The sequence below is a fragment of the uncultured Pontibacter sp. genome (assembly GCF_947495565.1).
In the GTDB taxonomy this organism is placed as follows: domain Bacteria; phylum Bacteroidota; class Bacteroidia; order Cytophagales; family Hymenobacteraceae; genus Pontibacter.
This window is the reverse complement of record NZ_CANLZM010000005.1, coordinates 230,140-276,843: the sequence shown is the minus strand read 5'-3', so window position 1 is coordinate 276,843 and position 46,704 is coordinate 230,140. Positions and strand designations below refer to the sequence as shown.

Annotated in this window: 34 protein-coding genes and 1 riboswitch; of the genes, 10 read left to right on the top strand and 24 right to left on the bottom strand. The window is 50.5% G+C overall.

Translation table 11 applies throughout. From position 1 onward, the window contains the following. Positions 1–80: 80 nt before the first annotated feature. The 4 genes from Q1B04_RS20015 to Q1B04_RS20005 all read right to left on the bottom strand — a co-directional run bounded on the left by Q1B04_RS20015 (position 81) and on the right by Q1B04_RS20005 (position 4,740). Positions 81–1,610 (bottom strand): TSUP family transporter, encoded by a 1,530-nt coding sequence (locus Q1B04_RS20015; RefSeq protein WP_366524660.1) that lies wholly within the window; start codon positions 1,608–1,610, stop codon positions 81–83. A 15-nt stretch (positions 1,611–1,625) separates the two neighbouring features. Next, a complete protein-coding gene (cobA, locus tag Q1B04_RS09100; protein ID WP_299758347.1) occupies positions 1,626–2,462 on the bottom strand; it encodes a uroporphyrinogen-III C-methyltransferase in 837 nt (278 codons plus the stop codon). A gap of 103 nt (positions 2,463–2,565) precedes the next feature. Further along, positions 2,566–3,300 (bottom strand): hypothetical protein, encoded by a 735-nt coding sequence (locus Q1B04_RS20010; RefSeq protein WP_366524659.1) that lies wholly within the window; start codon positions 3,298–3,300, stop codon positions 2,566–2,568. 12 nt (positions 3,301–3,312) lie between these two features. Continuing rightward, positions 3,313–4,740, bottom strand: a complete 1,428-nt coding sequence (locus Q1B04_RS20005) for a nitrite/sulfite reductase (RefSeq protein ID WP_366524658.1) — start codon at positions 4,738–4,740, stop codon at positions 3,313–3,315. 440 nt (positions 4,741–5,180) lie between these two features. Beyond that, a riboswitch (SAM riboswitch) is annotated at positions 5,181–5,283 on the bottom strand. A 554-nt stretch (positions 5,284–5,837) separates the two neighbouring features. On the opposite strand from Q1B04_RS20005, the gene Q1B04_RS09090 reads away from it, so the two are divergent. Together Q1B04_RS09090 and Q1B04_RS09085 are read left to right on the top strand one after the other, a co-directional pair. Further along, complete coding sequence (locus Q1B04_RS09090; protein ID WP_299758344.1) at positions 5,838–8,333, top strand: TonB-dependent receptor; 2,496 nt, start codon at positions 5,838–5,840, stop codon at positions 8,331–8,333. Positions 8,334–8,474: 141 nt separating this feature from the next. Beyond that, positions 8,475–9,137: a hypothetical protein gene (locus Q1B04_RS09085; protein WP_299758341.1), complete on the top strand. Its 663-nt coding sequence runs from the start codon at positions 8,475–8,477 to the stop codon at positions 9,135–9,137. 43 nt (positions 9,138–9,180) lie between these two features. On the opposite strand, the gene Q1B04_RS09080 is transcribed toward Q1B04_RS09085, so the two are convergent. Continuing rightward, positions 9,181–9,450 (bottom strand): hypothetical protein, encoded by a 270-nt coding sequence (locus tag Q1B04_RS09080; protein ID WP_299758339.1) that lies wholly within the window; start codon positions 9,448–9,450, stop codon positions 9,181–9,183. A 531-nt stretch (positions 9,451–9,981) separates the two neighbouring features. On the opposite strand from Q1B04_RS09080, the gene Q1B04_RS09075 reads away from it, so the two are divergent. From Q1B04_RS09075 to Q1B04_RS09050, 6 genes are all read left to right on the top strand, one after another. Further along, positions 9,982–10,878, top strand: coding sequence for an EboA domain-containing protein (locus tag Q1B04_RS09075; RefSeq protein WP_299758336.1), 897 nt, complete (start codon positions 9,982–9,984; stop codon positions 10,876–10,878). A gap of 111 nt (positions 10,879–10,989) precedes the next feature. Beyond that, positions 10,990–11,931, top strand: coding sequence for a TatD family hydrolase (locus tag Q1B04_RS09070; RefSeq protein ID WP_299758333.1), 942 nt, complete (start codon positions 10,990–10,992; stop codon positions 11,929–11,931). 3 nt (positions 11,932–11,934) lie between these two features. Further along, on the top strand, positions 11,935–12,837 hold the full coding sequence (gene eboC, locus Q1B04_RS09065; RefSeq protein ID WP_299758330.1) for a UbiA-like protein EboC: 903 nt from the start codon (positions 11,935–11,937) through the stop codon (positions 12,835–12,837). Between the two features lie 70 nt (positions 12,838–12,907). Continuing rightward, the gene (locus Q1B04_RS09060) at positions 12,908–14,086 is read left to right on the top strand and encodes a 3-dehydroquinate synthase (protein ID WP_299758328.1); all 1,179 of its coding nucleotides are present in this window, start codon (positions 12,908–12,910) and stop codon (positions 14,084–14,086) included. 58 nt (positions 14,087–14,144) lie between these two features. Beyond that, entirely contained in the window at positions 14,145–15,428 is a 1,284-nt protein-coding gene (eboE, locus tag Q1B04_RS09055; RefSeq protein WP_299758326.1) for a metabolite traffic protein EboE, read from the top strand. Beyond that, entirely contained in the window at positions 15,373–16,770 is a 1,398-nt protein-coding gene (locus Q1B04_RS09050; RefSeq protein ID WP_299758324.1) for a nucleotide pyrophosphatase/phosphodiesterase family protein, read from the top strand. Before eboE ends, Q1B04_RS09050 begins: the two co-directional genes overlap by 56 nt. 60 nt (positions 16,771–16,830) lie before the next feature. Here Q1B04_RS09050 and Q1B04_RS09045 read toward each other — a convergent pair whose 3' ends face one another. The 16 genes from Q1B04_RS09045 to Q1B04_RS08970 form a co-directional block, all read right to left on the bottom strand. After that, complete coding sequence (locus Q1B04_RS09045; RefSeq protein ID WP_299758322.1) at positions 16,831–18,015, bottom strand: DUF3570 domain-containing protein; 1,185 nt, start codon at positions 18,013–18,015, stop codon at positions 16,831–16,833. 20 nt (positions 18,016–18,035) lie between these two features. Further along, positions 18,036–18,254 (bottom strand): DUF4266 domain-containing protein, encoded by a 219-nt coding sequence (locus Q1B04_RS09040; RefSeq protein ID WP_299758320.1) that lies wholly within the window; start codon positions 18,252–18,254, stop codon positions 18,036–18,038. A gap of 17 nt (positions 18,255–18,271) precedes the next feature. Next, on the bottom strand, positions 18,272–19,327 hold the full coding sequence (locus tag Q1B04_RS09035; protein WP_299758317.1) for an FAD:protein FMN transferase: 1,056 nt from the start codon (positions 19,325–19,327) through the stop codon (positions 18,272–18,274). Between the two features lie 59 nt (positions 19,328–19,386). Further along, positions 19,387–19,848 (bottom strand): thioredoxin family protein, encoded by a 462-nt coding sequence (locus Q1B04_RS09030; RefSeq protein WP_299758314.1) that lies wholly within the window; start codon positions 19,846–19,848, stop codon positions 19,387–19,389. A gap of 275 nt (positions 19,849–20,123) precedes the next feature. Then, complete coding sequence (locus tag Q1B04_RS09025; RefSeq protein ID WP_299758313.1) at positions 20,124–20,918, bottom strand: prolyl oligopeptidase family serine peptidase; 795 nt, start codon at positions 20,916–20,918, stop codon at positions 20,124–20,126. Positions 20,919–21,037: 119 nt separating this feature from the next. Then, complete coding sequence (locus Q1B04_RS09020) at positions 21,038–22,807, bottom strand: family 43 glycosylhydrolase (RefSeq protein WP_299758311.1); 1,770 nt, start codon at positions 22,805–22,807, stop codon at positions 21,038–21,040. 4 nt (positions 22,808–22,811) lie between these two features. Continuing rightward, complete coding sequence (locus Q1B04_RS09015; RefSeq protein ID WP_299758309.1) at positions 22,812–23,939, bottom strand: formylglycine-generating enzyme family protein; 1,128 nt, start codon at positions 23,937–23,939, stop codon at positions 22,812–22,814. 23 nt (positions 23,940–23,962) lie between these two features. Next, positions 23,963–25,495: a sulfatase gene (locus Q1B04_RS09010; RefSeq protein ID WP_299758306.1), complete on the bottom strand. Its 1,533-nt coding sequence runs from the start codon at positions 25,493–25,495 to the stop codon at positions 23,963–23,965. 89 nt (positions 25,496–25,584) lie between these two features. Further along, positions 25,585–27,948, bottom strand: a complete 2,364-nt coding sequence (gene bglX, locus Q1B04_RS09005; protein ID WP_299758304.1) for a beta-glucosidase BglX — start codon at positions 27,946–27,948, stop codon at positions 25,585–25,587. 17 nt (positions 27,949–27,965) lie between these two features. Next, positions 27,966–28,622: an SGNH/GDSL hydrolase family protein gene (locus Q1B04_RS09000; RefSeq protein ID WP_299758302.1), complete on the bottom strand. Its 657-nt coding sequence runs from the start codon at positions 28,620–28,622 to the stop codon at positions 27,966–27,968. A gap of 236 nt (positions 28,623–28,858) precedes the next feature. Beyond that, positions 28,859–30,595 carry a family 43 glycosylhydrolase gene (locus Q1B04_RS08995; RefSeq protein ID WP_299758299.1) on the bottom strand — a complete coding sequence of 579 codons (1,737 nt, stop codon included), beginning with the start codon at positions 30,593–30,595 and terminating at the stop codon, positions 28,859–28,861. 206 nt (positions 30,596–30,801) lie between these two features. Continuing rightward, complete coding sequence (locus Q1B04_RS08990; RefSeq protein ID WP_299758297.1) at positions 30,802–32,187, bottom strand: glucoamylase family protein; 1,386 nt, start codon at positions 32,185–32,187, stop codon at positions 30,802–30,804. Between the two features lie 83 nt (positions 32,188–32,270). Next, the gene (locus tag Q1B04_RS08985) at positions 32,271–33,899 is read right to left on the bottom strand and encodes a glucoamylase family protein (protein ID WP_299758294.1); all 1,629 of its coding nucleotides are present in this window, start codon (positions 33,897–33,899) and stop codon (positions 32,271–32,273) included. Between the two features lie 86 nt (positions 33,900–33,985). Continuing rightward, positions 33,986–35,440 carry a RagB/SusD family nutrient uptake outer membrane protein gene (locus tag Q1B04_RS08980; RefSeq protein WP_299758292.1) on the bottom strand — a complete coding sequence of 485 codons (1,455 nt, stop codon included), beginning with the start codon at positions 35,438–35,440 and terminating at the stop codon, positions 33,986–33,988. A gap of 27 nt (positions 35,441–35,467) precedes the next feature. Then, entirely contained in the window at positions 35,468–38,452 is a 2,985-nt protein-coding gene (locus Q1B04_RS08975) for a TonB-dependent receptor (RefSeq protein WP_299758289.1), read from the bottom strand. A gap of 271 nt (positions 38,453–38,723) precedes the next feature. Beyond that, the gene (locus Q1B04_RS08970) at positions 38,724–41,636 is read right to left on the bottom strand and encodes a triple tyrosine motif-containing protein (RefSeq protein ID WP_299758287.1); all 2,913 of its coding nucleotides are present in this window, start codon (positions 41,634–41,636) and stop codon (positions 38,724–38,726) included. A gap of 276 nt (positions 41,637–41,912) precedes the next feature. On the opposite strand from Q1B04_RS08970, the gene Q1B04_RS08965 reads away from it, so the two are divergent. Then, the gene (locus Q1B04_RS08965) at positions 41,913–42,710 is read left to right on the top strand and encodes an SDR family oxidoreductase (RefSeq protein WP_299758284.1); all 798 of its coding nucleotides are present in this window, start codon (positions 41,913–41,915) and stop codon (positions 42,708–42,710) included. A 118-nt stretch (positions 42,711–42,828) separates the two neighbouring features. After that, on the top strand, positions 42,829–43,284 hold the full coding sequence (locus tag Q1B04_RS08960; protein WP_299758281.1) for a DMT family transporter: 456 nt from the start codon (positions 42,829–42,831) through the stop codon (positions 43,282–43,284). Positions 43,285–43,334: 50 nt separating this feature from the next. Here the strand turns inward: Q1B04_RS08960 and Q1B04_RS08955 are convergent, their stop codons facing one another. The 3 genes from Q1B04_RS08955 to Q1B04_RS08945 all read right to left on the bottom strand — a co-directional run bounded on the left by Q1B04_RS08955 (position 43,335) and on the right by Q1B04_RS08945 (position 46,601). Continuing rightward, complete coding sequence (locus tag Q1B04_RS08955; protein WP_299758278.1) at positions 43,335–43,556, bottom strand: hypothetical protein; 222 nt, start codon at positions 43,554–43,556, stop codon at positions 43,335–43,337. A 170-nt stretch (positions 43,557–43,726) separates the two neighbouring features. After that, positions 43,727–45,037: a trehalase family glycosidase gene (locus Q1B04_RS08950; RefSeq protein ID WP_299758276.1), complete on the bottom strand. Its 1,311-nt coding sequence runs from the start codon at positions 45,035–45,037 to the stop codon at positions 43,727–43,729. Further along, entirely contained in the window at positions 45,021–46,601 is a 1,581-nt protein-coding gene (locus Q1B04_RS08945) for a vitamin K epoxide reductase family protein (RefSeq protein ID WP_299758274.1), read from the bottom strand. The genes Q1B04_RS08950 and Q1B04_RS08945 overlap by 17 nt, the downstream gene beginning before the upstream one ends. Positions 46,602–46,704: the final 103 nt, after the last annotated feature.

Below are 46,704 nucleotides of genomic sequence, written 5' to 3'. Positions count from 1 at the left end.
AGTCATAAGTCTGCAAACTTTTCTTACCTGAACAACCGGCACCTGCTTTTTTATTCAATCAAATCAAAACAGCCTCTTAATTAAAAAGGCAGTGCCATTACAATTAACCGCAGGCTGACGATGATGACAACGATGCCTACAATGATCATCATGGTTTTGACAGGCAGTTTACGTGCCAGCCGGGCCCCTATGGGTGCCGAGATGGAGCCGCCAAGTATAAGCCCAAGTATAACCTGCCAGTGCGAAATACCGGCAAACGTAATGAAGGTGGCTGAGCTGGCAATAGACACGAAGAACTCCGCCAGGTTAACCGAGCCAATAGTATACATAGGGTTGCGCCCCTTGGCAATCAGCGTGGAGGATACGATTGGCCCCCAGCCGCCACCGCCGATGGCATCGAGAAAACCGCCTGCCGTTGCCAGAAAGCCGAGCCGCTTCACGGGCTTTTTCTTCACTTTCTTGCGCAGCACTTTCCGAAGTATAAGTATGCCCAACACCAAGGTATACCCCGCCACGAGTGGTTTGATAACATATAGGTACTCCTCGAAACTAAAAAGCAGGTAAGCCCCAAGTATGGAACCCAGTACGCCTGGCAGCACAATGTTCTTGAAGAGCTTGTTGTTCACGTTCCCAAACTTCAGGTGCATCCAACCTGACACGCCGGAGGTAAAAATCTCGGAGGCGTGCACACTCGCGCTGGCGGCCACAGGGCTCACGCCCACACTTAGCAAAAAGGTTGTCGCGCTTACGCCGTAGGCCATCCCGAGAGCCCCATCAATTAGCTGTGCCACAAAACCGGCAAGTATAAACATCAGAATGTCGGAATCAACCTGACCGGCCACATCCATGGCAGCATTCCCGATAGTCTGAAACGGAATATAGGTAAAAAGCAGGTGGCCCGTTACCATCAGGGCAATGGCCGAGAAAACGGCAACAAGCACGGACGTAAGGTTAACGCGGGGTTTCTTTTTAGGCGCTTCGCCTACCAGGCCTTCGGTCAACTCATTCAGTTGCTTTACCTTGGCAGCAAAATCGCCGTGCAGCTGCTCCCGTATCTTCCCCATTTTGCTAAGCACCTGGTCTATCTCCTCCGGAAAGGCCTCGTTTAGCACTTCCTTTACGCGCTTGGCCACCGTGGGAGATTTACCGTTTGTAGAGATGCCTAGTTTCAGGCTGCCTTTCTGCACCACAGAACCCAGATAAAAATCGCATTGCTGCGGCGTATCGGCTACATTGGTAAGTATTTTCCGGGATTTGGCCAGGTCACGGATAGCCTTGTTGATTAGCTTATCATCCGTTGCAACCAGCACAAGGTCCTTTGCCTCTAGGTCTTCCTCCTGAAACTCGCGCACCACTAACTCCACCTGCGGGTGCTTTGCCGCCAGCGCCCAGATATCCACATGAATTTCGGGGGCAACCAGGCGCACGCCAGCCTTTGGGCTATTGGCAAGTATAGCCCAAAGCTTTTCCAAGCCTACGGTTCCGCCGCCCACCACAAGGGTTTGCAACTCCTCCAGCTTCAGGAATACAGGGAACAGCGGGTTTGAGTCGGCGGCAGGTTTTGCGGCTGGTATCGGGGACAACGTATCGCCTCCTTTTAGATCACTCATTTATACTTCTCTACTTTATACTTGCTCAGAAACCAGCTCTTGCTGCTGTTGCAGCGCCAGGGTATAGCGCAGGGCCGGGTGGTAATTTACCACTTCCCCAATCACGATAATGGCCGGTGCGCCAACGCCTTTGCTTGCCACCCGCGCCACAATGTTGTTCACGTTGCCTAGCGCTATCTTTTCGTTGGGCAGCGAACCGTTTTGGATAACAGCAACAGGGGTATCGGCTTTGCCGGCCGCGGTGAAGATCTCCGAAATTTCCGCAAGCTTACTCACTCCCATTAAAATAATCACCGTCGCGTTTGTTTGGGTTGCCTGCGCCACGTCTGCCGAGATTACGCCTGAGCTGGTTGTCCCGGTTATCACCCAGAAGCTTTCGTTTACGCCGCGCACCGTAAGAGGCACCTGCTGCAGCTCCGGCACCGCAATAGCGCTGGAAATGCCCGGCACTACCTGCGTCTGGATGTTAAACGTATCGGCATGGACCAGTTCTTCGTAGCCGCGCCCGAACACAAAGGAATCGCCGCCTTTCAGGCGCACCACGTGCCCATAGGTAAAGGCAAAATCTACAATCAGGTTATTAATCTCCTCCTGCGTAAGATGGTGCGCCCCGGCACGTTTGCCCACAAAAATCTTTGGCACATCAGCGGGGGCATACTTTAGCAGCTCCGGATTTACCAGCGCATCGTAAAGTATGGCATCGGCCTGCTGCAGCGCCTTTACTCCCTTCAGCGTAATCAGGTCCTCAGAGCCGGGGCCCGTTCCTACCAGTGTCAGTTTTGGTACACTATATTTTGCTGCGCTCAACGCCTTTCCGGCCGCACTTCCTATTTCTTTTCTTCTTGATGCCATGATCATTTTAGTATTGAATGCGTGAATGAGTGATTGCGTGAATAATTGATGATAGATGGAGGCTAAATAAATCTGTGCAAGACCTATTCACACATGCACCCAATTACTCATTCACATACTTTGTCTCTCGCCTGTAGCGGGTGGCGTGTTGCAGGAACAGCAGCGCCTGGCTCAGGTACTCCTGTGCGAAAGCCTCAGAGGGTTCCTGCTTGTTTATTGCCAGCACTTTGCTCTTAAAATCAGACTCGAAGGTGAAGGTGCCGGTTTCTACAAAATGCGTATCAAACTCCTGTAAAATGCTGTGCTGCGTGGTGGTGCTCACGTTTTTATCCAGCAGCAGCGCCTTAGCAGTACTCACAAAGGCAGCGTAGCCATAGTATAGCGCGTCAGCAAAACGCTGCTTCTTAAAGGCTTCTCCGGCCCACTCCAGCTTTTCGTCAGCCTCATACAGCAGCGTGGCTACCAGGTCTATCATCACCCCGGCGCACTCGCCTACTCCAATCGCCGGCTGGAAACCAGCCTCGTGGCCCCAGTCAATAAAGTCATCCGGTGTTAGCGTGCTTAGGTCTGTGAGCGGCTTGAGCAGCTGGTAAAAATAATCCTTGCCATTGCGGTCATAGTATGCGTTAAATCGCTCGGCTTCCTGCTTGTTTGTCAGATAATCGTTCAGCACATAACGCAGCACCTCGGAACCTCGTTTGCTTGGCACCTTCAGCAGTTTCTGCGCAATGCGCCCTTCGCCGTTGTTCACAGTTCCACCGCCCAGCAGCACCTGAAGCGCTGGCACCACGCTTTTCCCGCTTTTCAACGACGACCCATGGAAACCCAGGTTGGCCATGCCGTGCTGTCCTCAGGAATTCATACAGCCGCTTATCTTTATTTTGATATTGGTGTTAAAGAGCAACTGCGGATATTCAGAAACGATAACCTGCTCCAGCACTTTGGTGATATTGGTACTGTTTGAGATGCCCAGGTTACAGGTATCGTTGCCCGGGCATGTTGTGATGTCGGAGAGGCTGTTGAAACCGGGCTCGGCAAGGCCAAGTGCATCCAGTGTTGCAAAGAAGTATGGCAAAGCCTCCTCACGCACAAATTTCAGGAGCAGGTTCTGCCCTTGTGTTACGCGCAGCTCATCGGCCGCAAAGCCTTGCACCATTGGCGCCAACGCACGGGCCGTATCGCTGCTGATATCGCCTATCTGCACTTTTATGTAAATACCGAAATATCCCTCCTGCTTTTGCCGGAACACGTTTGTTTTCAACCACTTTTCATACTTGTCGGTGTCCTCGATCACGAAGTCCGGTGTTTCGGTGGCAAGCGGCGGTGCAGGCGTAAAATCTATACTTTGATCCACCGGAAAACTATGCGATTTGAGCGCTTTATACTCTTCGTTAACCAGGCGCAGCACTTCCTCCAGCCCCAGCTTCGCGATCAGATATTTAAAGCGCGCCTTATTCCGGTTGTTGCGCTCGCCGTAGCGGTCGAAAATGCGCAGCACGCCTTCAATGAAAGGAATTACCTGATCATAAGCAAGAAACTCAAAAGCGGTATGCGCCAGTGCTGGCTGTTCTCCCAATCCGCCGCCAATCATCACTTTAAAGCCACGCACACCGTCTTTTATCTTAGGTATAAAACCCAGGTCATGCATGTAAGAAAGGGCCGTATCTGAGTTGCTGGACGAGAACGACATTTTAAACTTGCGGCCCATGTCCTGGCAAATCGGGTTGCGCAGGAAGTAGCGGAAGGTAGCATCCGCGTACGGCGACACCTCGAAAGGCTCGTTCGGGTCGATGCCAGCTTCGGGCGAGGCCGTCACGTTGCGCACGGTGTTGCCGCAGGCTTCGCGCAGGGTAATATCGTCCTGCTCCAGCTTGGCCCAAAGCTCGGGGGTGCGGTCCAGGCTCACGTAATGGATCTGGATATCCTGGCGCGTGGTCAGGTGGAGATTGCCTGTTGCGTACTCGTCGGAGATGGCGGCAATACGCAGCAACTGCTGGGTAGTCAGTTTGCCGAACGGCAGTTTGATACGCACCATCTGCGCCCCCAGCTGCCGCTGGCCGTAAACCCCGCGCGCCAGGCGCAGGCTCTTGAATTTATCTTCCTGAAGCTTGCCTTCGCGGTAGAGCCGGATTTTCTTTTCCAGCTCGATAATATCCTTTTCTACAAGCGGGTTTTCTAGTTCAGTTCTGAAACTTTGCATGGTATTGGTATGGCTTGGATAACCGCCGGAGCGGCTCCTGTTCTGAAAATATATTCCCCCAACCACGCGCTTTAGCATGCGTGATGAGGTATAGGTATAGAAGTATGGGAGAAACCTTAGCGGGCACACATGACCTCGGCAGGCTGGCTACAACAACAGCAGGCTGGCATGTAAGAAGAAGCTACCGCAGCACGAGCCGCAGCTGAAAAATTGATTGGACGAACGTATGAATGTGGTGCTGTGCGCATACCAAGTTGCTGTGCGCCAGCGCCTAAAAAAGAAAGTATAACTTCACCTTTCCAGGCAACCGGCATCTAATAAAAAAGAGAGATAAGGCCAAAAACTGCGGCAGGCACAGCTCAGGAACTAATGGCCAAAAAAGGAATGGGGTTTCTCTTAGCAGAAACAACAGCAACAACACATCGCTTTAGAAGCGGCGGCAGGAAAGAAAGCTACAGCGTTTAAAGATATGCTGCTTCCGGGTGCAAATATAAAGTGTGGTGTGCTCATGGATTTTCTATTTATATTTTCCCTTGGTTGGGCAGGATGTGGCACCTTTCCGAAGCGGATGGTTGCCAGAGGGTCAGGGAGCCTGTTCTCTCGCCTCTTCGTCTATAAATCTCTTGCGTTAGCAATCGTATTCAAGGCAAATGTAGTAAGAGATCTGGAAAGAAGGATAAACAGCAGCTACTTTTTTTAGATTTTATACTTTCCTCCCATGCTGCTCGCAACTAATTTTACACTTGAAAGACGGCTTATTCGGGCGTTAAAACTTATTCAAAGGCTTGTCTAAACTAATCTATACTTTCAGGCAAATTAACTTAGAGCAGTAGCTAAGGCTTATAAATTTCTGAAACAGCTGATTAATTACAATCACAAATCTCTTGTAAGGCAACTGAATAATGAAAATCGGCTGCAAAGAAGCATGAAGGCTATGAACAGATATTTGCGCCGCAAATCCCCCCTTTTCTGCCTTCTCCCGACCAAATCGCTATATCTTGCTTCCAACTACTTATCGTCTGCTAGTGCCTCTTCATATAGAAATGCAGAGCATTGGTATATTCTGTTTTAGCAGTACAAATATCCAATGTTACTTTGTAATGTGAGGAACTAGAGAAAGCGATTATGAAGATTTTTACAGACCAAAGCCAACCTACTACCAAAATACAAAAACTATGAAGAAGAATATACTATTGATCCTGCTGGGGCTGAGCACCACGGCAGCATTAGCACAGGCACCGCAACAGGCAAGGCCGCAACAGCAGCAAGCAGCCATGGCTAGCCCGAAAGGCAACGCTAAAATAAGTGGCGTGGTACTGGATGCCGAAACAAAGCAGCCGGTAGAGTTTGCCACTGTGGCACTCATCAACCTAAGCACAGGCAAGCCCATAGATGGCACCATGGCCGATGACAAAGGGCGCTTTTCAATCCAGAAAGTAGGGGTTGGCAAGTATAAACTCAATGTTTCTTTTCTGGGATATCAGCAGCAGGCAGTGGAGAACGTAACTGTTTCCTCTGATTACGCGGAGGTGAATGTGGGTACTGTTTCACTGGCATCGGATGCCCAAAAACTGAGCGAAGTGGTTATTACCGGCGAAAAGCCTCTGGTGGAAGAAAAGATTGACCGCACCGTATACAACGCCGAGAAAGACATTACCAACGCAGGTGGCAACGCCGCCGATGTGCTGCAGAAAGTACCTTCGCTGAGCGTGGACACAGACGGCAACGTGCAGTTGCGCGGCAGTGGTAACGTTCGCGTGCTCATCAACAACAAACCTTCGTCTATCATGGCGGGCAGCGTGGCCGATGCCCTCAAGCAGATTCCGGCTGATATGATTAAAACCGTGGAGGTGATTACCAGCCCTTCGGCCAAGTATGATGCTGAGGGCACGGCCGGTATCATCAACATCATCACCAAAAAAGACAGCGGCCTGGAAGGCATAAGCGGTTCTGTTAGCGCAACAGCCGGTACCCGCGCCAGCAACGGCAACGGCAGCCTGAATGTGCGCCGTGGCAAACTGGGCATTAACGCCAGCGCCAGCGGAGTGCATTTCTACAACCACGGCGACATGAGCAACATCACTGCTTTTAACGACCCGGAAGAGACAAGAAGAATTCGGGAGCAGTACGGTGATACCGAAATCCGTGGAGCGTTTATGAATGCGCAGCTCGGCTTTGATTATGATATTAACGCCAAGAACAGCCTTTCCGGTGGCGTGCGCCGCAATGGTGGTGAGTTTAAGATGCAGAACGACCAGACGCAGTTTCTTACAGAGGGAGGCGTGGAAGACCCTGCTTATACGTACAACACGGATATCGAAAACAGAAACAAACGATTGGGCACTGATGTGAACCTGGATTTCATCCATACCTTCGGCAAGCAAGGGCACGAGTTGGCTATTCTGTCGCAGTACACCATGACCGACACCGACACCCGCAACTACCAAGACCGCTATACTGACGGCCAGCTACCGTTCTACCTGCAGCGCAACACCAACGATGGCGGTAACAACGAGCTTACCTTCCAGGCGGATTACATGCACCCGTTCGAGAACAAGACCAACCTGGAGCTTGGTGCCAAAACCATTTTCAGAGATGTTGAAAGTGATGGCTTTTACCGCAGCATCACCTTTGTGGATGAAAACAGCAGCAACCTGAATTTTGACTATGCCCAAGATGTGTATGCCTCTTATTTCACCTATGGCTTTGCCGTTAAAAAAGTGAATGTAAAAGTAGGCGCCCGCTTTGAGCAAACCGAGATTGAAGGCGACTACGTTCAGGTACTAGCAGATGGTGGCTTTAGAAGAACTACTTATTCCGACAGTTATAACAACCTGATCCCGAGTGTGGCTTTGTCTTATACTTTAAAGGAGAAGCATACGCTAAAAGCTAACTTTACACAGCGAATCCAGCGTCCGTCGCTATTTTACCTGAACCCTTTTGACCAGGAGCAAGCACCGGGCACAGTGGTACGCGGCAACCCATACCTGGATGCAGAGCTGACCAACCTGTTTGAAATGGGTTACAGCACCTACTTTAAAACATCTTCTATCAGTGCCAACTTATACATGCGCGAAACCAACAACGCCATAGAAACGGTGCCGCAGTTAGAGGGCGATAACACTATCCTGACTTTTGCGAACGTAGCAGAGAACAAGACCTATGGCATAAGCTTGTATGGATCTGTTAAACCGGTAAAAGCATGGTCTGTTAGCGGCAGCTCCAACATCTACTTTGTAGACCTGAAGAGCTCGCAGTATGAGAACAGCGGCTGGATGTACAATATCAACGGTAACACCTCTTACGACTTTGGCAAAGGCTTCAGCGCCCAGTTTAACGGTGGCTTCAACTCCCGCAGAGTACAGCTGCAAGGCCGCTTTGCTTCCTTCTCTTACCATACTTTGGCATTCAAGAAAGAGCTGTTTGAGGGCAAAGGCGGTTTAAGCGTAGGCCTAGACAACCCGTTCCGTAAGAGCCTGAAGATGAACAATGACGTAGAGGCTATCGACTTTACGCAGCGTATGCGCATCAACAACTATAACCGTGGCGCCCGTGTCACCTTCGATTACCGCTTCGGCAAAATGGAGAAATCGAAACCACGCCGCAAGCGCAGCATCCGCAACGACGATACCAAGCAAGGCGACGGCAACGGCGGAGCCGGCGGCATGTAAGCTTCAAAAATATTACTACTACCTAGCTACTTTATCTACCGGAAATCCCTGCCACCAATGGCGGGGATTTTTTTATCAGCAGCACCCGGTTTTTTGTTGAAGTGAGGCAACAGTATCGGCAGATTTGCTTAAGCTTGCAGTATGGCATTGTCTACAAAATCTGATACCCTGCGCAACTGGGTAATACATTATACTTTCTTTTTCCTGGGCTTGATGCTGTTTGGCTTGGGCATTGCTATTGCCGTAAAGATTCAGCACCTGGGCTTGCACCCATGGGATGTGCTCAATGTGGCCCTGTCAGATAAATTCGGCTGGAGCATCGGCACCTGGAGCGTCATTGTGGGAATGGCAGTTATACTTGTCTCGCTGTCCATCAGCCGGAAATACATTAACATCGGCACATTTCTCAATGCTTTGCTGATAGGCCCCTTCATGGATTTTTTCCTGTGGCTAGACATACTTCCGGAGGCAAGCCATACCTGGTTCGATTATGCGTGGCTGTTGTTAGCCATACTTATTATCGGTTTGGCGGGTGGCTTATATGTGGCGGGCGGTATTGGTGCAGGCCCGCGCGATGGCTTTATGCTCACGATTTCAGATCGTACTAAACTATCAGTTAGCCAGGCGCGAATTGCCGTTGAAAGTATTATCTTAATAATCGGGTTCCTGCTGGGCGGGCCTGTGCACATCGTTACATTTCTCTATACTCTTATTTTGAGTCCGGTCTTCCAGATTTCGCTTTCTGTTTTTGTCAAGCTGCGGGATGCCCTCACTGAGAAGCGGCCAGAGCAGTTAAAAGTATAAAAAGAGTGTAAAATCGAAAAAGCAGCCGGCCGGCTGCTTTTTGTCACTTGAGGGTTTCATAAAGCTTTTTCGTTTTCACGTGGAGTGAAAACCAGTCGTAGTTGTTGCGCAGCATGTTAAAATTGGTTCCTTCCACTATGCCGTTCATGCCTTTCTTGGTCAACGCATCAGCAATCACACCATCTTCAATCACAAACGAATCAACAACAAGGCCCCCATTTACAAAAGAACAGGCTAGTCCTTTGTCATCAGTCTTGTACAGCAGCGTGTTGCTTTTCTTAAGTCCTTTTTCGATTCTTTCTAATTCTTTCATAGTATTTAAGCTTCTACAGCAACTACATGGGGCAATCCTTTATAGTTCAAATATTATAAAGAATAACACAATAATTTAACAGATTTGGGTGAAAGCAGCTAAAAATAGTGCGAACGCAACCACTTTAGATTCCATTATTTTAAAATTACTGATGCTAGGAATTCTTGATGCTAGGTAAAGCCACTTCTGCGCAAAGCAACTTTACATCATTCCTTTACCTCCTAATTGTGCCTTATACTTTAAAGCTCAGTTTAGAAAGCACTCAAGTTTTAATTTATGTTACTCCTACAAATAAAAGCTTGGATAATATTCGGAAGGTTTGATTCTGGGCTAACCTTCTACAACTACTACCGTAAATACAGTAACAAAAATAGCAGCATAACTATATAGCGTTTTATGCTTTTAACAAGTTTCATTTCGGCCTTACTTTTTTTGCACTGTGAGCCGGAAGAAACCAGGCAGAATAAATAGAGTTGCCGGAGTTAAGGCAGTTTATGCTTTTTAGTTTTACTACTTAAACCCCAATAACACGTGTACCAGGCAGATATCTACGCAACTACTACGTTTTTAAAAGAAGTTTTGGAGCGCAGCACCACTACACAAGGGCTGGCATGGCTTACACAAAAAACAGAGCTGATAGCCTCCGGTGCCGCACAGCCGAAAGACCTTTACCTGGCTTTCAGCGCGGCGCCTCGCTTTGTGGGCAAGGCGCCATTGCACCTCACGCAGCATGACCATGCTACGGCACAGCAGATTCGCCCTGGCTTTGACCCTGGCCGCTGGAATGCTGCCCAGGCTGCCCGTACAATGCTTATACTTTCGTTGCCCCACCAAGATGGCCAAGCTTTCAAAGAACAGATTGAAACACTGTTTAACACAGCAGATATGGGCGAACTGGTAGCACTGTATGCTGCCCTTCCGCTTTTGCCGCACCCAGAGCTGTTCCGTGGACGCGCCGCCGAAGGCTTCCGAACAAACATGGGCGATGTGTTTGAGGCCGTTGCACTGGATAACCCTTACCCTGCCGACTATATGGAGGAGGACGCCTGGAACAACATGGTACTGAAAACGCTTTTTGTAGGCAAGCCGATCTTCCGCATCTACGGCATCGAAAAACGCAGAAATGTCAAGCTAGCCCGCATCCTCTCCGACTATGCGCATGAGCGTTGGGCTGCCGGACGACCGGTTTCGCCGGAGCTTTGGCGCCCGGTTGGGCCGTTTATCAACGAGGCTATACTGGCTGATATCCAAAAACTGTTCTCGCAACCAAATGAGTTGGAACAGTTGGCTGCCGCACTTGCCTGTTCAGAAAGCAGCAGCAGCAGCGCCAGAGAACTGCTCGACGCGCACCCGCAGCTAAAAGCTCGTGTCGAGGACGGCGAAATAACCTGGAACCTTATCGGCACCCGAAACTTACAACTCAACTAACACAAGTTCAGACTTTTGCTTTAACTGCAGCTCGTACTTTAGCTTCGCAGTCAGGCACTTATTTCTGTTATACTACGTTTAACCCAAATTCCAATCCTTATACTTTACTATATGAACACGCAGAACCTCATGCTCATCGATCCGCACATCCACATGACCTCCCGCACCACCGACGATTACGAGCGCATGCGGCAGGCAGGCATTGTGGCCATCATTGAGCCGGCTTTCTGGCTGGGCCAGCCACGTACGGAGCCCGGTTCTTTTAAAGACTACTTTAGCAGCCTGGTGGGTTGGGAGCGATTCCGGGCGAGCCAGTTCGGTATTAAGCATTACTGCACCATCGGCCTGAACTCCAAAGAGGCCAACAACGAGGCGCTTGCCGAGCAGGTAATGGAGCTGCTGCCGCTGTTTGTTTGCAAGGAAGGCGTAGTAGGCATTGGGGAGATCGGGTATGATGACCAGACACCTATCGAAGACAAGTACTTTAGGGCGCAACTGGAGCTGGCCAAAGAGGTAAACATGCCGGTACAGGTACACACGCCTCACCGCGACAAAAAAGCTGGTACCATTAAAAGTATGGAAGTATGCCTAGAGCACGGCATCGCACCGGATATGGTGGTGATAGACCATAACAACGAAGAAACCGTGAAAGACGTGCTGGACAGAGGTTTCTGGGCTGCTTTCACCATTTATCCAAACTCCAAAATGGGTAACGAGCGCATGGTGGAAATCGTGAAGCAGTACGGTTCAGAACGTATTATCGTCAACAGCTCTGCTGACTGGGGTGTAAGCGACCCGCTTTCTGTGCCTAAAACCGCTTCCCTGATGCTGGAGCGCGGCATCAGTATAGAGGATGTGCGCAAAACCTGTTACCAGAACGCACTCGATTCTTTTGGTAAAAGCGGCCAAATGCATGAGTCGGATTGGCTACAGGGCACTAATGTAGACCAGCGCGAGAAATTTTCGGACAACTCTGTGCTGCGAGGCGGACAGACACCCGTGGTTGGCGAAGTAAGCGCCACTGGCCAGATGGATTCAAACATAGTACGCTAAGACATGAGTAAATTAGGAGCTTACCTGCGCCTGATGCGTCCGGCCAACATTGTAACTGCTATCGCGGATATTATGCTTGGTTACGCTGCTTCGGGTGCGCTGCTACAGCTGTGGGAGAACGGATTTGAAGTTGGAAATTTACACTTACTGGGCTGGCTGGTACTGGCCACTATTGGTCTGTATGGCGGTGGCGTGGTGTTTAACGATGTGTTCGATGCCGACCTGGACCGGGTGGAACGCCCGGAGCGACCTATTCCCAGCGGGAAAGCAACGGTTGCCGGTGCAGCCATACTTGGCGCCGTACTTTTGCTTGGCGGAATTATAGCGGCTTGGCAGGTTTCTGCAGTGAGTGCAGCTATCGCGCTAGCCATAGCCCTTCTCGCCCTCCTTTACGATTGGAAAGGCAAGCACCAATCACTGCTTGGACCTATAAATATGGGGGCCTGCCGGGGCGGTAACCTGCTGCTTGGCGTTAGTGCCATACCTGCCGCTGTGGCAGAGCTATGGTTCATCTCGCTTATCCCTATCGTATACATTGCGGCCATCACTATGGTAAGCCGTGGTGAGGTACATGGCGGCAACACGGCAGCGTTGAAAGGCGCTGCGCTAATGTATGCTTTAGTTTTTGCCGGCATCATGAGCCTGGAGTTGCTGCCGCAGTTTAACCTGCTGTATAGCCTGCCTTTCCTGCTGCTGTTCGCGTTTCTCATCTTCCCTCCGCTTATCAAAGCCATGCCGGCTAAGGAGCCGAAGCTGATCATAAAGGCGGTGAAGGCTGGAATTCTGGCCTTGATTGTGATGAACGCAAGTATAGCGGCTGGCTTTGCGGGCTGGCAGTATGGTTTAGTTGTGCTGCTGCTGCTGCCCGTCTCCATTTACATTGCCAAAAGCTTTGCGGTTACCTGATCACCTTATGTTACGAAGCCCGTATACTGTCAACCTAATCAAACACTACTTATTTTAATTGCCCCCGGATATGAAGACGATAGAACAGAATTTTGCAGTACCGTTCAGGTATGGGGTATACTTTACAGAAGGCTTGTTTCAGCCGGAGAACACGTTACTGCCTGAGTTGCTGGCGCAGGATAAAGCCACAACTCCGCGTAAAGTATTGTTCGTGATAGACAGCGGAGTAGCCGAGGCGCACCCGCACCTGCTAGAGCAGCTACAAGGTTATACTTTGGCATACGCCGATACGCTGCAGCTAGTAGCCAACCCGGTGGTGCTGCCAGGCGGAGAGGAAGCGAAAAATGACCCGAAGCACCTGCAAACCTTACTAGCCGCTATCAATGAGTTTGGTGTTTGCCGACACTCCTATTTAATTGCCATCGGCGGTGGAGCCATACTTGACCTGGCCGGTTTTGCAGCCGCCATTGCCCACCGCGGCATCCGCCACATCCGCATCCCAACCACGGTGCTTTCTCAGAACGACTCCGGTGTTGGCGTTAAAAACAGCATGAACGCATTTGGCAAGAAAAACTTCCTGGGCACTTTCGCACCTCCTTTTGCCGTGATCAATGACAGTGACTTTCTGATGACGCTGGAAGACCGCGACTGGCGCTCCGGCATCTCAGAGGCCGTAAAAGTTGCGCTGATCAAAGACATCAGCTTTTACCAAAGTATAAAGCACGATGCCCAAAAACTGGCTAACCGTAACATGGATGCTATGCAACAACTTATTCACCGCTGTGCCGAGCTGCACGTAGAGCATATCGGCGGCCTGGACCCTTTTGAAATGGGCTCCTCGCGGCCGCTGGACTTTGGGCATTGGGCGGCACACAAGCTGGAGCAACTTAGCAAGTATAAAGTGAGGCACGGTGAGGCCGTAGCCATTGGCATTGCCCTGGATGTGGTTTACTCGCAGCTGCAAGGTATGATAAGCGCCGCAGAACGCGATAATGTGCTGGAGCTGCTGCAGGAGTTGGGCTTTGAATTGTTTGTGCCGGAGCTGGCGCAACAGGAGGCAAACGGGCAGCTGGCCGTGGTGCAGGGTCTGCGCGAGTTCCGAGAGCATCTGGGCGGTGAATTAACTATTATGCTGCTTCGGAAACTGGGCGAGGGGCAGGAGGTGCACGAGATAGATACAGAACTGGTGCAGCAGGCGGTAGATTATCTACAGAAAAAGTACCAACCTCAAGCGCTCCCGCAAGTATAAACATAGATACGGCAGCCTAAAGTTTATGCTGCGGATGTCTTACTAAACAGACCTGAACATGTTTCTGGATAAAGGGTATCATCTTACTTATTGCACCAACATCCACCCCGGCGAAGGCTGGAGTGAGGTTTTCCAAAATCTGAAAACATACTTTCCTCCTCTAAAACAGCAAATATCCCCTAACGAACCACTAGGAATAGGTTTGCGCCTCTCTAACAAGGCCAGCATGGAATTGCTGGAAAAAGAGGGCCAGCTGCAGGAGTTAAAAAACTGGCTTCAGGAGCAGGAGCTGTATGTTTTCACTATGAACGGCTTTCCGTACGGCGGTTTTCACCATCAGGCGGTGAAAGATAAAGTGCACAGCCCCGACTGGACAACCGCTGAGCGGCTGAACTATACTGTTAACTTAGCCCGTATCCTGGCTGAGCTACTGCCAGACGGCATAGAAGGCGGAATTTCTACCTCTCCCCTCTCCTACAAGCCCTGGCTGATGGAAGAAGATGACCAGAAGGTGAAATCTGTATACAACCAAGCCACACTTAACCTGGCAAAACTGGTAGGCGAGCTGCTGAAACTGAAGCAGGAAACAAGTAAAACCATCCATATTGATATTGAGCCGGAGCCGGACGGGCTGCTGGAAAATTCCAAAGATGTTATAAACTACTTCCAGGAATGGCTGGTGCCTGTTGGTGAGCGATACCTGCAGGAGCAACTTAACCTGACCAAAGAAGAGGCGAGTTCGGCCATTTACAAGCACCTGCAGCTGTGCTACGATGTTTGCCATTTTGCCCTAGCCTACGAAAAACCGGCCGAAGCTTTTGCCAAGTTAAGGCATGCCGGTATCAAGATCGGGAAGATACAACTCAGCGCCGCCCTTAAAACCGCCCTGCCCGAAGATGTGGAAACACGCGGCGCAATTGCCGAAACCATGGCCTCGTTTGCTGAAGACACTTACCTGCACCAGGTAGTGGAAAAGGATGTAGACGGAAAACTTACGCAGTACCCTGACCTTACCTTTGCCCTGCAGCACATACGCAAACCTAACGCTATTGAGTGGCGCACGCACTTTCATGTGCCGTTGTTTACGCAAGAGTACAACGGGCTGCAGTCTACGCAGGAGGATATTGTAGAAGTGCTAAAGCTGTTGCAGCAAAAAGAAGTTACAGCCCACCTGGAGGTAGAAACTTATACCTGGGATGTACTGCCAAACGACCTGAAAAAAGACATACATGAATCCATTCGGCGTGAGCTGGAGTGGGTACTGGAGCATATCAACAAAACAAACGATGCAGAAAACAGTAGTTCTGGACATAGTAGGACTCACCCCATCGCTGATAGGTAAGCACACGCCGCAACTGGCCAAGTGGGCTGCCAAAGCACAGCAAACAAGTATAAAACCAGTATTGCCCGCCGTTACCTGCACGGCCCAGTCCACGTACCTCACCGGCAAGTGGCCCGAAGAGCATGGTATTGTAGCCAACGGATGGTATTTCAGGGATGAGGACGAGGTGAAACTATGGCGACAGTCGAACAAGCTGGTGCAGGCACCCAAAGTATGGGAAGTAGTCAAAACTGCCGACCCAAACTTTACGGTAGCCAACATGGGCTGGTGGTACAACATGAACACCTCCGCCGACTATACCTTAACGCCGCGCCCGCAATACCTGGCCGATGGCCGCAAGCTTCCTGATTGCTATACACAGCCTGCCGAGCTGCGCGACATACTGCAGGAGAAACTGGGCATTTTTCCGTTGTTTAACTACTGGGGGCCGAAAACCTCCATCAAGTCGAGTAAGTGGATTGCCGATGCCAGCAAGATTACAGACGAGCTGTACAACCCTACGCTCACGCTTATTTACCTGCCCCACCTCGACTACAACCTGCAGCGCCTCGGCCCATCGGACCCGCGCATTGCCAAAGACCTGCAGGAGATTGACGCTGTAGCCGGCGACCTGATCAGCTACTATGAGGCTAAAGGTGCGCAGGTGATGGTGTTGTCAGAGTATGGGATTTCGGATGTGAACCAGCCTGTGCACCTGAACCGTGTGTTGCGCAAGCAAGGCTACTTAAACGTGCGCGTGGAGCGCGGCACAGAACTGCTCGACATGGCCATGAGCGATGCCTTCGCCGTAGCCGACCACCAGGTAGCGCATGTTTACGTGAAAGACCCCGCCAACATACCTGCGGTGAAAGAGCTGCTGCAACAGGTTAATGGTGTGGAAGAAGTGCTATCTGGCAAAGACCGTTACAAGTATAGGCTGGCCCATGAGCGTTGCGGCGAATTGGTGGTGGTGGCCAAAGCCAATGCCTGGTTTACCTATTATTTCTGGCTCGATGATAAAAAAGCCCCGGATTATGCCCGCATGGTAGACATCCATAAAAAGCCCGGCTACGACCCGGTAGAGATGTTCATCGACCCGAAAATAAAATTCCCGTTGCCGCTGGTGGCCAGCAAGCTGCTGCGCAAAAAGCTGGGTTTCAGAACCGTGCTGGATATTATTCCGCTGGATGCCACCCTGATCAAAGGATCGCATGGCCGCATCCCCGAAGACAAAAGCGAGTGGCCCATCCTCTTGACAAAGTATAAACCGGAAATCCCGAAGGAAGTAGAGGCTGTGGGTGTGTTTGATATCATACTGGAGCACCTGCAAATACCCAAACCCGAGCCAGTGTTTATTGCCTGAGTATAAACCCCCTCTTGCTAAAAACGCTCTGTGATGCAGCATCGCAGGGCGTTTTTATTTTTATTCTGAAGGGATCGTGAAGCCAAGATCCGTACTGATCAGAAAGGCTTTGAGGCCGTCGCTGCGCCAGTACTGTGAGGCGCGGAGTTCTATACTTTTAAGCTTGGTATTGTGGCTGCTGAACGGCAGGCCAAAGGTAGCCACACCAAATAAAGGCGAGTAGCGCACTCCCAAGCCAACTTTATGGCTGCTCAGGTCCGAGAGGTCGTAATCCGAAGTATAAAATTCCTGACTAAGCGAGTGCTGCTTGTATACATCAAAATAATCGGCGGCGGTTTGCGTATGGAAGCGGTAGAACGGATAGATCGAGAAGAAAGGTCCCATCTTAAACGGCGTCTCCACCTCCACGGTATTGCCCAAAATGCCCCAGTCATCCACGTAAAAGCGGTAGAACATGCGGGCCGTAAGCAGATCGCTCAGGTAATAGTTGGCGCGCACGCCGATCGGGAATTTCAGGCGGCTATCCGGCAACTGCTCTACCAGAGCCTCTTCCTGCTCCTGCACATACACCCTATGGAAAGGGGTAGAAAGCAGGCCCGTCTGGTACACCACATCCGCAGACAAAGAAGCCTGCAAACGCCTGTTGATGACCTGCGCCACCGTAGCCGAGAAGTTATAAGACTGCCGCTTATCCGTATCCACCAGCTCGCCCCTGTCACGCAATTCAATCGGGTAAATCAGCGACCAGGTATCGAAGAAAACCTGCGCGGCAAAGCTCACCTCGCGGTTACCATCACGGGACTCCTGCGCCCAACTGCCTGCCAGCGAAAACGACTGGTAATCATACTCCGTGGAGCCGCCGATCGTTATACTTTTAGTGGTGCGGTTCAGGCTGTTGCGCCGGCTCAGGCCTACGTTTATGTGCGTGCGCGTATCGGAGCTGGAGGCCGAAGAAACGTTATAATCGATATTATCGGTAGAGGCTGAGGAGTAAAAATCCATCCCGAAATTGACGAGCAGGTTCGTTACCGTATCCAACGGCACGTTCACAATGATGGTCGGCGTCACATCCGTCAGTTCTTCTGTACCAATGCCGCCTGTAACCGGTGAGTGCGTACCGTCCTGGCTGTAATAACTGGCCAGAATGTTAACATCAGCCGGAGGCAACTCCTGCACGCGTCTACCGGATCGTGGGGCGGTGTTCTGTGCGAAACCGCTTACAGAGGCCATGGCAAAGGCTGCCATAAACCCTAAGAATTTATACCCTAATTGCATCCGCAACCTCCTCCCACTTTACCACCATTTGCCCCGGAAGTGCCCTCCCGGTACGACTCAAAGTTCACCTCAAACGCCTCCAGTTTGCGTGCGCTTAATTTCATTTCCTCCTCGTTGAGGTAGGCTTTCTGATAGGGCTTTACCACCTCGCAACTGCTTAGCAGCACCATCAGCGTGCAGGAGGCAAGTATGATTCTGTATTTTTCCATAGATACTCCAAATACGGTTAATGCACTGCACTAGTGGCAGGCGCAGCATGCTTTTTCTTATTCTGATAGTAGTGCAGGTTCATCCGCTCGGAAGTAATCACCTCATCGGCATCGGTAATTAGCAAACACGCCACTCCTTTCAGCTGGTTTATCAAGTATAAACCCTCGTCTTTGCCCAGCACCGATACGGCTGTTGCCAAGGCATCGGCCAGTTCGCCGTTTGGGCAAACAATTGTTACGCTTTTAAGCCCGGAGGCCGGGTAACCTGTACGCGGATCGATGATGTGGGAATAACGCTTCCCGTTGATCTCTGCATACTTCTCGTAGTTGCCCGATGTCACGACGGCTGTATTATCGGCGGTGAGCCACGAGAAAACCTTGTCTTTTTCGGCTGGGTCGGCAATGCCAACGTACCACGATTGGCCATCGGCCTGCTTGCCCCAGGTTACCAGGTCGCCGGCAGCATTTACCACACCGCCCTGTATGCCCATTTCGCGCATCACATCGCGGGCACGGTTGGCAGCATAGCCCTTCCCTATCGCCCCGAAGCCTATTTTCATGCCTGGTTCTTTCAGATAAACGCTGCGGTCCTGTGAATTCAGGATGATGTTTTTATAGTTTATTTTGGAAACTGAGGCGGCCACCTGCTCCGGGCTTGGCTCCTTTTTCATACTCCCGTCATACTTCCATACGTTGTCTATCGAGGCAAAGGAAATATCAAAAGCGCCTCCCGTCATCTCGGAGATGCGGTTGCTGCGGCTGATGAGGTCGTATAGTTCCTGATCGATCACCACGGGTTTAATGCCGGCATTCCGGTTTATCTCGCTGGTTTGGGACGTATTTTGCCACTCTGAGATCAGGGCTTCGATGCGCTGTATTTCCTTGATGCCGGCATCAATGGCTTCCCAGGCTTTCTGCTCGTCGCGGCTAACGGCGGCCAACTCAAAACGGGTGCCCATCAGCAGCAATACTTTTTTCTGCGCCTTTGGCTCCTTGGTAGGCAAGCGCTGCGCCGCCGCGGTGTTTAGCGCGGCCCAGCAGATCATTAAAAGTATAAAAACGCGTTGCGCCATATCACCTTAAAACTAAGTATAACGTAAAAGCCCACTCGGCTGTGGAGTGGGCTTGTGGTTTATTTTCTCTGGATATATTTCAGGTGTTCAATATATTTTTCGGGTCCGCCGGCTTTATAGCCTGTCTTGGCGATTACGTTGCCATTCTCATCCGTCAGGACAACTAACGGAAACTCGCCTGACTGATTATACTTGGCAGCCAGTGCCTCGTTTTGCTTGGTTTGCTCTGCCGGTAACTGGTTTTTCTTCAGCCTAGGGAAGTCGAGCTCCAGCAGCACTAGGTTATTGTTGGCATATTTCTTAAACGGCTCTGATTCCCATACTTCCTTACGCAGCATAATGCAGGGCTTACACCAGTCCGAGCCGGCAAACACCATCAAAATAGGTTTATGCTCTGCCTTTGCCTTTGCAGCTGCGGCCTCAAAGTTTACCGTCCAGGCATCGGAGCCAGCAGTTTGTGCGTTTGCGCCAAAGGTTAAGGCCAAGCCAAAGAATATGGTTAGAATTAGTTGCTTCATCATAAGGTTTTTGTTTTTTGGGTTTAGCAGCGGGTGCTACACCCATACTATGGCAAAAACGATGCTATAAATTAACTGAGTAACAAAAGTAACGCCCGGAATAACGCTTTTAGTAGCACAAACCATGCGTTTTATAAGCCAAATACAGCATCCTCCAATTGTAAAGAAATATATAACGTGCCTCCTACTCTTTTGGGCATAAAAAAAGGTAGAAGAAACTTCTACCCCTTTCCTGGAGATAAATTCCTATGCTGCCAGGCAGCGTACTAAAATGATTCTTATTTAACTTGTGAGAACAGCCACTTCAGCAGCTCTGGCTCTTTAAAAGCGTAATCCCAGCTGTTGTGGTTTACGCCCGGGTAGACGGTCAGCTTCACGTCTGCGCCTGCTTTCTCTAAGGCGCCCGCCATTACGCGTGAGTGTTCCACCGGCACTACGCCATCAACCTCACCATGAAAAATCCAGACGCTTTCTACTTTTTTGGCATACTTCTTAGCGCTCTCGGGTGCACCGCCGCCACATATCGGGAAAGAAGCCGCAAAGGTTCTGGGCTTGCGGCGCAGCAACTCGAAGGTGCCCATGCCTCCCATAGAAAGGCCTCCCAAGTACACGCGGTCTTTAGCTACATTGCCGCTTTTGCGCAACTGCTTTAGCAGGCCCATCAAGCTATGCATTGCCTCGGTAGGTTTGCCGCCCTCCTGAAAGTTGAATGTACGCTTCCCGCTTTCGTCTTGCACAATGTCTACGTTAGACCAGTAGCTGTCTTTGGGGCACTGCGGGAATACCACAATGGCCGGAAACTGCTCCTGCTCCTCTAAAAAGCGCTTTGCCCCATACACCAGCTGCGACTCGTTGTCATCGCCGCGCTCGCCGGCTCCGTGCAGAACCAGCACCAGCGGGTATTCTTTGGATGGGTTAAAGCCCTTTGGGTACAGGATGCGGTAAGGCAGCGTATCATTTCCTTTGGTGTATACTTTTCGCTCGTAGGCATCCAGCTCGCCCTGCGCCTGCGTGCTTATGCTTGCCAGCAGTAACAGCAGCAGTGCCAATATTTGAAAGGTATGGTTCTTCATATAGTATTGCTTTTAATTCGTTGTAGTTAAGCCGCTCTTAAATTGCTTCTGTTTATTTGAGCATGCCTTTACAGGAGTACCAGAAATAGAAAGTATGTGCGCACGCTTCTCGTTTAATATTATTCAGCTTTTATGATGGGAGATTTCTTACTTATCCCGTTCTCGTTGAATGCCTCTACACAGAAGTAATAAGCAGGATTTGCATTGAGCGCATTCAGATCATACTTCGTCTCCTGGTAAATCATAATGGAGTTGTACAGCTTATCTGGCGCAATGCCATAGTACAGATGATAGCCCTGCGCCCCTTTTACCGGTTGCCACGCCAGCTTTGCCTGCAGCCTGTCTACTGACCTGACTACGCTGAATTTAGCAGGAGCTGCAGGTTTTCTCCCTGCTCCCTTCCCAAAAACGCGTAACCCGGAAATAGCCAAGTTTGGCGTTGGCACATGGTAATTGGTAAACCGGATATAGCGCGCTTTCTGCGGCTGGGGCAGCTCTACATAATAGTTAGGCACATCCTGCTTGTTCTGCCGTTTATCCACCAATGTTTTCCACTCCTTTCCATTCAACGAATATTCCAGCAGGTACTGGTGGTAGAGCGTATCGGGCTTCCCGAAGATGTTTGATTTATAGTCGTGGTAGTTTAGCTGCACGGCGTATACTTCGCTTGCTTGCTCCAGGTCAATTTGCAGCCACTCCTCAGGCTTGTTTGTCTGGGCTACCCAGAAGCTTTTTATACTTTCATCCACCACATTTTCCGGTGCATAGTTTTCGTGTATCGAAGAGGCTTTCACAGGTTTTTTGTAAGACAGCAGCATCCAGCCGGTAAATAAACTTTCGCGCTTCTTATTCTCCGCCGATGGCAGGTAATGCGGGTAGTCGCCGTAAGCAGTGTTGGCGTAAAGCTGACCGTCTTTGTCGAAGTCAGCCGGAAACTGCCCGATACGGCGCTCAAAATTAAAATTGATGCCTACCACCATCGTACCGAAATGCCACCAGCCTTGCCATGGGTCCTGCACTGTGCTACCGTGGCCTGCTCCCCTGATAAAACCTCCTGGTTTGTAAGAAAAAGGACTGTACTCCTGATAGGTAAAAGGGCCAAGCGGCGCATCAGAAGTATAAACACCATCGGCATACACATTCCATTGCGTACCGGGCGCAGCGTATTGCAGGTAATATTTGCCGTTATACTTTGTCATCCAGGCGCCTTCCAGGTAACCGGCTGTAGTATTCGTATGGTTTTCACCGAAGCGCTCCCAGCCGTGCTTTTCGGGGTCTAAGGTGATGAGTTTTTTATTTTTGCCCTTCGGTAAAAAGTAGTGTTTCGGGTCTAGCTCCACCCCCTGCAGCGGATGCGTGTTAGAGGACTCATGATAAAGGTAAACACGCTTGTCATCATCCATAAAAAGCGCCGGGTCGTGCAGCGTGAGCGGCAAAACAGACGGTGCTCCCCGCCAAGTGCCCACCTTCGGGTTATCAGTATATATTACTGATTGTGCGGAAGCCGGATTCCCGAGCGCGAGTAGAACCGAATCGCCCATAGGCCAGGCACCCGGCGCGTTAGACGACTCAAAATACCAATTCTGCGGCCTGACGAATTCCCAGCGGCGTAAATCTTTTGAGTGCCAGTAGCCTTGCGAGCGGGTAACAAACATGTAGTACTCTCCCAGGAAAGGCACCACGGCTGGGTCGGCGCCCGAACGGAAAGACCAGCCGCGGCTGGCGTGCACTATGCTGTAAGTATAATCTATGTTGATGGGGTTGCAGTACGTTTGCTGCTCCTGCGCCACTGCCGCAAAGCTCAGCAGCCAAAGTATAAGCCCGGCCGTTATAGCCTGTCGCCCTACTTTAAACTTTATACTTCTGATGTTGCTGTAGCTATACTTCATACATTTATTTTGAGGACACACATCTGAAACCGGTATTCTCCAGCCCCGTGTCTGGCGATGATTTCATGCGGGACGTGACACGGTAGCCTTTGCAGTAGCTGCTGTGGCACATAAAAGACCCTCCGCGCACTACGCGCTTCAGCACCGATGGCTCCTGCGGATCAAAACTCCTGGCAGGGCCGCTTGGGTTTTCTGTTGCCTGCGCCGCTAAGTTTTTATAATAGTTTGCATCATACCAATCAGCGCACCATTCCCATACATTGCCTGCCATATCATACATGCCATACTTGTTAGGGGCAAATCTTTTCACCGGGGCCAGTCCGTTATACTTGTCCCAGCCGGTATTTATACTTGGAAAAGTGCCTTGCCAGGTATTTGCTTTAGGTTTGCCTGCCTCCACAGTCTCGTTGCCCCAGGGGTACAGCTGATTTTTGGACCCGCCACGAGCCGCATACTCCCACTCCGCTTCGGTTGGTAAGCGCTTGCCGGCCCATTTTGCGTAAGCCACCGCATCATCCCAGGAAACCTGCACTACCGGGTGGTTTTCTTTGCCTTTGATGCTGCTGCCCGGGCCCTGTGGTTGTCGCCAGTTGGCTCCTTTTTGCCAATTCCACCACTGCCCCGGGTTTTGCAGCGGCACCTGCTGCACTGGCGGCGTAAACACTAAAGAAGCGGCTACCAATAGACTATCGTGTGGTTTGGGCGTACCGGCAGGCAGTTGCTTCTTTAACTCCTCCCAATCAGGGGCGCGTTCGGCGGTAGTAACATAGCCCGTGGCTTCCACAAAATCGGCAAACTGGCCATTGGTTACCTCGGTAGCATCCATCCAGAATCCATCCACCTTCACCTGGTGCTGCGGATACTCGTCAGGCCTCCCCTCCTCGTCTGTTGCTCCCATTCCGAAAGTGCCGCCCTCTATCCATACCATTCCTTCATGCGACAGTTCTTTTACCTGCGCTACCACCGGCGCCTCCGCACTGGCAAAGCGCGAAGGCATACCATCGTGGCAGGAGGCAACACTAGCAGTATCGGCAGCAGCGTACTTCGTGGCTTCTGCATCCGGGCTGCCTGTGTGGCAAGACGGCAGGTAAAGTATAGCTGCCAATAGAAAATAGGCGTGGGTGCACTTCAAAATACGCAGTTAGTTTTATATGTTTAGTAAGTCTGTTTGTAAGGCAGGTCGATGCGCTTGTATGGCACATTTTTGAGTGGGATCTGCAGGCCATTTGTAGCCTCCAGCCAGTTCCACATGTCTGCCTTCAGCTCGCCGGCAATTTTCTCATACTCCGGGTTACGGATCAGGTTGTTCATCTCCTCCGGATCAGCCTGGATATCATAGAGTTCGTTAATATCCCAAACGCCGTGGTTGTAGATGTACTTATACTTGTCTGTGCGAATTCCGAAAATGGTAGGCGTTTGTGGGAAAGCCCACTCCCAGTAATACTCGTAATAGATTTTATCTCGCCATGGCACCTGCTGGCCCTGTAGCAGCGGCACAAAGGAGTTGCCCTGCATCTGTGCCGGCTTTTCCATACCGGCTAGCTCCATGATGGTCGGGGCGATGTCCACGTTCAGCACCATCTGCTCCACCTTGGTACCAGGCTTTATCAGGCCGGGCGCACGGGCAAGCAGCGGCACCCGGATAGATGCCTCGTAGGCGTCGCGCTTATCAATCAGGCCTAACTCCCCAAACTGGAAGCCGTTATCGCCCATGTACACCACCATGGTGTTTTTATCCAACCCTTCCTTCTTCAGCCAGTCCAACACACGGCCAATGCTCTCGTCCACGCTCAGCAGCGTTTCCAGGTACTGGCGGTAAAAATCATCAAACTTAATGTCGCCGTCATACATGCCGTCCACGCCATGCCAGCTGTTGCGCTGCGCCTTCACCCACTTCGGTATATCGCGCACATTTACCGGCCCCTGAGGCTCCTGCACTTTGCCGTAGCGCTTGCTTGAGTCGGTGGCGGTGAGGTACATAGAGGGCGGGCTCACAATTTCGATATCTTTATACTTGCCCTCGTGGCGTTTAGCTGGCATAAATTCTGAGTGAACGCCCTTGTGCGAGAGGTAAGCGAAAAATGGTTTGCTCTTATCGCGTTTCTTCAGCCATTCCAAAGTATAATCTGTCAGCAGGTCGGTGGTGTAGCTGCCTTTCGGCTGCTTTACTTCCTTGCCGTTGATGTTAAAGGTAGGGTTGTAATAGACGCCTTGCCCCTTAAAGCTGATCCATTGGTTGAAGCCGGGCTGCGGCTGGTCGTCGGTGTTGCCCATGTGCCACTTACCGAAAAAGCCCGTCTGGTAGCCCTGCTCCTGCAGGTACTGCGGAAAGAAAATCAGCCCTTCCGGCAGCGGTGCACTGTTGTCTACAATCTCGTGGTTGTGAGCGTACTGGCCGGTAAGTATGGAGGCGCGGCTGGGCGAGCAAAGCGAAGTGGTCACAAAAGCGTTCTGAAGATGCGCTCCTTCTTTGGCCATGCGGTCCATGTTGGGTGTTTCCAGTTCCGGCACCTTTCCCATAAATCCCATGAAATCATACCTATGGTCATCACTAAGTATAAAAATCACGTTCATGGGCTTGGCCTGCGCCTGCTTCTTTTTCTGTGCGTTTACCTGCGCCAGGGGCAGCCACAGCAGCAGCACCAGCAGGCAAAGCATTTCTTTTCTCAGCGTATACAGATTCTCCATAAGGTGTAGTTTTAATGTGAGATAGAGGCTAGGTGAGGCATTGGCACCGCCGGCTTTTCAGGTCCGGCAATGCCAACTCACCTAACCAATTACTGCGTTACCGTAAAGCTTGCCTCCTGCACATCGCGGGAGTTGGTGCCTACGTAAACCTTAAACTCGCCGGGCTCCAGCACACGCTCCAGCTCGTTGTTGTAGAATTTGAGATCATCTGGCGTGATGGTGAAAGTCACTTTTCTGCTCTCGCCTTTTTTCAGGTTGATCTTCTCGAAGCCTTTCAGCTCTTTTACAGGGCGCGTGATGGAGCCCACCACATCCTGCACATACAGCTGCACCACTTCCTCGCCGTCGTAGTTGCCGGTGTTCTGCACGTTTACCGTTACCTCCAAATTCTCGTTTGCTGTAATGCTGTTTTTGCTAACAGCAGGCTTTGAGTAGGTGAAGGTAGTATAGCTCAGGCCATAACCGAACGGGTATAAAGGATCGTTGGTCACGTCCATGTAGCGTGTTCTGTACTTGTTCAGCAGTTCGCCATCAAACGGGCGGCCTGTGTTTTTATGGTTGTAGTAAAGCGGAATCTGCCCAACAACCTGCGGGAATGTAGCTGTTAGCTTACCGGATGGGTTGTAGTTGCCAAAGAGCACATCGGCAATGGCGTTGCCTGCCTCGGTGCCTGCAAACCAGGTCTCCAATATGGCATCAGCGTTTTCATCTTCCCAATTCAGGGCCAGCGGACGTCCGTTCATCAGCACCACTACCATTGGTTTTCCGGTTTTCTTCAGTGCTTTCAGCAGTTCGCGCTGATGGCCTGGCAGTGTAATATCAGCACGGCTGGCAGCCTCGCCGCTCATACCTTGCGCCTCGCCAACTACGGCCACAATCACGTCAGATCCCTGGGCTACTTTGACGGCCTCGGTAATCATCTGCTCTGCAGAACGCTTGTCCAGCTGCAGTTCGCCGCCGTGCGCGTTCAGTCGCTTAATCATCTGCTCGTCGTCGGTGATGTTGGCTCCTTTGGCATAGTTTATTTTGATGCCGTTGCCTGCCACATTCTTTATACCTTGCTCCACTGATACGGCCTGCTTCCAATCGCCGGCACCGCTCCAGTTACCTATCAGGTCGCGCTGGTTGTTTGCCAGAGGCCCTATGAGCGCAATAGAACCGGTTTTCTTCAGCGGCAGTGTCTGCTTGCTGTTTTTGAGGAGTACCATACTTTTGCGGGCAATGTCGCGGGCAGCCTCACGGTACTCAGGCTTCATGATGGTATTTTTGGCGCGCGCCTCGTCAGCATAGCGGTAAGGATCTTCAAAAAGGCCCAGTTTATACTTTGCCTCCAGGATTCTGCGCGTTGCCGTATTAATTTCCTCTTCGGTTACGTTTCCGTTCTGCACCGACTGCTTCAGGTTGTTCAGGAAAACCTCGCCTACCATGTCCATGTCCACGCCGGCTTTCAGGGCCAGTTCTCCAACTTTTGCCTCGTCGCCCACACCGTGCGCGATCATCTCATTAATGGCTGTATAGTCAGTCACTACAAAACCGTCAAAGCCCCACTGGTCGCGCAGCAGCTCTGTCATCAGCCATTTGTTGCCTGTGGCCGGTACACCGTTTATCTCGTTAAACGACGTCATGACACTGCCTGCGCCAGCATCAATAGCGGCTTGGTAAGGGGCCATGTACTCGTTAAACATCCGGTTTAGGCTCATGTCCACGGTATTATAATCGCGGCCAGCCTCAGAAGCGCCGTACAGGGCAAAGTGCTTAACGCAAGCCATTACCGTGTTCTGCTGCGTCAGGTCATCGCCCTGGTAGCCGCGCACCATGGCGCGCGCCACTTTAGATCCTAAGTATGGGTCTTCGCCGGCACCTTCTGCTATCCTGCCCCAGCGTGCGTCGCGGGCAATATCCACCATCGGCGAGAATACCCAGTTCAACCCATCGGCAGAGGCTTCTTCAGCGGCAATGCGGGCGCTGCGTTCTACAGCGTCCATATCCCAGCTGGTAGAGAGGCCAAGCGGAATCGGGAAAATGGTGCGGTGCCCGTGGATCACATCGTATCCGAAAAGAAGCGGAATTTTAAGGCGAGTGTTGTTTACAGCGAACTCCTGCAGCTTGCGGGCGGCTATAGGAGTATAGGTATTAAATACGCCTCCCACATTGCCTGCGCGAATGTTCTCGTCCACGTTCTGGCTTACCACAGGGCCGGTTACGTCAAAGCCAACCGATACCAGGTTCAGCTGCCCGATTTTTTCCTCCAGCGTCATCTGGCTTAGCAGGTCGTCCACAAACTTTCTCATCTGTGGGTCTTCTGCTGTGGTTGCCATACCCGCAGGTTTTGCCTGTTGCTGCTGCTGGGTTGTATCGCTTTGCTGGGCTGTGGTACTCTGCTGCGCTGTGTTGCATTGCGTGCCCATCAACCCGATCGACATGACCAGTGCTGTGCGTATGATTCGTTTCATGTTTACTTTATGTTAGGTTATTTGATTAAGTACGGTTTTATCTTCTTTCTCCAGATTTGGTAACCCTGCTGGTTCATGTGCAGGCTGTCTTGCGTAAATATCTCCGGTTTTGCTTTTCCGTTGGGCTGCAGCATGGGCGTAAACACATCGACATACTTTGTGTTCGGCTGCGATTTGAGGTACTCGTGTATTTGCTTGTTTGCCTCTACTATAATCGGTTTATACTTTGCCCGCGATGGGCTGGGCTTGATAGAGACAAACACAACCGGCACCTGCGGCATCTCCTGGCGGATTTCCTGAAACACCGTTTTAAAGCGCTCCAGCACTTCCGTTGCCTGCACTGTGTCAGAAGCAATGTCGTTTTCTCCGGAGTAAATCACAATCTGTTTTGGCTGGTACGGGAACACGATATCGTTTAAATAGCGCTGTAGATCGAGCAGGTTAGAGCCGCCGAAGCCGCGGTTAACAACAGTATGTTTCGGGAACATCTCCTGCATGTTTTTCCACATCCTGATAGAGGAGCTACCCACAAAAAGTATAGCGTTTTTGGGAGGCATCTGCACACCATCTTGCTTTTTAAACTCCTGAATTTCATTCCAGAAAGGAGGGTTGGTTTGCGCCTGCGCTTGTAATTGCCATAGCAGCGCCACGATCAGAAAAAAATATTTATGCATAATCTTCGACTTATACTTTATCTATATTTTTATACTTGAGCTATACTTTATTCCTCTTGCTGGCGCGAGTTTGCAGCTCGTGCCTAGTATAATGTTAGGTTCGCAACCCGATTGGCTCGCAGCGTTATACTTTGTACTTATAGCCACAGCTTCCTGCAACTCAGTATAGGCTGACTAGTTACAGTTGACCCTAGGCTTTTTATGCTGAGATCAAGAATATCGTGTTAAATAACAGTCTAATCCACCTTCACCACCTTCGTCCGCTCCGATACGCCATTCTCGTTGAAGGCCTCAACCGCGAAATAGTATGCTTGGTCTACGCCCAGGCTTTTAAGGTCCAGTTTGTTATCGTCGTATACCATCCAGGAGCTGTAAAGCTTGTCAGGTGCGATGCCCCACAACACGTTATAGCCTTGCGCGTTGGCCTGCTTATCCCAAGTGATCATAACGTCGCGGCGGTCTTGCTTTCTGTTTACATCAAATTTTTTGACGCGGGACGGCGCTTTGCCTTGGCCAATACCAAACACTCGCAAGCCTGAAATAGCCAGGTTAGTAGTTGGCGCATGTATATTCTTGAAACGGATATAGCGCGCTGTCTGCGGCGTTGTCAACTCCACGTAATCGTTCGGCACATCTTTGTAGTTATCGCTCCTATTTACCAGCACCTGCCAGTTTTTACCGTCTGTAGAGCCTTCAATAACATAACGGTGATACAGCCCCGGTACTTTCCCGTAGAGGTCGGATTTATAATCGTGGTAGTTTACCTGCACGGCATATACTTTGCTTGGCTTCTCCAGGTCTATCTGCACCCACTGCTGGTCGTTGTTCTGCTCGGCTACCCAAAAGCTCTTCACGCTTTCGTCCAGCATGTTCTCCGGTTTAAAGTTTTCTAAGGAGGAAGAGGCTTTCACCGGCTTTTTGTAGGACAGCAGCATCCAGCCGGCAAACTGGCCCATTTTACCAGGTATGGCCGGGCCGTAGTGCGGGTAATCGCCAAAGTAGGTGTTCACGTGCATCAGCCCGTCTTTATCAAACGTGGTATGGAACATGTTAATGCGGCGCTCCCAGTTCATGTTAACCGACACTGTGGCCGAGCCGAAATGCCAGTACTCGCCTGCCGGGCCAACTACCGTGCTGCCATGCCCTGCGCCGTTCATAAAGCCTCCGGGCTTGTATGAAACCGGGTTATTTGGAGCATAAGTAAACGGCCCCAGCGGATTGTCGCCTATGTAAACGCCGTCGCCATACACGTTAAACTCCGTGCCGGGCGCTGCATACTGCAGGTAGTATTTGCCGTTGTGCTTCGTCATCCAAGGGCCTTCCATGTAGCCTGCCAACACGGTGTCTGCATGGTTTTCGCCGAAACGCTCCCAGCCGTGCTTCTCTCCGTCCAGCGTAAAAAGCTCCACTGTTTCCTCCGCAGGTTTAAAGCGGCGCTTCCTGTCCAGCTCCTTCACCCGAATCGGGAATTTATTGGAAGAACCCCAGTACATGTAGGCTTTTCTGTCATCATCTATAAACAGTGCCGGGTCCTGCAAGTTGTTCAATATACCCGCTGTCGCTTTCCAGTCGCCTTTTTTAGGATCATCGGTATACAGCACGCTCATTGAGCCCGAAGGATCACCGGCCACATACAGCACGGAATCTTTGTAGTTATGGGCAGCCGGGGCGTTAGAACCCTGAAAATACCACTTCTCAGGTTTAATAAAGTTCCAGCTTTGCAGATCGGTGGAGTGCCAGTAGCCCATGGAGCGGGTAACGAACATGTAATACTCATCACGGAACTCTACCACGGCAGGGTCAGCGCCAGACCGGTAAGAAATATCTTTATGGGCATCGTAAACCGCGTAAGTATAATCTATGTTGATGGGGTTGCAGTAGGTGCTCATTTGCGTGCTCTGGCCCATTACAGCAAACGAGCTGCAACAAGCAAGCGTGAGAAGTATAACCGCAGTGTAAAATGCTCTGTTCATTAACCCTTTTTTTTGATTTAAACTGATATCAGGAGCGTGAGCCCCTCTTTACCATAACCCACCCCAACCCACTCTTAAGGAATCTTATGCCGTGCCTTAAACTCAACCTATGTGCCGCCCCTCTCCCCTTAAAAGAGAAGCGCCATACACGAATAATTTTCCTTTGCTGAGGGGTTGGCAGTGGGTTTATACTTTATAATTATCGTTTACTTCAGTTTCGGACTCTGAAAGCCCAGTTTCTTTAAGCCACCCTGTACTTCCGGAGCGCTCATAAACAAATCCCACAGCAGGCCGGTGCGACCGTTTTCGATCATCACCACAATCGGGCCCTGGTCTATGCCCAGGTAGCGCGGCGTGTACCAATTGTGTTCTTCCGAGTAAGCGTCGTAGAAACCATACTCGCCCCATACTTTATCGCCCAGGTCCTCATACAAATGGCGCATCACTTTCAGAGATTCCTCTTTGGCGTAAGGGTAAGACGAAAGGGCAGCCGTTGGTGAGATTACCCCCAGGTCGCGCTCAGGGCTGTGGCCTGCGTAACCGTTTACAGAGTAGCTGGAGGTAAGGCCCCAGGCATCTTCTCCATAGCCTTCATAATCTTTCGGGTTGTCCACGCAGTAGTCGTGCTGGATCATGGTGTGGTTCTGGTTCAGTTTCCAGTAATCGGCATACTTGTCTTGCAGGCCGCGCGGGTCTAATCCCAGGTAAGAGTAATGCGCCCAGAACATAGGGCCAACACTGCCTTTGTGCCCGTTGTGGTTCAGCACTATCTCGCGGCCGTAGGCAGACGCATCAGATTTAATGGCACCGTTCTGCGCCCATCCCTCGTGGTATACTTCGGCAGGTACGCCATGCGTAGGCGACGAGGCAGCCAGCACATACATGACCAAGCACTCGTTGTAGCCGCTCACCGGGAAGTTCATCTCCCAGTTATACTCTGGACTCCAGTGCCAGTACAGCACATTCTGCCCATCTTTGCGGTACCAGTTCCAGTCTACTTCTTTCCAGAGCTTATCAATTTGAGCGGCCAGGGCTTTCTCCTGCGTGTTGCCGTCCTGCAGGTACTGTCGCACCGTCAGCATGCCCTGCACCAGGAAAGCTGTTTCTACTAAGTCGCCACCGTTATCTTTTTTGCCGAATGGCTTTACTTTACCGGTTTCCCCATCAATCCAGTGGCTCCAGGCTCCATGAAAACGGTCTGCCTTCTCCAGGAAGTTTACCATTTTCTGCAGGTGCTGTACGCCTTCTTCTCTTGTGATAAAGCCACGTTCCATACCTACTACAATGGCCATTAGCCCAAAACCAGTGGCTCCGGTAGTTACCACGTTTTGGTCGTTTTGCGGATACACGCCGTCCATGTGGATGCGCTCGCGGGCCAGGCCGGAATTAGGCTCGGCACCATCCCAGAAATACTGAAAGGTTTGCTCCTGCACCAGTGTCAGCAGCTGTTCGTCGGACAGTTGTGCTCCTACTGCGGCTGTGGTGTCTGTAGCTGAAACCTCAGCAGTGGCTGTTGTTGTGTTTGAGGAGCTTTGGCACCCGTAGAATAGCTGAGCCGCTAAAAGAGGTATGGCCAGTAAGTTTTTTTTCATTTGTGATAGTTGATTTTACTGTACTTGCAATATTTGTTGATGCTTCACTTTATACTTTGCACAGGATCTCTCCTGTATGAATATTAATGCAGATAAACATTGACCTCTTTGGTTAGTGCAGCTGAGCTGAGCACCAGTTTATACTTGCCGGCTTCCAGCTCCTGGCCTAGCGCCACTTGCTCCAGATCTACTCCTTTGCTCTCGCTGTTCCAGAGAGTTGTTACTTCTGTTCCATTGTCCTGCAGTAGCTTTAAAGTATAAGCTCCTGCCTCTTTGGTGGCTACATCAATCAGGTAATTATCTTGGTCAGGGTGGCGCAGCAAGTCTACTTGCCCTGTTCTGATATCGGGTGTTACCAGCGGGAATCCAGTTTCGTAAACCGGCTTCCGGAAGCCCAGCTTTGCCAGCCCCACCTGCACCTCAGGCAAATCAGTGAAAAGGCCCCATAGCAAACCGCTGCGGTAGTTTTCGATCATCACCACAATTGGGCCTTGGTCTATGGCCAAATGGTCTGATGCTGTCCAGTTTCGAGGTTTATTAAGGGCATCTTTTAAACCGTAGTTGCCCACCATTCTGCTGCGGAGGCCTTTGTACATGTTGCGCAGCACCTGCATGCTATAGTATGGCGTGTAAGGAAAAGAACCTAATGCTGCCGTAGGTGCCACGGTGCCGTTGTCGTTGGTAGGCGAGTGGGCATCGTAGCCGTCTGGATCATCGGAAGCGGTGAGGCCCCAAAAGCTCTCGGTGTAGCCATAGTTTTGCGGCGCAATGCTGAGGCTGTAAGAGCGGTTTGCCATCGTATGGTTCAGGTTGTGCTGCCAGTAATTGGTATAGTTATCCTCCAGTTGCCGTGGGTCGAGGCTCAGGAAGGAGTAATGCGCAAAAAACAGCGGTCCGCCGTAAGCAGGACCCATTTTTAAAGTATAGCCAACATAGTTCTGAGCAGCCCCGAAATTAGCGCTAACCCAGGTGTTCTGGTAAACATCGGCATCGATAGGGTGCGTGGGAGAAGAAGCGGCTAACACATACGTAATCAGGGCTTCGTTCCAACCTTGTATGGGCATGTTCATTTCCCAGCCATAGTTTGGGCTCCAGTGCCAGTAAAGTTTGCCGTCGCCGCGTGAGGCGTACCAGTCCCACTCCACTGTTTCCCAAAGCTGGGTGATTTTTTGCCTTAGTTCGGCCTCTGCTCCGGCGCCATTAAAGTAGGCGCGTGCCGTCAGTAGGCCGTTCATCAGGAAAGAGGTTTCTACCAGGTCTCCTCCGTTGTCTTTGGTGCTGAAAGGAATGGTCGCGCCCGTGTTGCCATGCAGCCAATGCGGCCAAACGCCATGAAAACGATCGGCACGGGCCAGAAAATCGGTGAGTTTGTTTAGTCGTTCTACAGCTTCTGCTCTGGTTACCCAGCCACGGTGCACGCCTACTATAACGGCCTGCACACCAAATCCTGTTCCGCCTGAGGTAACCACATCGCCGGAACTGCTGCGCTCCCGCGCCATGCCGCTGGCAGGGTGGGCAAAATCCCAGAAGTACCGGAAGGTGCTCTCCTGCACTTCGTCGAGCAGGGCTTTGTCCTGGGCAGCGGTAATAACAGGCGGTGCGACAGGGTCAGTTGGGTCTGGCGCAGGCTGTTCTTCTTCTGTATCGCTATTGCAGGACAGCAGCGAACATAGCAGTAGCAGGCAACAGTACCAAAGCTGTTTTTTTATCATCCTTTAGGGTAAGGGTGGTGTTAGTTTCGAGAAATGAAAGTATGGAGCCATACCATGCGGCGGCTCCATACTTTATAAATTAAGAATTAATAGCCGGGGTTCTGTGTCAGAACGCCACCGCTAAGGTCAATCTGAGTCTGTGGTATAGGGTATACCTCGTTCACTCCTTCTGTAAACTGCTTGCCCAGTGCCTGAAGTACCTGAGCAGCTCTTCCCTGGCGCACCAGGTCAAAGAAGCGGTCTCCTTCCAGTGCCAGCTCAACACGGCGCTCCTGCCAAATTAGGTTACGAAGCTCATCCTGCGATGCCGTCTCTATCGGGTCCAGACCAGCTCTTTCGCGCACCTGGTTCAGAGCGTCCAGCGCATCCTGAGTCATGCCCAGTTCGTTAGCAGCCTCTGCATGCATCAGCAATACTTCGGCGTAACGTAGAATACGCATGTTCTGGTCTTTTGCATAGCCACAGTCGCGGGTAACGAAGCTCGGCACATAAGCCTTCTGGTTGTAGCGTGGGTTCGGAGCATTTGGGTTGATGACGTCACCTTCAGGAGTTGTCTCGCCTCTAAACAGAATAGTCGCATCCAGGCGCTCATCGCCTTCTTCATAAGCATTTACCAGGTCTTCTGACGGAGTTGCAAATCCCCAGCCGAATTGCCCTCTTACACCCTGCACCTCAGCCCACTGCAGGTTAGATGCGCCGCAGTTTCCTGGCACGGTAAGCGCCTGTACCTCAAAAACAGACTCCATGTTGTTCTCACCGGAGAGGCGGAAAACATCATAATAGTTCGGGGTAAGCGCATACCCTAAGCCCATTACCTGGTTGGTAAGGTTTAGCACTTCCTGCCAGTTGCGCTGGTACAGCTGCACTTTTGCCAGCATAGACAAGGCAGCGCCACGGGTTGCACGGCCAACGTTTAGCGCATCATAACTTACAGGCAGCACTGCCGCCGCATCTGTCAGGTCAGTTATAATCTGCTGGTACACCTGCTCTTTCGGTGTACGCACAGGGTTTAGTTCCTCCGGCTCAACAGGTGGGCGCGTCAGTAGCGGCACATCGCCAAAAGCACGCACCAGGTTAAAGTAGTGGTAGGCTCTCAAAAATTTAGCTTCAGCAATCAGGCGTTCCTGCAACTGCTGCCCCATAGTTATGTTAGGGATGTTAGTGATTGCCTGGTTTGTCAGGTTAATTCCCTGGTACTGCCCCGCCCAATAGTCCGCAAGTATAAATTGCGTTGGAGTAAAGGTAAAGTTGTCAAAATCGTTCATAAAACTGGCATCGCCCGGATCGCTGCCTTTGTCGGCGTTGTCTGATGCAATGTTTGTAAGCGCCAGGTTGGCGAACGTAGCAACTTTCCATTCCCTGAGATTACCGTAAATAGCGTTTACAGACTGTATGGCGTGCTCCGGTGTCACAAAGAAGTCCTCTGCTCTTGGCTGGCCCTGCGGGTCTACCTCCAGAAACTCCTCTTTACAAGCGGCTAATCCGCTTAAAGCCAGCGTACATCCAAGTATAATCGCTCTGCTTCTAAATTTTCTTATCATTGATTCCATTTTCTCTTTCCTACTGATTTAGAAATTCACGTTAACACCAAAGTTATATGTAGCTGATAACGGATACACGTTCAGGTCTATACCAGCGCTTGTTGGCGCACCACCCACTTCCGGCGTAAAACCAGTGTAACTGAACCAGGTAACAGGATTTTGCGCGTTTGCATAAAAGCGTACACTCTGCATTTTAAGCCCAGTGATAAACTCATTCTGAAGCGTGTAGCCTACCTGCACATTTCGGATTCTGATGTAGCTGCCGTCTTCCACATACCAGCTGTTAGGGTTCAGGTTAGAGCCGCTTATATCTGCAGAAGGGTAGCTGTTAGAGGTGCCTGGGCCAAACCAACGGTTATCAAAGAAGTCCTTCGTAAAGTTCTCGTTTCCGACTCTGATGCCTTTGTTCGCATTGTAAACATCTACATCGCCTACACCTTGTATATCAAGCAGGAAATCGAAGTTCTTATAGTTTAAAGTCGTGTTGATGCCGTAGTATACGCCAGGGTTCGGGTTACCCAGCAGCACTTTATCCTTTGTATCTATAACACCGTCGTTGTTAATATCGCGGTAACGGAAATCGCCAGGAGCGATGCCGCCTACGTTAGCCTGTGCCGAGTTGGCTATCTCCTGCTCATTCTGGAAAATACCTTCCACCTCAAAGCCATAATATGAGCCAATAGGGTCTCCTACACGGGTGATAGTGGCTAAATTACCGCCGATCGGCAAGGCCCCACCAAGCTGCTCTGAGCTCTGCACGGCCAAATCAGTTACTTCGTTTTTGTTAAAAGACACGTTGGCACCAAAGCTATAACTGAAATCCGGACTGATATCATCTCTCCAGTTTGCAACCAGCTCCAGGCCTGTATTTTTGAAATCAGCAAAGTTTCCTGTGATAGTTGGACTAGCATAGCCAGGAGCAGAACCTACAGTAACTATAAAAATGGCATCTTTGGTTTTCTTTGAGTACCAGTCAGCCTCAAACCTTAAGCGATTCTGCAAAAACTCGATCTCTGCACCAACATTCAGCTCATCCACAATTTCCCAAAGCAGGGTGTTTGGCACTGCTGTTACAATGCTACCGCCAACGTAAGGCAGCGGCGGGTTGCCGAAAATTGCGGTATAACGAGGGTCTATAGTAGCAGTAAGATCTGCAATGCCAGTAGGCACACCGGCATTACCTAACCTGCCGTAGCTGGCACGCAGTTTCAGGAAGTCCACCACGCTCTGATCTGCCAGAAACGCTTCGTCAGAAACCACCCAGCCTAAGCCGATGGAAGGGAAGTTGTCCCAGCGGCTGTCTTTAGGAAATTTAGAAGAACCGTCGCGGCGCAATGTAGCAGTAAGCAGGTAACGGTCTCTGAAGCTGTAGTTTATTCTACCAAAGTATGAGTTATACTTCTCTATGTTAGCGGAATTTGTAATTCCGAAAGTTTCCGGATCACCGAGGTTCAGGTAGAGCGTAGCATCAGAGTCGAAAGGCACATCGTTAGCAGAGCCCTGCAAGGTTTCTCTTCGTTCTTCCTGAGCTGAGGTACCAAGCAAAGCGGTAACCTCATGCTCCCCAAAAGTTTTGGAGTAGGTAAATGTGTTCTCCCAAAGCCACTGGTTTACTTTGTTTCTGGATTTTGTAAGGAGGCTTCTGTCAGCAAACTGCACCGTGGTTAGTGAATCCTGAGCTTGGTAGTTTCTGAACTCATTTATACCATATTCCAAGCCTAAGCTAGTACGGAAAGTCAGCCCTTCCATCAGTTCAAGCTCCCCAAATGCATTACCAACTAATCTCTGGCCATTAGACACCTGGTTAAATCGATCTAAAGTGGCACGGGGGTTAGCAAAGTTACCTAAACCAATATCAGCAGGGTCGCCGTAGTTGCCGTTAGCCTTAAACACCGGAAGTATAGGAGGGGCAATGAAGGACTGATAAACTACGCTGCCTGGTATGTCATTTGACTCATAATCGTAGAATATAGCATTGTAGCCTACTTTAATGCGTTCGCTAAGCTGCGCATCAGTCTGCAGCCTGGCGGTAATACGCTCATAGTCGTTTCCATCAACAATACCTTCCTCGTTTAGGTAGCCGCCACTAAAGCTATAGGTTACTTTCTCAGACCCACCTGATAGGCTTACCTGGTGGTTGTGAATAGTCGCAGTCCGGAGAATTTCGTCATACCAGTCCGTTGTTGGCTGGTTAGGGTCCACTCTTTCAGTGCCCAGTTTCTCATTTATCAGCGTAGCGTATTCGCTAGCATTAGCCAGTTCCAGCTCGTTAGTGGCTCTTTTAACGCCTACAAATCCATTGTAGTTAATGCGTGGCACGCCGGCCTTACCACGCTTGGTGGTAACCAAAACCACACCGTTCGCCGCACGAACACCATATATAGAGGCACTGGAGGCGTCTTTCAGCACTTCCATCGACTCAATATCGTTCGGGTTGAGGAAAGTAAGGTCATTTACAATGGTACCGTCCACCACATACAGCGGCTCTACTTTGCCGAGCACTGAGCCGGCACCGCGAATACGCACTGAAGGGGAAGAACCTGGCTGACCAGAGTTCGTAATCTGAACACCTGCTACTTTACCCTGCAGGGAACTTACTGGGTTCTGGGAAGCCTGCTTGTTAAGCTCCTCCCCTTTTACTGAACTGATCGAACCGGTTACATCGCGCTTCTCCTGCACACCATAACCTGTTACCACCACTTCCTGCAGTGTTTCAGTATCTGTTTGTAGCTGCGCATTTATACTTGTGCGGTTGTTAACAGGTACTTGAGTGCTTTGGTAACCGAGGTAGTTAAAGGTAAGCGTACCGTCTGCCGGGGCATTGATAGTATAATTACCAGCGGCATCGGTTTGTGTGCCGGTGCTTGTACCCTGCACCACAACGCCCGCTCCAATCAGGGGCTGTCCGGTGGAGGCATCGGTTACTTTACCCTGCACAGAAATTGTATTCTGGGCAAACGACAAGTGAACCGTCAGCAGGCACATGACGAGTAGTAAAATTTTTCTCTTCATACGTTGTATCGTAAGGTTAAATTTTGATTAGGTTGATGATATAAAATTCTGGAAAATCTCTTCGGCACCCAAAAAATCTACCCCTACAACACCTCATCATAGCAAAAATAGTGAGTGCTTACCTTGTTGTTTGTAGATAGAAAAGGTTGTGGTGAGTGCATACTCCTGTATACGTTGAGCAGTTGTTATAGATGAAGAAGAGAAACAAAAAAAGCCGCCTGAAGCACATTTCAGGCGGCATGAGAGGCAATGATGTAGTAATGATGAGGTGTTAAATCTCCATCACGAACTCCACTAAGTTTTTGTCCGGGTCCATATTCAGCTTTTTGCGGAGGCGGTAGCGGCGCAACTCCACCCCACGCACCGTAATATTCAGCAGCGAGGCAATTTCTTTGCTCGACATGTTCATGCGCAGGTAAGCACAGAGCTTCATATCGTTCGGGGTTAGCTCTGGAAAGCCTTCCTTCAGCTTCTTAAAGTAGTTGGCATTGGTCTCATCAAAGCTCTTTTCAAACAATTCCCAATCGGTCTGCGAGCTCATGCCATCCAGTATGATTTTTTGTATTTTCTTAAGCTGCCTCTCCGGCAATTTATTACCGTCTGCATCCTGAAGCTTGTTTACCTCATGGCTGATATTCTGCAGCATTTCATTCTTGTTTACGATGTTCAGGGCAGTGCTTGCCAGCTCCCGGCTCTTGTTAGAGAGTTCGGTTTTGAGCTGCTCATTGCGGAGTTTCACCAGCTTCTGCTCATGCAGCATAGCCTCTTTCCGCAGTTGCTCCTCCTTCTCCTGCTCCAGTTGCCGCTGAATGCGCTGCTGGTCGCGTTGCAGCTTTTTAAAGTATAGTTTACGGCCCACCCAAAGTATAAGGGCGGCTAACAGCGCATAACCTGCATAAGCCCACCAGGTGGCGTACCACGGCGGTAACACCACAAATTGATATACTGTAGCCTCTGTTACAGCCTCTCCGTTAATGCGGGCGCGCACTTTAAAGCTATACTCGCCCTGCCCCAGATTGGTAAACTCTTTCTGATCTGCACTGCTCCACGAAGACCATTTATCAGCGAATCCCTCCAACAGGTACTGATACTCTACCTGCGCCTGCTTAAAGTATGGCAAAGCGTAGGATAGCCTCAGGCTGTTTTGGCGGTAAGGCAGTTCCAGCAGTTGCGCAGGCTGGCCAGTTTCGCTTAGCAGCCGCTGCTTCTCTGTCGTGTTCTCGACTTTACGGATTAGCACCGCTGGCACCTCTGTATGTTGCTGGGGCAGGGCGTTTGTGTTGTAAATCACAAAGCCATCATCTATACTTATCAGGAAAATGGAATTGCTTATTTTGCTGATGCTTTCGTAATTCTGCACCATACGCCCATCTAGAATACTAAACTGGCTGGTATTGATGTGCGGCTGCTGCGGGTTTGCCAGGTCTACCAGAGCCACTTTACCGTTTTTTATGAACCAATACTTGTCGTTGGAGGCGGGCAGAATTCTATTGGCTTTGGATAGCGCCCCAACCCTCTTGTTTAGCTCCTGGTAAGGGTCAAATTTATCGGTGAGTTCGTTGTACAGGTAAAACCCGTCGCCGGTAGAAAAAAGAAGCCGGTTGAAGAGCCTGGAGATGCTTACTTTATAGTTGCCGGCTAAGCCGTTGCTCTTGTCAAGGCTACTGGTTTCAGTTACCTGCCGCAGGTCGGGGCTCAGCGATAGCCTAAAAAGCCCTTTATAAGCATGGCTTACCCAAATGTTTCCAGTGTTATCCTGCTCTACGTTTTTGCTGGGTTCTCCAAAGCCACTTACCTTGTGCGAGAATGCCCAATGTCCGCTCTTATCCTTTCGGTAAATGGCTAAGCCAGTATAAGTGCCTTGGATAAGGGTAGTTGGGTCTGAAGACAGTTTCTTTATTGTCCAGCCTCCTTTTATATCTGATATCTTTACAAGCTCATCTCCTTCTACCCGAAACGTGCCTTCGTTATGGCCGCACAGCAGCTCTCCGTCTAATTTGGCTAACTCCCACACTTGCCCCTGTGAGTTTTCAATCATGCGGAAATTTAGGTTTTGAGCCGCGTTTGGGTTGCCGGGAGCCCAGTTGCTATAGTATAAACCCTGGTTGGTGCCAAGGTAAATCTTGCTCCCGTGGATGGTACTGCTGTAAACCGTCCCGAAATTCCCGACCTTATCAAAGTAAAAGTATAGGGGCGAGTTCACCTCTATTCTGTCTACGCCGTTATCCAGCCCTACCCACAGGTTCTTCGCCTTGTCGGCATACAGGTTAAGCACCGTGTTGTTCTGCAGGCCGTTGCTTTTGTTCAGGCTATGCACCAGATTGCCGCTTTCATCCAGCACTACCACGCCATTTAGAATGGTGCCATAAGCATAGTAACGGCCGTTTATGCGGGTGCCGTTGTTTAGCTGGTAGGTCTTGAGGAAGTCATTCGCATCGTTTTTCCAGGGTATAAAATCTTTGCCGTCGTACAGAAAAAGCCCGTTTTTGGCTGTACCCACAAGAAAGTGGCCTTCTGAAAACGGCAGAACGCTTAACACCCCGGAATTACCCAGCTTTTCGCTGTTAGGTAAAAAGTGCAGACTATCCTCTTTCAGCTCATAAAGCCCCTCAGAAATAACCTCTGCAAAATACTGGTTATTAGCTTTCAGCAGAAAAAGGTAAGGCTGCTTGGCTTTTATAACAGTTATTTTACCGTTTTGGTAGCTAAAAATGCTGGAGAAAGATTGAAAGTATACTTTGTCCCCGTCTACATAGATTTTCCAGATTTCGTCTTTCGGCTGATGCTCCTGCGGCACCAGGTCTACCAGCGAGGTATAGCGAAATCGCCCTTTCTGGTCATGGCTCCAGTAGCCCATTTCGCCAAAGCCGCCGGCGTATACCCGTCCTTTGTCGTCTGCCGCCACCGCACGCACAATCAGTTTGTTGGGCATCTGGTAGAGCTGCCAATTATTTCCGTCAAAGGCCAGCAGCCCGGTAGAGTTACCGTAGTACATTACGCCGTCTGCGCCACGTGTTACAGACCAGTTTTGGTTACCAGCTTTGTATATTTGTTTTGTATAATTCTGAATGTATGGAAAACCCAGGTTACTGGCAGCATTGGCTTTGGCCCCAAAAACCAGCAGCAACAAAACCAGCGTAGAAATGAACCAATATTGTCCCTCTTTCTTACTAAAAGATAACATACGAGCTTCTTTTGGGGTTATTTTGCTCCAATATGCTAAAATTTAGACACATATCCATAATATAATTCTGCGAAGGAGCAGTACATCAGCACCTGAAACTATAACAATAAAATCCAACTTATATGTATTATTATATTCTAAACAATCCGCTTGAGCTTATAATACTAACAGCAGAATTTGCACTGATGGCTAGAGCTAAGTTCCGCAAAAACCGCTGCTCTTTGTCAGGTATCGCCACAACCTGCGTATAAACCTGATTGATATACCTTGAAAACTATGAAAGACAACAGACTAGCAGGCAAAGTGGCCGTGGTAACAGGCGCAAGTTCTGGGATTGGGCAAGGCATTGCCGTTGCGATGGGGCGTGCAGGCGCAAGTGTGGTGATCAACTACCACTCTGATGAAGATGGCGCCCGTACCACGCAGCAGCAAATAGAGCAGGGAGGCAGCCAGGCTATTATTATGCAGGCAGATGTAGGAAAACAGGAAGAAGCACAGCAGCTAATAGACGCAGCCATAAAACACTTCGGCAGGCTGGATATACTGGTAAACAACGCTGGTGTGCAGCAAGACAAAGATTTTCTGGAGATGACACTGGAAGATTGGGAGAAAGTGATGAGTACCAACCTAACCGGCCATTTTCTGTGCGCACAGGCAGCTGCCCGTGAGTTTGTGAAACGCCAGGTGCAGCCACAGGAAAGAACTTCCGCCGGAAACATCATCTTTATAAGCTCTGTGCACGACATTATACCTTGGGCAGGCCGGGCCAACTATACCGCTGCCAAAGGCGGTTTGCAGATGCTGATGAAAACGCTGGCGCAGGAGCTGGCAAAGTATAAAATCCGGGTAAACGCCATCTCGCCGGGCGCCATCAAAACAGACATAAACCGCCAGGAGTGGGAAACGGAGGAAGGCAAACAGAAAATGCTCTCCCAGATACCCTATGGCCGTATCGGTGAGCCAGAAGACATTGCCAAAGTGGCCGTTTGGCTGGCAACCGACGAAGCAGACTATATTACCGGCACCACCTTATACGTAGACGGCGGCATGACACTTTACCCTTCTTTTGGGTAGCGTGGCGTAGTTTAGCGGAAACAAAGTATAAAATACGCGAGTGACTTTGTAATTTGGCAATCTCCTTTGTGAGCGAATTATAAAGTCACTTACTCCGCTACTTTTATACTTGCTACATATGCAGCAGCTTTCCCCTAACTGGGTCATACTATTGCCGATTATTGGAGGTGTCGCCGTTTCTACTCAGGCAGCCATAAACGGGCAACTGCGCGAGCAGGTAAACAGCCCGCTGGTGGCGGCATTTGTGTCGTTTTTTGTAGGCACTGTTTTGCTGGGTATGCTGATTCTGCTTACGCGGCAGCAAGTTCCTTCGTTAAATCAGTTTGTGGGTATTGCGCCGCATAAATACCTGGGTGGTTTTCTGGGTGCATTCTTTGTGACGAGCATCATACTTGCGGTGCAGCGGCTGAGCATAGCCAACATGTTTGCACTGGTTATTACCGGCCAGCTAGTAATTGCCCTGCTCTACGATCATTTTGGTTTATTGGGCGTTCGCCAAAACCCGATTACCCTTGCCAGATTAGCCGGCGTTGCTTTTCTTATACTTGGCGCTTACCTGATCAACAAAAAATAAGCCCGCTCACAGGCATCTGTAAAAGCAGGCTTATATATGTAATTTATACTTTAAGGGTGATAATACCGCGTATTATTCGGCCTGATAAGGATCCAAAGCAGCAGCCCTATCGGCCAGGCTAAAAATGCTACTACAATGGCTACTATCCAGCCGGGCTTCCCGCGCTTCTCCGCGTCTTTGTAGGCCCACACGATACTCCATAAATACACTACAAACAGGACAAGCCCGAAAAGGATACCAAATATTCCGAACCCTAAAAAGAAATCTTCCATAGCTTTATCACGTTAAGTTCTGTTCAACATCAACTACCATATTACTTTAAAATAAACGGGCTATACTATCGTTTGTTGATTTTAAAGCACATCTGTAGGCCTGTACCTCAAACAGTTATAGCAATAAACTCTATTAAATAAGCAGGAAAATGTACTGCGCATGAACCTACTTAGCTGTGGTGGCTACCCTTAATCATATCCAGCACCAAACCCGACCAGGTAAACTCATGCGCACCGTAGCCCTCGCCGGTAAATGGGTTATAGTATTCCCTGAAGCCGCTTTTGGAGATCATCTTTTTTACGCTTAGCAGCAGCGCATCCGCCTCTTCGCTGTAGCCTTTTTGCTGCAGATACCGGTGCATAAACCAATTAAAGAGCACCCAAGTTGGTCCACGCCAGATGTATACCGACTCCCCAGCATCAAAAGCAGCCTCATGTACAGACAAAGACGGTATGGGGTAAGGCACCGAAAAGCCATCTGGGTTGAAAAGGTGCCGCTGTAGCACAGCTTCGCTTATTTGCTTTGGCACATTGGGCAAAACCACCGGAAAGAAAATGGTGGCCGTGCAAATGCGCAGTTGCTCCATGCGCTGGCCCGCCAAGTCATAAAACGCTTTATCTGCCGGGTGGTACATGTACTTTAAAATACTGTCGCGGGTGCGTTCGGCACGCGATGCATAGATACTGGCGCTCTCATCGCCGGCCACGGAACATAAATTTGCCAATGCCTGCAGACTTTGCGCATAGATGGTGTTAAAGGCCACATCCTTCACAATAAAATTATCCTGCCTGTAAAGCCGCTGCAAATCATAACCTCTCCCGAAGTTCTTCATCTCCAACCACATTACCTTCAGGAAAAGCCGCCAGTCGCCAACGCCACTCCTGAACCCTAGCACAGGATCGTAACTGGCTTTCCAGTCCATCCCGGATTCGTAAGGTGATATGATCGACAGCAGCCCCTCCCCTTCAAAATCGCGGTTACGGTGCAGCCAGTCATAGTAGGCTTTCAGCTTTGGCAGCATTTCCTTTACAAAAGCCACGTCTTTGGTACGGGTGTAAATGCGCTGCACCGCCTCTGCCACAAGCGGGGGCTGCACCAGGGCCGTCATGTGTGGTTTGGTAAGCCTGAGCAGCGACTTGGGCTTTAGCTGAAAAATATCGGTGATACGGGCCGGAAAAGAGTGCTTCCAATAAAGTATGTGGCCCACAAAACCATCCTCCTCCTGCATCAGGAAAAGGCTGCGCATGTGTTTTTTGGCCATTTCGTGTTCGCCAAGCGCCGTGAGCGTGAACACATGAAAGCAGGTGTCCCAGAAATACTGAAAAGGGTACGTGTCGGGCGAGGGCCTGGTGTAGTGAAAGGAAAAGCCCTCGCTTTCGCCCTTTATCATATTTGCGTAAAGCAGCTTACGCACCCGTTCCTCTATCTGCTCATCGGTCAGCAAGGTTATACTTTCTGTTGTTTTATTTGATGTAGTCATCCCAGCCGGCATAGCGTTGCGTTTTAGGGCCGCGTGGTATAGCCAGCGCTGCCACTGCCAGGCCTAACACAATACCTGTTATACTTAAACCTGTTGGCGCTCCCAAAAACCATGGCGCTGCTGCTGCGGCAAGGCCCAGCAACACATTTAAGTAGCGCCCGATACGAAGCGGCTCCCCCATACAGATAACGGAAACCACCACCACCAGCGAGCCCGCCAGGTGAAACACATCCGCCGCCGGATCATGTATGGATACCCCGAAGAAGCCAGGTGCAAACACCATCGCCACACCTACCAAGGTTGCTAAGGAGAGCGTCCAGGGGAAGCTCACGCCCCAGATGGAGGAGGCGTATACGTTGCCAGGCTCCTGCGGAAACTTCATCAGTTCCGGCGCGTGCTCTTCTTTCTCGCCGCCCTCCATGGTGCCGCCTTTCCAGAACAGCTTCCAGAAACCTTCGCCTTTTTTCATCTTTTTCTTCATAAACTGGCCCATGGCTACTACTTCGTCTGCCTCCAGCGGTATCATAGGCAACATAATGGCCGCGGCCAACAGGCAGAACGTGCACCAGGCGCCCACTACCACCGGCTGCGAAATCACCAGGAAAATGTGCACCAGGCCCAGCGGTATCACCAGTATACCGAATACGGCTACCATCCAGGGCATAGTGCGCCAGCGGGCAGGGCTGCCCATCCAGCCCATCAGAAACTCAAAAGTATACGCTATGGTGCCAAGGCCCGCATCAGAAATGGGCAGCGAATGCGACATGCTGGAGTTTAACACCTGCTCGCTTTGCTCGCCAAAAAACGGATCCCACACGGAGTCTATGTAACCCAGCTGAAAAGCAGCCAGGTAGCGCGATACAATCCAGCCTACAAAGCCCAGCACCATCATGATCCAGCGCTGCGGCCAGCTGCTGGGGTTGTAGCTCCAGCCCGGCGGCACCTTCGGCCCCATCTTCATGTACATGATCATGTTCGGCATGCCCGGTATAAGTATGGTTAGGGCAATGATTAAAGCTCCCACCATGGTATTGTTCAGGTAAGCCACCGCCGTGGGCGACCAGAAAAGGATAGGCGCCATGGTAAGCCAGATGCCGATAAAGCAGCAGACCCAGAGGCTGATAGGCCGGTTAGGAGTCAGGCCGCGCCACCCGAAGAAAACGAGCAGCGCACCGCTGATGATGTCGCTCCACTTCATAAAAGCGATGCGCTCTTCCATAGACAGCCAGACAGCTCTGCCGCCAGATGGGTTTACCGTACCGATGCTGTAGTCGAAGGTTAGCGGCGAGAACAGCATCCATACGCCAAGTATAACAATCATCCAGTACACCCAAAGTGTTTGCATGTGGTGCATGTGCAGCATCTTCTGGCGCATCTCCGGGTCCATTTCCATTTTATGGTCACTGCCCTTGTCTTTGTCGTCTCCCCCTTCGTGCATTTGCTTGTTGTGCTCACGCAGCTTTTTCTCTGCCATTGGCCGCGTTACGCCACGCATTCCCATACCTCCTCCCCCGTGCTCGTGCTGCTCGTTACTGCCTGTTTTTTTGTTCTGGTCTTTTTCCATAGCTAAACCGGTTTCTACAAGTATGCTGAAGTATACGGCACCTTACCATCTGAGATATTTCTGCTTGTTTTCTTGCTGCTTCACAGGCACAGCATCAACATCC

Coding starts and splice junctions, on each gene's coding strand:
- Q1B04_RS20015 (WP_366524660.1), bottom strand. CDS start 1,610: ATGAGTGATCTAAAAGGAGGCGATACGTTGTCCCCGATACCAGCCGCA.
- cobA (WP_299758347.1), bottom strand. CDS start 2,462: ATGGCATCAAGAAGAAAAGAAATAGGAAGTGCGGCCGGAAAGGCGTTG.
- Q1B04_RS20010 (WP_366524659.1), bottom strand. CDS start 3,300: ATGGCCAACCTGGGTTTCCATGGGTCGTCGTTGAAAAGCGGGAAAAGC.
- Q1B04_RS20005 (WP_366524658.1), bottom strand. CDS start 4,740: ATGCTAAAGCGCGTGGTTGGGGGAATATATTTTCAGAACAGGAGCCGC.
- Q1B04_RS09090 (WP_299758344.1), top strand. CDS start 5,838: ATGAAGAAGAATATACTATTGATCCTGCTGGGGCTGAGCACCACGGCA.
- Q1B04_RS09085 (WP_299758341.1), top strand. CDS start 8,475: ATGGCATTGTCTACAAAATCTGATACCCTGCGCAACTGGGTAATACAT.
- Q1B04_RS09080 (WP_299758339.1), bottom strand. CDS start 9,450: ATGAAAGAATTAGAAAGAATCGAAAAAGGACTTAAGAAAAGCAACACG.
- Q1B04_RS09070 (WP_299758333.1), top strand. CDS start 10,990: ATGAACACGCAGAACCTCATGCTCATCGATCCGCACATCCACATGACC.
- eboC (WP_299758330.1), top strand. CDS start 11,935: ATGAGTAAATTAGGAGCTTACCTGCGCCTGATGCGTCCGGCCAACATT.
- Q1B04_RS09060 (WP_299758328.1), top strand. CDS start 12,908: ATGAAGACGATAGAACAGAATTTTGCAGTACCGTTCAGGTATGGGGTA.
- eboE (WP_299758326.1), top strand. CDS start 14,145: ATGTTTCTGGATAAAGGGTATCATCTTACTTATTGCACCAACATCCAC.
- Q1B04_RS09050 (WP_299758324.1), top strand. CDS start 15,373: ATGCAGAAAACAGTAGTTCTGGACATAGTAGGACTCACCCCATCGCTG.
- Q1B04_RS09045 (WP_299758322.1), bottom strand. CDS start 18,015: ATGGCAGCCTTTGCCATGGCCTCTGTAAGCGGTTTCGCACAGAACACC.
- Q1B04_RS09040 (WP_299758320.1), bottom strand. CDS start 18,254: ATGGAAAAATACAGAATCATACTTGCCTCCTGCACGCTGATGGTGCTG.
- Q1B04_RS09035 (WP_299758317.1), bottom strand. CDS start 19,327: ATGGCGCAACGCGTTTTTATACTTTTAATGATCTGCTGGGCCGCGCTA.
- Q1B04_RS09030 (WP_299758314.1), bottom strand. CDS start 19,848: ATGATGAAGCAACTAATTCTAACCATATTCTTTGGCTTGGCCTTAACC.
- Q1B04_RS09025 (WP_299758313.1), bottom strand. CDS start 20,918: ATGAAGAACCATACCTTTCAAATATTGGCACTGCTGCTGTTACTGCTG.
- Q1B04_RS09020 (WP_299758311.1), bottom strand. CDS start 22,807: ATGAAGTATAGCTACAGCAACATCAGAAGTATAAAGTTTAAAGTAGGG.
- Q1B04_RS09010 (WP_299758306.1), bottom strand. CDS start 25,495: ATGGAGAATCTGTATACGCTGAGAAAAGAAATGCTTTGCCTGCTGGTG.
- bglX (WP_299758304.1), bottom strand. CDS start 27,948: ATGAAACGAATCATACGCACAGCACTGGTCATGTCGATCGGGTTGATG.
- Q1B04_RS09000 (WP_299758302.1), bottom strand. CDS start 28,622: ATGCATAAATATTTTTTTCTGATCGTGGCGCTGCTATGGCAATTACAA.
- Q1B04_RS08995 (WP_299758299.1), bottom strand. CDS start 30,595: ATGAACAGAGCATTTTACACTGCGGTTATACTTCTCACGCTTGCTTGT.
- Q1B04_RS08990 (WP_299758297.1), bottom strand. CDS start 32,187: ATGAAAAAAAACTTACTGGCCATACCTCTTTTAGCGGCTCAGCTATTC.
- Q1B04_RS08985 (WP_299758294.1), bottom strand. CDS start 33,899: ATGATAAAAAAACAGCTTTGGTACTGTTGCCTGCTACTGCTATGTTCG.
- Q1B04_RS08980 (WP_299758292.1), bottom strand. CDS start 35,440: ATGATAAGAAAATTTAGAAGCAGAGCGATTATACTTGGATGTACGCTG.
- Q1B04_RS08975 (WP_299758289.1), bottom strand. CDS start 38,452: ATGAAGAGAAAAATTTTACTACTCGTCATGTGCCTGCTGACGGTTCAC.
- Q1B04_RS08970 (WP_299758287.1), bottom strand. CDS start 41,636: ATGTTATCTTTTAGTAAGAAAGAGGGACAATATTGGTTCATTTCTACG.
- Q1B04_RS08965 (WP_299758284.1), top strand. CDS start 41,913: ATGAAAGACAACAGACTAGCAGGCAAAGTGGCCGTGGTAACAGGCGCA.
- Q1B04_RS08960 (WP_299758281.1), top strand. CDS start 42,829: ATGCAGCAGCTTTCCCCTAACTGGGTCATACTATTGCCGATTATTGGA.
- Q1B04_RS08955 (WP_299758278.1), bottom strand. CDS start 43,556: ATGGAAGATTTCTTTTTAGGGTTCGGAATATTTGGTATCCTTTTCGGG.
- Q1B04_RS08950 (WP_299758276.1), bottom strand. CDS start 45,037: ATGACTACATCAAATAAAACAACAGAAAGTATAACCTTGCTGACCGAT.
- Q1B04_RS08945 (WP_299758274.1), bottom strand. CDS start 46,601: ATGGAAAAAGACCAGAACAAAAAAACAGGCAGTAACGAGCAGCACGAG.